This is a genomic window from Bradyrhizobium sp. NBAIM08, assembly GCF_020193935.1.
Classification (GTDB): Bacteria; Pseudomonadota; Alphaproteobacteria; order Rhizobiales; family Xanthobacteraceae; genus Bradyrhizobium; species Bradyrhizobium yuanmingense.
Map to the genome: position 1 here is coordinate 339,037 of NZ_JADYVR010000007.1, position 55,719 is coordinate 394,755.

The 55,719-nt window shown below is 65.1% G+C and carries 56 protein-coding genes (1 of these 56 only partly in view); 34 read left to right on the forward strand and 22 right to left on the reverse strand.

The annotated features are described in order from the left end of the window. The 11 genes from urtE to I6F37_RS25105 form a co-directional block, all read left to right on the forward strand. Positions 1 to 98, forward strand: partial view of an urea ABC transporter ATP-binding subunit UrtE gene (gene urtE, locus I6F37_RS25055; RefSeq protein WP_035998115.1) — the 3' end only. It extends 598 nt beyond the left edge of the window; the window shows 98 of its 696 coding nt (coding positions 599–696); its start codon lies beyond the left edge, outside the window; it ends in the stop codon at positions 96 to 98. Positions 99 to 136: 38 nt separating this feature from the next. Beyond that, positions 137 to 967, forward strand: a complete 831-nt coding sequence (locus I6F37_RS25060; RefSeq protein ID WP_225111678.1) for an urease accessory protein UreD — start codon at positions 137 to 139, stop codon at positions 965 to 967. Positions 968 to 1,005: 38 nt separating this feature from the next. After that, on the forward strand, positions 1,006 to 1,308 hold the full coding sequence (locus I6F37_RS25065; protein WP_007605424.1) for an urease subunit gamma: 303 nt from the start codon (positions 1,006 to 1,008) through the stop codon (positions 1,306 to 1,308). Positions 1,309 to 1,317: 9 nt separating this feature from the next. Continuing rightward, the gene (locus tag I6F37_RS25070; protein ID WP_026202067.1) at positions 1,318 to 1,623 is read left to right on the forward strand and encodes an urease subunit beta; all 306 of its coding nucleotides are present in this window, start codon (positions 1,318 to 1,320) and stop codon (positions 1,621 to 1,623) included. A 57-nt stretch (positions 1,624 to 1,680) separates the two neighbouring features. Next, positions 1,681 to 2,220 (forward strand): HD domain-containing protein, encoded by a 540-nt coding sequence (locus I6F37_RS25075; protein ID WP_036021623.1) that lies wholly within the window; start codon positions 1,681 to 1,683, stop codon positions 2,218 to 2,220. Positions 2,221 to 2,254: 34 nt separating this feature from the next. Next, positions 2,255 to 3,970, forward strand: coding sequence for an urease subunit alpha (ureC, locus tag I6F37_RS25080; protein WP_036021626.1), 1,716 nt, complete (start codon positions 2,255 to 2,257; stop codon positions 3,968 to 3,970). A 130-nt stretch (positions 3,971 to 4,100) separates the two neighbouring features. Beyond that, the gene (locus I6F37_RS25085) at positions 4,101 to 4,400 is read left to right on the forward strand and encodes a putative quinol monooxygenase (RefSeq protein ID WP_035998129.1); all 300 of its coding nucleotides are present in this window, start codon (positions 4,101 to 4,103) and stop codon (positions 4,398 to 4,400) included. Positions 4,401 to 4,413: 13 nt separating this feature from the next. Beyond that, a complete protein-coding gene (locus tag I6F37_RS25090; RefSeq protein WP_225111679.1) occupies positions 4,414 to 5,025 on the forward strand; it encodes an urease accessory protein UreE in 612 nt (203 codons plus the stop codon). Beyond that, positions 5,006 to 5,734 carry an urease accessory protein UreF gene (locus I6F37_RS25095; protein ID WP_225111712.1) on the forward strand — a complete coding sequence of 243 codons (729 nt, stop codon included), beginning with the start codon at positions 5,006 to 5,008 and terminating at the stop codon, positions 5,732 to 5,734. The genes I6F37_RS25090 and I6F37_RS25095 overlap by 20 nt, the downstream gene beginning before the upstream one ends. Before the next feature lie 39 nt (positions 5,735 to 5,773). Further along, complete coding sequence (ureG, locus tag I6F37_RS25100) at positions 5,774 to 6,397, forward strand: urease accessory protein UreG (protein WP_225111680.1); 624 nt, start codon at positions 5,774 to 5,776, stop codon at positions 6,395 to 6,397. Positions 6,398 to 6,696: 299 nt separating this feature from the next. Next, positions 6,697 to 8,355, forward strand: coding sequence for an HWE histidine kinase domain-containing protein (locus tag I6F37_RS25105; RefSeq protein ID WP_035998135.1), 1,659 nt, complete (start codon positions 6,697 to 6,699; stop codon positions 8,353 to 8,355). On the opposite strand, the gene I6F37_RS25110 is transcribed toward I6F37_RS25105, so the two are convergent. The 5 genes from I6F37_RS25110 to I6F37_RS25130 form a co-directional block, all read right to left on the reverse strand. Further along, positions 8,352 to 8,960 carry a TetR/AcrR family transcriptional regulator gene (locus I6F37_RS25110; RefSeq protein ID WP_035998138.1) on the reverse strand — a complete coding sequence of 203 codons (609 nt, stop codon included), beginning with the start codon at positions 8,958 to 8,960 and terminating at the stop codon, positions 8,352 to 8,354. The genes I6F37_RS25105 and I6F37_RS25110 overlap by 4 nt on opposite strands. A 90-nt stretch (positions 8,961 to 9,050) precedes the next feature. Continuing rightward, positions 9,051 to 10,199: an OpgC domain-containing protein gene (locus tag I6F37_RS25115; protein ID WP_035998141.1), complete on the reverse strand. Its 1,149-nt coding sequence runs from the start codon at positions 10,197 to 10,199 to the stop codon at positions 9,051 to 9,053. A 167-nt stretch (positions 10,200 to 10,366) separates the two neighbouring features. Next, positions 10,367 to 10,822: a hypothetical protein gene (locus I6F37_RS25120; RefSeq protein ID WP_057028148.1), complete on the reverse strand. Its 456-nt coding sequence runs from the start codon at positions 10,820 to 10,822 to the stop codon at positions 10,367 to 10,369. Between the two features lie 88 nt (positions 10,823 to 10,910). Beyond that, positions 10,911 to 11,282, reverse strand: coding sequence for a YqjD family protein (locus I6F37_RS25125; RefSeq protein WP_035998171.1), 372 nt, complete (start codon positions 11,280 to 11,282; stop codon positions 10,911 to 10,913). Between the two features lie 78 nt (positions 11,283 to 11,360). Continuing rightward, complete coding sequence (locus I6F37_RS25130) at positions 11,361 to 12,473, reverse strand: AI-2E family transporter (protein WP_035998174.1); 1,113 nt, start codon at positions 12,471 to 12,473, stop codon at positions 11,361 to 11,363. A gap of 208 nt (positions 12,474 to 12,681) precedes the next feature. Here I6F37_RS25130 and I6F37_RS25135 point away from each other — a divergent pair, with 208 nt between their 5' ends. The 3 genes from I6F37_RS25135 (at position 12,682) to I6F37_RS25145 (ending at position 14,472) form a co-directional block, all read left to right on the forward strand. Then, on the forward strand, positions 12,682 to 13,497 hold the full coding sequence (locus I6F37_RS25135; protein WP_035998178.1) for a L,D-transpeptidase: 816 nt from the start codon (positions 12,682 to 12,684) through the stop codon (positions 13,495 to 13,497). Between the two features lie 13 nt (positions 13,498 to 13,510). Continuing rightward, positions 13,511 to 14,161 (forward strand): DUF2865 domain-containing protein, encoded by a 651-nt coding sequence (locus tag I6F37_RS25140; RefSeq protein ID WP_035998181.1) that lies wholly within the window; start codon positions 13,511 to 13,513, stop codon positions 14,159 to 14,161. A 155-nt stretch (positions 14,162 to 14,316) separates the two neighbouring features. Continuing rightward, on the forward strand, positions 14,317 to 14,472 hold the full coding sequence (locus I6F37_RS25145) for a Thivi_2564 family membrane protein (protein ID WP_008546817.1): 156 nt from the start codon (positions 14,317 to 14,319) through the stop codon (positions 14,470 to 14,472). Between the two features lie 156 nt (positions 14,473 to 14,628). On the opposite strand, the gene I6F37_RS25150 is transcribed toward I6F37_RS25145, so the two are convergent. From I6F37_RS25150 to cysD, 4 genes are all read right to left on the reverse strand, one after another. Continuing rightward, positions 14,629 to 14,829, reverse strand: coding sequence for a CsbD family protein (locus tag I6F37_RS25150; protein WP_008546815.1), 201 nt, complete (start codon positions 14,827 to 14,829; stop codon positions 14,629 to 14,631). 195 nt (positions 14,830 to 15,024) lie between these two features. Further along, positions 15,025 to 17,190 carry a malate synthase G gene (locus I6F37_RS25155; protein ID WP_225153001.1) on the reverse strand — a complete coding sequence of 722 codons (2,166 nt, stop codon included), beginning with the start codon at positions 17,188 to 17,190 and terminating at the stop codon, positions 15,025 to 15,027. A gap of 488 nt (positions 17,191 to 17,678) precedes the next feature. Next, on the reverse strand, positions 17,679 to 19,595 hold the full coding sequence (gene cysC, locus I6F37_RS25160; RefSeq protein WP_225139305.1) for an adenylyl-sulfate kinase: 1,917 nt from the start codon (positions 19,593 to 19,595) through the stop codon (positions 17,679 to 17,681). A gap of 14 nt (positions 19,596 to 19,609) precedes the next feature. Further along, on the reverse strand, positions 19,610 to 20,404 hold the full coding sequence (gene cysD / locus I6F37_RS25165) for a sulfate adenylyltransferase subunit CysD (RefSeq protein ID WP_035998209.1): 795 nt from the start codon (positions 20,402 to 20,404) through the stop codon (positions 19,610 to 19,612). Positions 20,405 to 20,648: 244 nt separating this feature from the next. Between cysD and cysG the strand changes: the two genes are divergently transcribed. From cysG to I6F37_RS25225, 12 genes are all read left to right on the forward strand, one after another. Further along, complete coding sequence (gene cysG, locus I6F37_RS25170) at positions 20,649 to 22,073, forward strand: siroheme synthase CysG (protein WP_035998192.1); 1,425 nt, start codon at positions 20,649 to 20,651, stop codon at positions 22,071 to 22,073. Continuing rightward, positions 22,070 to 22,387 (forward strand): DUF2849 domain-containing protein, encoded by a 318-nt coding sequence (locus tag I6F37_RS25175; RefSeq protein WP_035998194.1) that lies wholly within the window; start codon positions 22,070 to 22,072, stop codon positions 22,385 to 22,387. The genes cysG and I6F37_RS25175 overlap by 4 nt, the downstream gene beginning before the upstream one ends. Before the next feature lie 11 nt (positions 22,388 to 22,398). Further along, on the forward strand, positions 22,399 to 24,054 hold the full coding sequence (locus tag I6F37_RS25180; protein WP_035998197.1) for a nitrite/sulfite reductase: 1,656 nt from the start codon (positions 22,399 to 22,401) through the stop codon (positions 24,052 to 24,054). Beyond that, positions 24,041 to 24,556, forward strand: coding sequence for a DUF934 domain-containing protein (locus I6F37_RS25185; RefSeq protein ID WP_035998199.1), 516 nt, complete (start codon positions 24,041 to 24,043; stop codon positions 24,554 to 24,556). Before I6F37_RS25180 ends, I6F37_RS25185 begins: the two co-directional genes overlap by 14 nt. Then, the gene (locus I6F37_RS25190; RefSeq protein ID WP_035998203.1) at positions 24,553 to 25,278 is read left to right on the forward strand and encodes a phosphoadenylyl-sulfate reductase; all 726 of its coding nucleotides are present in this window, start codon (positions 24,553 to 24,555) and stop codon (positions 25,276 to 25,278) included. The genes I6F37_RS25185 and I6F37_RS25190 overlap by 4 nt, the downstream gene beginning before the upstream one ends. A 120-nt stretch (positions 25,279 to 25,398) precedes the next feature. Beyond that, on the forward strand, positions 25,399 to 26,400 hold the full coding sequence (locus I6F37_RS25195; protein ID WP_225126395.1) for a sulfate ABC transporter substrate-binding protein: 1,002 nt from the start codon (positions 25,399 to 25,401) through the stop codon (positions 26,398 to 26,400). Between the two features lie 37 nt (positions 26,401 to 26,437). Continuing rightward, positions 26,438 to 27,274, forward strand: coding sequence for a sulfate ABC transporter permease subunit CysT (gene cysT / locus I6F37_RS25200; protein ID WP_074447692.1), 837 nt, complete (start codon positions 26,438 to 26,440; stop codon positions 27,272 to 27,274). 9 nt (positions 27,275 to 27,283) lie between these two features. Next, positions 27,284 to 28,195: a sulfate ABC transporter permease subunit CysW gene (cysW, locus tag I6F37_RS25205; protein WP_035998223.1), complete on the forward strand. Its 912-nt coding sequence runs from the start codon at positions 27,284 to 27,286 to the stop codon at positions 28,193 to 28,195. Continuing rightward, positions 28,185 to 29,219 carry a sulfate/molybdate ABC transporter ATP-binding protein gene (locus I6F37_RS25210; RefSeq protein WP_035998225.1) on the forward strand — a complete coding sequence of 345 codons (1,035 nt, stop codon included), beginning with the start codon at positions 28,185 to 28,187 and terminating at the stop codon, positions 29,217 to 29,219. The genes cysW and I6F37_RS25210 overlap by 11 nt, the downstream gene beginning before the upstream one ends. A gap of 106 nt (positions 29,220 to 29,325) precedes the next feature. Next, the gene (locus I6F37_RS25215; protein WP_035998228.1) at positions 29,326 to 29,829 is read left to right on the forward strand and encodes a CAP domain-containing protein; all 504 of its coding nucleotides are present in this window, start codon (positions 29,326 to 29,328) and stop codon (positions 29,827 to 29,829) included. A 79-nt stretch (positions 29,830 to 29,908) separates the two neighbouring features. Next, positions 29,909 to 31,084 carry a patatin-like phospholipase family protein gene (locus I6F37_RS25220; RefSeq protein WP_035998231.1) on the forward strand — a complete coding sequence of 392 codons (1,176 nt, stop codon included), beginning with the start codon at positions 29,909 to 29,911 and terminating at the stop codon, positions 31,082 to 31,084. A gap of 1 nt (position 31,085) precedes the next feature. After that, entirely contained in the window at positions 31,086 to 31,874 is a 789-nt protein-coding gene (locus I6F37_RS25225; protein ID WP_035998234.1) for a 3-hydroxybutyrate dehydrogenase, read from the forward strand. Between the two features lie 156 nt (positions 31,875 to 32,030). Here the strand turns inward: I6F37_RS25225 and I6F37_RS25230 are convergent, their stop codons facing one another. Then, positions 32,031 to 33,389 carry a flippase gene (locus tag I6F37_RS25230; protein ID WP_225153003.1) on the reverse strand — a complete coding sequence of 453 codons (1,359 nt, stop codon included), beginning with the start codon at positions 33,387 to 33,389 and terminating at the stop codon, positions 32,031 to 32,033. An 85-nt stretch (positions 33,390 to 33,474) separates the two neighbouring features. Continuing rightward, the gene (locus I6F37_RS25235) at positions 33,475 to 34,314 is read right to left on the reverse strand and encodes a protein-disulfide reductase DsbD domain-containing protein (protein WP_035998237.1); all 840 of its coding nucleotides are present in this window, start codon (positions 34,312 to 34,314) and stop codon (positions 33,475 to 33,477) included. A gap of 142 nt (positions 34,315 to 34,456) precedes the next feature. On the opposite strand from I6F37_RS25235, the gene I6F37_RS25240 reads away from it, so the two are divergent. Further along, positions 34,457 to 35,101, forward strand: a complete 645-nt coding sequence (locus tag I6F37_RS25240; protein ID WP_035998239.1) for a YqgE/AlgH family protein — start codon at positions 34,457 to 34,459, stop codon at positions 35,099 to 35,101. Between the two features lie 152 nt (positions 35,102 to 35,253). Here I6F37_RS25240 and I6F37_RS25245 read toward each other — a convergent pair whose 3' ends face one another. Continuing rightward, complete coding sequence (locus I6F37_RS25245) at positions 35,254 to 36,141, reverse strand: TauD/TfdA family dioxygenase (protein WP_035998242.1); 888 nt, start codon at positions 36,139 to 36,141, stop codon at positions 35,254 to 35,256. 96 nt (positions 36,142 to 36,237) lie between these two features. Next, a complete protein-coding gene (locus I6F37_RS25250) occupies positions 36,238 to 37,017 on the reverse strand; it encodes an SDR family NAD(P)-dependent oxidoreductase (protein WP_074447693.1) in 780 nt (259 codons plus the stop codon). Between the two features lie 100 nt (positions 37,018 to 37,117). Between I6F37_RS25250 and I6F37_RS25255 the strand changes: the two genes are divergently transcribed. Both I6F37_RS25255 and I6F37_RS25260 read left to right on the forward strand, forming a co-directional pair. Beyond that, complete coding sequence (locus tag I6F37_RS25255) at positions 37,118 to 37,855, forward strand: SDR family NAD(P)-dependent oxidoreductase (protein ID WP_225126391.1); 738 nt, start codon at positions 37,118 to 37,120, stop codon at positions 37,853 to 37,855. Between the two features lie 64 nt (positions 37,856 to 37,919). Continuing rightward, complete coding sequence (locus I6F37_RS25260) at positions 37,920 to 38,294, forward strand: CsbD family protein (protein ID WP_035998251.1); 375 nt, start codon at positions 37,920 to 37,922, stop codon at positions 38,292 to 38,294. Between the two features lie 163 nt (positions 38,295 to 38,457). Here I6F37_RS25260 and I6F37_RS25265 read toward each other — a convergent pair whose 3' ends face one another. Together I6F37_RS25265 and I6F37_RS25270 are read right to left on the reverse strand one after the other, a co-directional pair. Continuing rightward, complete coding sequence (locus I6F37_RS25265) at positions 38,458 to 40,167, reverse strand: DUF459 domain-containing protein (RefSeq protein ID WP_035998254.1); 1,710 nt, start codon at positions 40,165 to 40,167, stop codon at positions 38,458 to 38,460. A gap of 170 nt (positions 40,168 to 40,337) precedes the next feature. Further along, complete coding sequence (locus I6F37_RS25270) at positions 40,338 to 41,720, reverse strand: lytic murein transglycosylase (protein WP_225146509.1); 1,383 nt, start codon at positions 41,718 to 41,720, stop codon at positions 40,338 to 40,340. A 208-nt stretch (positions 41,721 to 41,928) separates the two neighbouring features. Between I6F37_RS25270 and I6F37_RS25275 the strand changes: the two genes are divergently transcribed. Then, positions 41,929 to 42,804, forward strand: coding sequence for a UTP--glucose-1-phosphate uridylyltransferase (locus I6F37_RS25275; protein ID WP_225126387.1), 876 nt, complete (start codon positions 41,929 to 41,931; stop codon positions 42,802 to 42,804). A 110-nt stretch (positions 42,805 to 42,914) separates the two neighbouring features. On the opposite strand, the gene I6F37_RS25280 is transcribed toward I6F37_RS25275, so the two are convergent. Beyond that, entirely contained in the window at positions 42,915 to 44,411 is a 1,497-nt protein-coding gene (locus I6F37_RS25280; RefSeq protein WP_225126385.1) for a diguanylate cyclase, read from the reverse strand. 143 nt (positions 44,412 to 44,554) lie between these two features. On the opposite strand from I6F37_RS25280, the gene I6F37_RS25285 reads away from it, so the two are divergent. Next, positions 44,555 to 44,818, forward strand: a complete 264-nt coding sequence (locus I6F37_RS25285) for a hypothetical protein (protein WP_035998268.1) — start codon at positions 44,555 to 44,557, stop codon at positions 44,816 to 44,818. A 159-nt stretch (positions 44,819 to 44,977) separates the two neighbouring features. Here I6F37_RS25285 and I6F37_RS25290 read toward each other — a convergent pair whose 3' ends face one another. After that, positions 44,978 to 47,854 (reverse strand): EAL domain-containing protein, encoded by a 2,877-nt coding sequence (locus I6F37_RS25290; RefSeq protein ID WP_035998272.1) that lies wholly within the window; start codon positions 47,852 to 47,854, stop codon positions 44,978 to 44,980. Positions 47,855 to 48,007: 153 nt separating this feature from the next. Continuing rightward, positions 48,008 to 49,006 carry an NAD(P)H-quinone oxidoreductase gene (locus I6F37_RS25295; RefSeq protein WP_035998275.1) on the reverse strand — a complete coding sequence of 333 codons (999 nt, stop codon included), beginning with the start codon at positions 49,004 to 49,006 and terminating at the stop codon, positions 48,008 to 48,010. A gap of 118 nt (positions 49,007 to 49,124) precedes the next feature. Here I6F37_RS25295 and I6F37_RS25300 point away from each other — a divergent pair, with 118 nt between their 5' ends. Both I6F37_RS25300 and I6F37_RS25305 read left to right on the forward strand, forming a co-directional pair. Further along, positions 49,125 to 49,316, forward strand: coding sequence for a DUF1192 domain-containing protein (locus I6F37_RS25300; protein WP_225153005.1), 192 nt, complete (start codon positions 49,125 to 49,127; stop codon positions 49,314 to 49,316). A 602-nt stretch (positions 49,317 to 49,918) separates the two neighbouring features. After that, positions 49,919 to 50,428, forward strand: a complete 510-nt coding sequence (locus tag I6F37_RS25305; protein ID WP_035998279.1) for a DUF1465 family protein — start codon at positions 49,919 to 49,921, stop codon at positions 50,426 to 50,428. A gap of 200 nt (positions 50,429 to 50,628) precedes the next feature. Here the strand turns inward: I6F37_RS25305 and rpmE are convergent, their stop codons facing one another. Next, on the reverse strand, positions 50,629 to 50,856 hold the full coding sequence (gene rpmE, locus I6F37_RS25310) for a 50S ribosomal protein L31 (protein ID WP_027573780.1): 228 nt from the start codon (positions 50,854 to 50,856) through the stop codon (positions 50,629 to 50,631). A gap of 197 nt (positions 50,857 to 51,053) precedes the next feature. Here rpmE and I6F37_RS25315 point away from each other — a divergent pair, with 197 nt between their 5' ends. Continuing rightward, positions 51,054 to 52,904, forward strand: a complete 1,851-nt coding sequence (locus I6F37_RS25315; protein WP_225153007.1) for an ABC transporter ATP-binding protein/permease — start codon at positions 51,054 to 51,056, stop codon at positions 52,902 to 52,904. Between the two features lie 31 nt (positions 52,905 to 52,935). Here I6F37_RS25315 and I6F37_RS25320 read toward each other — a convergent pair whose 3' ends face one another. The 3 genes from I6F37_RS25320 to I6F37_RS25330 all read right to left on the reverse strand — a co-directional run bounded on the left by I6F37_RS25320 (position 52,936) and on the right by I6F37_RS25330 (position 55,571). Beyond that, positions 52,936 to 53,382, reverse strand: coding sequence for a GNAT family N-acetyltransferase (locus I6F37_RS25320; protein WP_225153008.1), 447 nt, complete (start codon positions 53,380 to 53,382; stop codon positions 52,936 to 52,938). Further along, on the reverse strand, positions 53,382 to 54,410 hold the full coding sequence (locus I6F37_RS25325; protein ID WP_036021776.1) for a peptidoglycan -binding protein: 1,029 nt from the start codon (positions 54,408 to 54,410) through the stop codon (positions 53,382 to 53,384). Before I6F37_RS25325 ends, I6F37_RS25320 begins: the two co-directional genes overlap by 1 nt. Before the next feature lie 147 nt (positions 54,411 to 54,557). After that, entirely contained in the window at positions 54,558 to 55,571 is a 1,014-nt protein-coding gene (locus I6F37_RS25330; protein ID WP_036021706.1) for a hypothetical protein, read from the reverse strand. Positions 55,572 to 55,719: the final 148 nt, after the last annotated feature.

Genomic DNA, 55,719 nt, shown 5'->3' on the forward strand with positions numbered 1-55,719 from the left:
GCGACAGTTTCGCGGTGATGGATCGCGGCGCGGTGAAGTTCACCTGCGACCGCTCCAATCTCGATCCGGGCGAGATCAGCCGCCAGATGGCGCTGTAAGCCGGAACAGACCTGCCGCGACCGGTTGGGGGAGACGGATGCGCAGCGAATTGTCAGCCACGTCCACGCTGTTCGAGGCCAACCGTGCCCGTGGCACCGTGCGCTTCGACGTGCATGCGCGCGACGGGGTGACACGGCGCGGCACCTTGCATGAATCCGGTTCGCTCCGCGTCCGCTTTCCCTCGCCGGAAGATCAGGGCCTGTCCGGCGTGTTCGTCAACACGGCCGGCGGTGTTGCCGGCGGTGATCGCTTTGATATCGAGATAGCGGCGGCGGATGCAGCGCGGCTGACGCTGACCACAGCGGCCGCCGAAAAGGTCTATCGCACGCCCGGAGCGGCAGCGCAGCTCAACAACGCTCTGAAGGTCGGCGCGGACGCGCATCTTGCCTGGCTGCCCCAGGAGACGATTCTGTTCGACCGTGCCCGCGTCCAGCGCCGCTTCGACATCGACCTCGACGAGGCGGCCTCGCTCCTGCTCTGCGAGATCGTGGTGTTCGGCCGCACCGCCATGGGCGAGCGGATGGAGCAGGGCGAGTTCGTCGACCGCTGGCGGCTACGCCGCGGCGGGCGGCTGGTGTTCGCCGAGACGGTCCGGCTCGACGGCGATATCGGTGCCAAGCTCGGCCGGTCCGCCGTCGCCAAAGGTGGCGCGGCGATCGGCACAGCCCTGATCGTGCCCGGCGACGAAGCCCTGGTCGAGCGCATCCGGGAGGCGTCGGAATCGTTCTCCGGCGAAGTCGGAATCTCGGCCTGGAATGGCTTTGCAATGGCGCGGTTCTGTGCCCAAGATGCGGCGCGTTTGCGTACCGACATGATGACGGTGCTGGCGCGCACCGGTGCGGCCCTGCCGCGGCTCTGGCTGAACTAGACTGGTTGAATTGACGTGTTGAACGGAAGAGATGTCGCATGAATCTGTCTCCCCGCGAAAAGGACAAGCTTCTGATCTCGATGGCGGCCATCGTGGCCCGCCGCCGGCTGGACCGCGGCGTCAAGCTCAACCATCCCGAGGCGATCGCGATCATCTCCGATTTCATTCTGGAAGGCGCGCGCGACGGCCGCACCGTCGCCGAGCTGATGCAGTCAGGCGCGCAAGTTCTGACCCGCGACCAGGTGATGCCGGGCATTCCCGAGATGATCCACGACATCCAGGTCGAGGCGACTTTTCCTGATGGCACCAAGCTCGTCACCGTGCACGAGCCGATCAGGTAGGAGCAGAGCATGATCCCCGGCGAACTCTTCATTCAGGACGGCGAGATCGAGCTCAACGCCGGCCGCAAGACCGTGACGCTGACGGTCGCCAATACCGGCGACCGCCCGATCCAGGTTGGCTCGCACTACCATTTCTTCGAGACCAACCCCGCGCTGAAGTTCGACCGCAAGAAGGCGCGCGGCATGCGCCTCGACATCGCCGCCGGCACCGCCGTCCGCTTCGAGCCCGGCCAGACCCGCGACGTCCAGCTCGTCGCCATGGCGGGGAAGAAGACGATCTACGGCTTCCGCGGCGATGTGATGGGGAAGCTGTGACCTCCGCAGGAACGAGCACGGCGCGGCATGGTTGAGGCGGAAACGGAGGTAATTTCCATGCTCTCGCCAATCCGCCTCGTCTCGGAAGCTGCCGAGCTCGCCGCGCAGCGCCATAACGGCATGGCGCGCAAGGGCCGCGGCAACGAGCCCTATATCAATCATCTCGCCGAGGTCGCGAACCTGCTCGCGACCGCGACCAACGGCGCCGATGCCGAGCTGGTCGCGGCCGGCTGGCTGCACGATACCATCGAGGACACCGACACCACGCGCGAGGAACTCGCGCAGAGATTTTCCGATCGGGTCGCGTCCCTCGTTGCCGAGTGCACCGACGACATGAGCTTGCCGAAAGCGAAGCGGCGGCAGAAGCAGATCGAGGACGCGCCCCACAAATCGCCGGGCGCCAAGCTGATCAAGATCGCCGACAAGATCAGCAATACGGGCGCGCGCATTCAAACCGATCCGAGTGCTGGGGAGCGCGAAGATCTCGCCGACTATATCGCCTGGGCCACGCAGGTCGTGGCGGGGTGCCGCGGCGGCAATGCGTGGCTCGACGAAAAATTCGATGACGCCGTGAAAGCAGCAAAGGCCTTGCTGTGACCAACCAGACATTCAATCGCAAACGGGGCTTGTGATGTCCGTCAAGATGAAGCGTTCCGTCTATGCCGACATGTTCGGCCCGACCACCGGCGACAAGGTGCGGCTGGCCGACACCGACCTCATCATCGAGGTCGAGAAGGATTTCACCACCTATGGCGAGGAGGTGAAGTTCGGCGGCGGCAAGGTGATCCGCGATGGCATGGGGCAGTCGCAGGTCACCAACAGGCAGGGCGCGGCCGATACCGTCATCACCAATGCGCTGATCGTGGACCATTGGGGCATCGTGAAGGCCGACGTCGCCATCAAGGACGGCATGATCGCAGGCATCGGCAAGGCCGGCAATCCCGACATCCAGCCCGGGGTCACCATCATCATCGGCCCCGGCACCGACGTGATCGCGGGTGAGGGCAAGATCCTCACCGCCGGCGGCTTCGACAGCCACATCCATTTCATCTGTCCGCAGCAGATCGAGCACGCGCTGATGTCAGGAGTCACCTCGATGCTGGGGGGCGGCACCGGCCCGTCGCACGGCACCTTCGCGACCACCTGTACGCCGGGGCCCTGGCATATGGGGCGGATGATCCAGTCGTTCGACGCCTTCCCGGTCAATCTCGGCATTTCCGGCAAGGGCAACGCGTCGCGCCCCGCCGCGCTGGTCGAGATGATCAGGGCCGGTGCCTGTGCGCTGAAGCTGCACGAGGACTGGGGCACCACGCCGGCCGCGATCGACAATTGCCTGTCGGTCGCCGACGATCACGACATCCAGGTGATGATCCACACCGACACGCTGAACGAATCCGGCTTCGTCGAGGACACGATCAAGGCGTTCAAGGGCCGCACCATCCACGCCTTCCACACCGAAGGCGCCGGCGGCGGTCATGCCCCTGACATCATCAAGGTCGCCGGGCTGAAGAACGTGCTGCCGTCGTCGACCAACCCGACGCGGCCGTTCACCCGCAACACCATCGACGAGCATCTGGACATGCTGATGGTGTGCCACCATCTCGATCCGTCCATCGCCGAAGATCTGGCGTTCGCCGAAAGCCGCATCCGCAAGGAGACGATCGCGGCCGAGGACATCCTCCACGACCTCGGCGCGCTCTCGATGATGTCCTCGGACTCGCAGGCCATGGGCCGCCTCGGCGAAGTCATCATCCGGACCTGGCAGACCGCGGACAAGATGAAAAAGCAGCGCGGGTCGCTGCCGCAGGACAAGGGCAAGGACAACGACAATTTCCGCGTCAAGCGCTACATCGCCAAGTACACCATCAATCCCGCCATCGCGCATGGCGTGTCGAAGCTGATCGGCTCGGTCGAGAAGGGCAAGATGGCCGATCTCGTGCTGTGGTCGCCGGCCTTCTTCGGCGTCAAGCCGGACTGCATCGTCAAGGGCGGCACCATCGTCGCGGCGCCCATGGGCGATCCCAACGCCTCGATCCCGACGCCGCAGCCGGTGCACTACCAGCCGATGTTCGGCGCGTTCGGCAAGGCACGTACGGCCTCCTCGGTGGTGTTCACTTCCAAGGCCGCGATCACCGGTGGCCTCGCGCGCAAGCTCGGCCTCGAGAAGAAGCTCTATGCCGTCCAGAACACCCGCGGCAAGATCTCCAAGAAGAGCATGATCCACAACGACGCGACGCCCGATATCGAGGTCGATCCGGAGACCTATGAAGTGCGCGCCGATGGCGAGCTCCTGACCTGTGCTCCGGCGGAGGTGCTGCCGATGGCGCAGCGATATTTCATGTACTGAAATAGCGTCTCGACGCATGTCCCCGGCGGTTGTCCGGGGACGGCTTTTTGCGGTTTTGCGTTCGGTCCCGCCTGGTCTAATGTCCCGCCCGGTATCGTAACCCTCAGAAGAAAAGCCGGGAGGATTTCTCGTGATCTACGTCGTTGCAACCTTGACCATCAAGCCTGAGACGCGCGCCGAATTCATTGCAGCCGCCACCGCCTGCATCAAGGAGACGCGGAAAGAGCCCGGCAATATCGCCTATGACCTGCATGAGAGCGTCACCGACCCTGCCAAGATGGTGTTCGTCGAGCAGTGGGAGAATATGGAAGCGCTGGGGCCGCATCGCGCTGCCGAGCACATGAAGACGTTCGGCCGCGTTGCGGTGAAATGTTTCACGGCGCCGCCGAAGATCGAATACATCACGCCCGAGAAGGTCGAGACACGGTAAAGAGGTAAGACGCATGATCCGGGCGACGCAGGTCAGGGGACAGCACCGCTTCACGGAAGCTCCGGCGGACACGGTCGTGCTCGATTTCGACGACCGGCACCGCCGCCGCATGACGATGACCGGAACGCGTGGTCTCGAATTCCTGCTCGACCTGGAACATGCCGTCGCGCTGCGCGGCGGCGATGCGCTGGTGCTGGAGGATGGAAGGCTGATCGAGGTGGTCGCGGCGCCCGAGCCGCTGCTCGAAATCCGCGGCCGCGATCCGCACCACCTCGTCCGCGTCGGCTGGCATCTCGGCAACCGTCATCTGCCGACCCAGATCATGGCCAAGGCCCTGCGCATCCGCCGCGATCACGTCATCGAGGCGATGGTGAAGGGCCTTGGCGCGCGTGTGATCGAGATCGAGGCGCCGTTCGATCCCGAAGGCGGCGCCTACGCCGATGCCGGCCACGCGCATGGACACGACCATGCGCATCACGATCGCGGCCATCATCACCATGACCATGGCCACCACCATGATCATGGCTCGCACGACCATAGCCACGAGCACCACCATCACCACGACGAGCATTGCGATCATCCCGACCATCACCACGGCCACAAGCATGCTCATGACCACAAATGAGCCGGTCGGCGCCGGTGATCTTGCCGAGGGCGAGGCGGCGGCGCTGTACCGGCTGATGACCTGGCTTTCGCCGGCATTTCCCGTCGGCGGCTTCTCCTACTCCAGCGGCATCGAATGGGCGGTCGAGGCGGGCGACGTCACCGACACGACGACGCTGGCGGATTGGCTCGATGCGATGCTCGGCGACGGCTCCGGCTTCTGTGACGCGACGTTTCTGGTCCACGCCTATCGCGCCACGGAATCGGGCGAGACGGCCGCATTGAACGAGATCGCCGAGCTCGCGAGCGCCTTCGTGCCGTCGCGCGAGCGGCAGCTGGAGACGACCTCACAGGGCCGCGCCTTCATCGACATCTCGCGCGCCGCGTGGGATGCCGACGGACTGGACGCGACGGTCGCGGCATGCAGCGCGCCATTGGTCTATCCGGTCGCGGTCGGTGTAGTTGCCGCGATGCACGCCGTGCCGTTGGCGCCGACGCTGCACGCCTTCCTGCATGCGCTGGTCTCGAACTGGATTTCCGCCGCCAGCCGGCTCATTCCGCTCGGCCAGACCGATAGCCAGCGTGTGCTGGTGAGGCTGGAAGCCGCCGTCGCCGCCACCGCCAATCGCGCGTTGAATGCGACCTTGGACGATCTCGGCAGCGCGACGTTCCGGGCCGATCTCGCCAGCTTGCGGCACGAGACGCAATATACCCGCTTGTTTCGGTCGTGAGCGGTGCGGCCGTCAAGTCATCAGGAGAGAACAAGTCACATGGCGAAATCTCACGGTCCTTTGCGTGTCGGCGTCGGCGGTCCGGTCGGATCGGGCAAGACCGCGCTGATGGACCTGCTCTGCAAGACCATGCGCGAGCGCTATGACATTGCGGCAATCACCAACGACATCTACACCAAATGGGATGCGGAGTTCCTGGTGCGTTCGGGATCGCTGACGCCGGATCGCATCGCCGGCGTCGAGACCGGCGGCTGTCCGCACACGGCGATCCGCGAGGATGCCTCGATGAATCTCGCTGCGGTCGCGGACATGCGCGCCAAGTTTCCCGGACTTGACCTTGTGCTGATCGAATCCGGCGGCGACAATCTCGCTGCCACTTTTTCCCCGGAGCTGGCCGACCTGACCATCTATGTCATCGACGTCGCCGCCGGCGACAAGATCCCGTCCAAGGGCGGCCCGGGCATCACCCGGTCCGACCTCCTGGTCATCAACAAGACCGACCTTGCGCCCCATGTCGGCGCCTCCCTGGAGAAGATGGAGACGGACGCCAGGCGTATGCGCGGCGAGCGGCCCTTCGTCATGACCAACCTCAAGAAGGGCGAGGGGCTCGACCGAATCGTCGGCTTCATCGAGGCTAAAGGCGGCCTGAAACGGGGCGGCTGACCGGACGCGACCAGTTGGCGCAGGCGTTTCTCGCCGTTAACGCCCGGGCCGTGCCGCAACCCACGGAACAAATTTCGGACACGGCGATTAACTACCTCCGGCGCCCGGGGCGAATTCATCCCGGCCAGACCATCGGCCGGGCGGATTAAGCTTTTCAGGCGACCTAAGTTGCGTACTGATGCCTCCTCCTTCATTATCTCCGCCACTGGGGTTTACCCTGCTTCGGCCTCTGGCCGTTCGAGCGGCGTTCATGTGCTCCGTGTTCATTGCCGACCTCCTGCTTTCGCCTGAGTAATCGCGTGGTCAGGCTGGGTTTCATCATCGGCTTCATCGCTCTGCTCGGGGCCTTGCTCTCCGGGCTTGCGGCTTATCGCGTCCACGACCAGGAGCTGGCGCTGGACCGGATCGCGCTAGCGCGGGCGATCGACGTGCATGCGAGCCTGGTTCAGGACCGCCTGACCGAGCGGGAGCTGCTCGCGCGTGTCGCCTCGGGCCTGTTCCGCGCGCCGTCGGTGATCAAGCCGAACATGCTGGAGCCGCTGCGCTCGGCGATCTACGCCTTCAAGACCGACTTTGTGGTGGCCGGCTGGATCGCCCGGCTGAAGCCGAACGAGCTTGCGGACGCGCAAGCCGCCATCGCCAGCGCCGGCTTCCCGAATCCGCAGATCCGCTCGTTTGACGACAAGCCGATCAATCCTGCCGATGTCACCCAGCCGATCGACGTGCTGTTGGATCTCGAGCCGCGCAGCAACGAGACCACGGCCTTGCCCGGCCGCAGCTACGATCAGGATCCGGTTCGCAGCGCGATGCTCACGCGGGCGCGCGCCCAAAAGAGGTCGGTTGCCTCCGACCCGGTGCCGTTGATCCGCGGAAACGGGCCGATCGGCATCATCGTGGCCGCGCCAGTCGTTCCCGAGGGTGCGACGGAGCCGGCCGGCTTCGTCACATTTTCCTACGAGCTCGCCTCGCTGATGCTGGCCAATGACGACATGTCGCTGTTCGCGGTGGCGCTCAGGGATCCGCGCAAGGACGGCGGCGAGCTGATCGCCAATGATCAGGGCGTGGTCTCGACGCGGATCGCGGCGGCGGACGGGGCCCCGTCGGCGACGCGCACGGTGAGCTTCGGTGGCCGCGATTGGCAGCTCGGCTATTACGCGAAGACCAATTCGGTGCGCCGCGCCGAGCAGACCGCCATCATCGTAGCGGCGATCGGCTTTGCCATCACCGCAATGGTGTGCGGCCTGTTCGGTTACGTCGCCTACAACAATCTGCGGCTCAGCCGGGAGATCCAGGTCAGGATCGGATTCGAGCGGCGGTTGACCGCGGTGATCGACGAGCTCAACCACCGCGTCAAGAACATCCTGGCGGTGATCCAGTCGATCGTGACGCGCACCTTGCGCCACGGCTCGGACATCGACATCGCGCGCGAGCTCCTGATCGGGCGCATCCACGCCATGTCCAATGTGGTGTCGCTGCTCAGCGAGAGCCAGTGGCAGGGTGTCAAGTTGAAGGGCCTGTTCGAGGCGCGCGCGATTCCGCATGCCGATCGCATCGCCGTCACCGGCCCCGACATCGCGGTCAGCGCGCGTGCCGCACAGAGCCTGTCGCTGCTGTTCTTCGAGCTCGCCTCGCATTCCGACGAGGGCCTGTCGCTGGTCGGCAAGCACCCGCACATCACCGCCAACTGGACGGTGACCGGCGAGGAGGGCGACGAGGTCTTCCATTTCCGCTGGGAGGAGTTCAACACCAGCGAGGCGACGCGCCGGCCCGATTCCGATTTCGGCCTGATCCTGCTCGACCGCGTCGCGCCCGAGGCGCTGGGCGGGACCGCCAAGCGCTTCTTCACCGACGTCTCCTACGTCTATGAATTGACCGCGCCGATGGAGACGGTCGTCGACATGACCGAGCGCGACCGCACGGATAAAATCTCGGCGCCGGTCAGGCCGGTGCGCGGCTAACCTTTCGGTTGCAACACCAGATCGACGAGGCTGCGCGCGTAGCCGGGTGTGATCGGCGCGATGCCGAAGATATAGCGGTAGAACAGGCTGCCATAGATCGCGTCGTAGAGATTCTCAGGAGGACCCTCGGCCTGAATGCTGCCGTCCTTCTGGCCGGCGGCGATCATGTCCACCAGCGCGTCGCGGCGGAATTGCAGGTACCGGGCGTAGAACAGCTCGGCCGACCCGGTCTTGGAAATGCATTCGGAGACGACGGCGAGCTGCACCTTGCCGAACTCGCCCTGCAGCGCCTCGGCATAGGCGGCGGCGTGGCGCCGCGCGCGCGCCGCGGGCGTGCCCGCGCTCGCGGGCGGCAGCGGCAGCATCTGCGACGCATGGTGGAGGAAGGCGTCGATCAGCAGCGCTTCCCGCGACGGCCACCATTTGTAGATCGTCATCTTGGAGACGCTGGAGTGCCGTGCGATCGCATCGATGGTGGTGGCGGCAAGGCCGGTGGTCGCCATCAGTGCATAGGCGCTTTCGAGGATGGCGTTGGTGGTCTCAATCGACCTTGGCCGGCCGCGCCGGGGCGCGCGCTCCGCCTCTTCACGCCCGTCTTTCGCCATCGCCACGCCCGGTCTCCTCACGCAGGGTCCCGGCATAGCCCAGGGGCGGCATTCGGCCTAGCAGAATCGCACGATTTCGTCGCGAAGCGATCAGCTCTGGGCCTGCTGCCGCAGGGCTGCCGGCAGATCCTGCCGTTTCGACCAGGCGATGTAGTAGGCGAGCCCGGTCATCGCCGCGAAGCCGGTGATGCTCACCGCCACCTGCATCACCGCCAGGTTCGGCCCGGTGATTAGGATGAGGTGGCCAGCGAAGGATAGGAACACGGCGACGCAGAATACCGCGAGCCATTCCTCACCACATGCGATCACCGCTTGCAGCGGTTTCCATCTCAGGCCGGGGTGATCCGCCGGAATGAGATGGGTGGCAATGAACGCGAGGGCGAGGAAGTGGACCACCCGATAGGGAGCGAGGTTTTCCTTGTCGGTCGGAGCGATGCTGTTGAGGAGCAGATCGGGCAGGTAAGCCGACAGCGCCGGCGAATGGCGCATCAAGGTGACGGCCATCGCGAAGACCAGGTAGGCGCCGGCGAGGATCCGCAGCCAGGACATGCCGTGCAGCGCACGTCCCGGAGCGCCCGTCACGGCGAACCAGCCGCCCAGCACCATCAACATCTGCCAGCACAGCGGATTGAAGGTCCATTCCCCGTCCGGATAGATCCGAAAATTCCAGTCGAACCAGCGTGCGGCGAGATACAGCGCGACCGATGCCGCCAGCGTCAGGTTCGGGCCCCGCAGCAGGCCCCACAACGCGAACGGAAAGAACGCCATCAGCGGGACCATCAGCTGCAGCAGGTCAAGGTTCAGCGGCTCTTCCTGGAGCACGAGACCGCGGACCAGGATGCGCAGTGGATGCTCGAGAATTCCGGAGATGTTGTATTGGTGGATGATCTCCGGCGCCATCGATTGCCTGGCGACATAGGCGATGGCATCGATATAGATCACGAACAGCACGACATAGGCGGCATAGAGCCGCCAGACCCGGCGAAAGATGCGCGTCGCCGCGACCAAGTAGCCGCGTTCCAGCGCCATCCTGCCATGGATGATGGCGACCCCATACCCCACCACGAACACGAACAGGTCCGCCGCGCCGCTGAAGCCGAAATTGCGCAGCGTCAGCAGGTTGACGACGTTGTTGGGAATATGGTCGACGAATATGGACCAATTGGCGATGCCGAGCGTCAGATAGAGCCTGGCGTCATGCTGGAATGCGGCGAGGTTCGCCTTGACGGACGGTTTCATTGAGCAAAATAGCTTTGGGAATCAGGATGATGCTTTTAACGGCAACCGCCTGCTCGTCCGAGTAGCGTTTGCGTGAGCAGGGAAGAACCGCGCCAAACGGCGTCAAATGTGCCGCTTGCTCTATGAAATGCAGATAGATGCGCGCGCAGTAATTATAATGCCGGACTCTACTCGGCAGGTTCGGCCGACACCTCGTCGGACACGCCGGCGCGGCTCGCCAGGATGCCCAGGGCGACGCCCCCGATCGCCAGGATCGGCAGCAGCCGCTTGACGCCGATGGCACGAACGATCTGGAGCCCGGTGGCGAGGAGCATCGGATCTGCAAGCATGCTCTGCGCGGCCGATTTCGCGGCGCGCTCGGCCGCGATCTGGGCGCGTTTCTGCACCTCGCGCTTGTAGCTCCAATAGGAGCCTGCCGCGGCCAGGGTCAACAGGAAGAAGATGCCGGCGCCGGCAAGACAAGCCTGCACCGGGCCATATTTCTGCAGCACCCAAATGAAGACGGCGGCACAGAGGAAGCCTGTGGTCACGAGCAGCGCGAAGGCAGCGCCCGCGGCAAGGGAGGTCAGCCGAACCGTCGTGCCGGTTGATGCGCTGATGCCGTCGATGATGCGCTGAAACATGGCCTTGCTCCTCAATCCCCGCCAGCCGAATGGTCACGAGCCAACAGCGGCGGCGTGCCGCCGCCGTATCAAATGGGCGTCGACATCCTTAGCGACGCCAGGCGACGCCGATCAGGAAGCCGATGCCGAGCGCCAGCCCGACGGTCGCCAGCGGCCGCTGCGTGATCGCCTCTTCCAGCGTCTCCTCGATCGAGCCGTAGGCGTCATGTGCAGCTTCCATCATCGCGCTGCCGCGCTCGGACATGTCGTCCATCGCGGAGTCCATGTTCTCGCGCGCCTGGCGATAGCCGCGGCGAGCCTGCTTGCTGGTGGAGTTGGCGAAAGTATTGAGCGCGTCGGTGATCTGGTCGGTGAGGGCGGCGATATCGCTTTTCACGGCTGCTACATCCTTTTCGAGGCGGTCTCGGGTGGCTTTGTCGGTCCAGTCTCTCATCCCGGCTTCGGCATTGGGCGTGGACATCGGGAGCTCCGAACTGTTGACGGCTGAGATGGGCGGAGAACGTTTCGTCGCCGGGTAAGTTCCGTTCGCTGAAACCGGTCAGGCTTGCGGCAGCTGCGGCGAATTCTCCGGCAATAGGTGGTCCTTCAGGATCAGCGCGACGATCAGGAGCGGCGACGACAGGAACGCGCCCATCGGCCCCCACAGCCAGGTCCAGAACGCGAGCGCGAGCAGCACGGCGAGCGCGTTCAGGGCGAGCCGCCGCCCGATGATCGTCGGCGTGATGAAGTGACCCTCGAGAAAGGTGAGGCCACCGAAGGCGAGCGCGGCCATCAGGCCGCCGCCGAGGGTCGGGAAGGCGATCAGCCCGACCACGACCAGCACCACGAACATCGCCACGGGCCCGATGATCGGGATGAAGTTGAGCGTGGCCGCCAGTGCGCCGAGCCCGGCCGGATTGGGCATTCCGGTCAGCGCACAGATCAGGCCGGTGGCGACGCCGACGCCGACATTGATGAGGGTGACGGTCAGCAGATAATTGCCGAGATGGACCTCGATCTCGTTGAGGATCCGGAGCGTGCGCAGCCGCGCGTCGTGATTGCTGAAGGTCATGATCATGGCCCGCCGCAGGTCGCGCCAGCTTGCGATGAACAGGATCAGGGTGACGAAGAACAGCAGGAATTCGGTAAAGGTCGGTGACAGGAATTCCAGCGTCGGCTGCACCCACTCGATCTTGGGCATGTGCAGGCTCGGCAATCCCTCCGAGCCGCCGAGCATGGCTTGCAGCTCCCGCCAGAGCGCAAGCGGCCGGTCGAACACGTGCAGCTTGTCCTTCAATTGCGCGCCGAGCTCTGGCAGGCGCGTGCTCCACGCCATGACCGGCGAAGCGATCAACGCGACGGCGAAAGCGACCACCGCGCTCACTGCGACCACGATCAGCACGGCGCCGACGCTGCGTGGGACCTTGCTTCGCTCCAGGAAGGTGGCCGCCGGAGACAGCATGGTCCCGATGACGAACGCCATCACGACCGGCAGGAAGAACGCCCGGCCGACATAGAGCACGGCGACGATGGCGATCAGCAACAGCCCGGCCAGCGCGAACGCGACGAATTCAGTGCGGCGGATCACCGGCGGCAGCTCGACATGGCTCTCGGGAAGCGGATCGCCTTCGCTGTTGCCGGAAATCAAACGTTCACTGGGTAGGACGCGCACAATATCTCTCCCGCACGGAATCCGTGATCCGCGCGCCCATTGATGACGTGACTAATGCTTGGGCGGCGTGCTGGTTCCATCGCGGCTTCGTGAACGGATGCTCGCTTGACTGTGACGTCGCTGCCGCACGCTGCGCCGGAACTTCGATCGAGGCGGCGGAGTTTGTTGAGGCAGCGCATCACCTGATGCACATCCAACGGGGCAGCTCATGACAAAGTTGTTTGCAGTCCGTCGCAGCTTCTCGCCGCGCGCCGTCGGCGCGTTCGCCTTCGCAACCGCTCTTCTCGCAGTGCCGGTGGGCACCGCAAGCGCCCAAACCTTCGGCTATGCGCCGATGCAGCGGGTGTATCCGCAGGACCTTTACTCGCAGGGCCAATACTTGCAGGGCCAACACTTGCAGGACCAAGGCTATTCGCAGGATGACATCAACGAGGCGCCGCAGGTCGCCGATGAGGATGCCCAATTGCCCGACCGGCTGCGCAGGCAGATCGTCGGCTTTGACCGGAGCGAGCCGGCCGGTACCATCGTCATCGATACCAACAGCACCTATCTCTATTACGTGCTCGGAGGCGGCCGCGCGATCCGCTACGGCGTCGGCGTCGGCCGCGAGGGCTTTACCTGGTCGGGCGTGCAAAGCGTCAGCCGCAAGGCCGAGTGGCCGGACTGGCATCCGCCGGCCGAGATGATCGCGCGCCAGCCCTATCTGCCGCGCTTCGTCGCCGGCGGGCCCGGCAACCCGCTCGGTGCGCGCGCGATGTATCTCGGCTCGAGCCAATACCGCATCCACGGCACCAATGATCCCTCCACCATCGGCAAGTTCGTCTCGTCCGGCTGCATCCGCATGACCAACGAGGACGTCGTCGACCTGTATAGCCGCGTCAATGTCGGCGCCAAGGTCGTGGTGCTGCCGAAGAACGCGCCGTTAATGGCGAAGGGAGGTGATCCCGTGCGCAAGCGTCCGGCCGTGACGACACTGCCTTCGGGTCGGCAGGCGCTGAACATGACCACGTCGGCCGTGAATTAGTCTGCGAGGTCCTATGGCGAGACGGCTGATTGACAAACTGGCGGGCGGAGCGGCGATTGTCGTCGTCGTCTCCAGCGGGCTGGCGATGGCGCCGTCGGCGCATGCGCAGGATTTCTTCTCGGGCCTGTTCGGCGGCTTTCGGATGCGGCCGCCGCCGGAAATCCGGATGCCTTTCCCCACCGACGATATGCCGCGCTATGAGGCGCCACGCCAGCGCGCGTCCTACGGCGGCGGCACCGCCTATTGCGTGCGCAGCTGCGACGGTCGCTACTTCCCGGCACAAGGCAATGATGCCGAGAGCAAGGCGCAATCCTGCAAGAGCTTCTGCCCTGCCTCGGAGACCTCGCTCGTCTATGGCGGCAACATCGACGATGCCACGACTGAGAAGGGAAAGTCCTATTCCGACCTGCCGAACGCGTTCCGCTATCGCAACGAGATCGTCGCGGGCTGTACCTGCAACGGCAAGGACCCGGTCGGGCTCGCATCGGTCAAGGTCGAGGACGACCCGACCCTGCGCAAGGGCGACATCGTCGCCGGCGCCAATGGCCTCGTGGTCGCCAGCCGCAATGCCAATGACCGCCGTGGCGTCGCGATGAACTTCTCGCCGCTGCCGGAATCGGTGCGTGCCAGATTCCGTCAAGTCCCGGTGGTGGCGAAGGAGTAGGGAGCGCCCGATCGGACGGCGTCCGAACCTTGTCGGACGGCCAAATGCTGGACTAGGCCCGCCGCGGGACGTTGCGCGGCAGGGTTTCCGAGATGGAACCGGCTTGGGTGCAGCGCGTTAGAACAGCGTAGCAATTGCCTGAAGGGGGCCTCGCGATGCTGGTCGGCGTACTCGTCACCTTTCTCGTCGTCATTCTTGTGCTTTATCTCATCAACATGCTGCCAATGGACGGCCGCGCCAAGCAGATCGCGCGCGTCATCGTCATCATCATCGGCATTGTCTCATTGCTGAAATATCTCGCGGTGTTCTAGCGGGGGTAGGCGCGTAGCCCGGATGGAGCGAAGCAAATCCGGAGTCTTGCCACAGCGAAACCGATCCCGGATTGCGCTACGCTGCATCCGGGCTACGAATGCAAATGTTTTCAAATCAAAAGCCCCGGCTTTCGCCGGGGCTTCGTTCGTGCTGCTTCAGTGCAGCGACTTCAGCCAGTCGTCGACATCCTGACGGACCTGGTCCTTGGCCTTGCCGTAACGCTCCTGCAACCGGCCCTCAAGCTGCTCGCGGCGGCCCTCGATCAGCTGGAGGTCGTCGTCAGTGAGCTTGCCCCATTTCTCCTTGGCCGATCCCTTGAACTGCTTCCAGTTTCCTTCGATCCGATTCCAGTCCATGACCATCTCCCGTTGGTTGATGGCCCGACAACGCGAGGCGCACGCAGCCTGTTCCGTGACACAGCGCGACGTTTCGCCCAACGAAAAAGCCCCGGTTTCCGCCGGGGCTTTCGATGTTCCGTGACTCTGCTCAGCCGAGCGCCTCTTTATCCAAGAGCCTCTTTTATCGAAGAGCCTCTTTATGCAAGAGCCTTTTTATGCAAGAGCCTTGGCCTCGCGGCGGCGCGCGGTGAGGATGTATTCGGTGTAGCCGTTCGGCTGCTCGCGCCCCTTGAAGATGAGGTCGCAGGCGGCCTTGAAGGCGACGCCGTCGAAGGCGGGCGCCATCGGCTTGTAGATGGGATCATCCGCGTTCTGCTTGTCGACGACGACGGCCATGCGCTTAAGCGATTCCATCACCTGCGCCTCGGTGATGACGCCCTGATGCAGCCAGTTGGCAAGGTGCTGGCTGGAAATGCGCAAGGTGGCGCGGTCTTCCATCAGGCCGACGTCGTGGATGTCGGGCACCTTCGAGCAGCCGACGCCCTGGTCGATCCAGCGCACGACATAGCCCAGGATGCCCTGGCAATTGTTGTCGATCTCCTGCCTGACGTCATCGGGCGCCCAGTTCGACTTCGACACCGGAATGGTGAGGATGTCGGACAGCTTTGCGCGCGGTCCGCCCTTGGCGAGTTCCTCCTGGCGCGCGATGACGTTGACCTGGTGGTAGTGCAGCGCGTGCAGCGTCGCCGCGGTCGGCGAGGGCACCCAGGCGGTGGTGGCGCCGGCCTGCGGATGGCCGAGCTTCTGTCCCAGCATGTCCGCCATCTTGTCGGGCGCGGCCCACATACCTTTGCCGATCTGGGCGTGGCCGGGCAGGCCATCGATCAGGCCCATGTCGACGTTCCAGTCCTCATAGGCCTTGATCCAGGCCTGCGCCTTCATCTCGTTCTTGCGGATCATCGGGCCCGCTTCCATCGAGGTGTGGATCTCGTCGCCGGTGCGGTCGAGGAAGCCGGTGTTGATGAACATGATGCGCTTGGAGGCGCGCTGGATGCAGGCCTTGAGGTTGACGGTGGTGCGTCGCTCCTCGTCCATGATGCCGACCTTGAGCGTGTTCTCGGGCAGGCCGAGCATCTTCTCGACGCGGTCGAAAATCTCGCAGGTCAGCGAGACCTCGTCCGGGCCGTGCATCTTCGGCTTGACGATGTAGGCAGAACCGGTGCGGCTGTTCTTGACCTTGGAATTGCCCTTGAGGTCGTGGATCGCGAGCAGGCCCGAGACGGCGGCGTCCAGCAGGCCCTCCGGAACCTCTTCGCCCTTCTCGTCGAGCACCGCGTCCGTGAACATGTGGTGACCGCAATTGCGCATCAACAGCAGGCTGCGGCCGTGCAGCTTGAGCTCGCCCTTGCCGTCCGGCGTCTTGTAGAGGCGGTCGGAATTGAGCGAACGCGTCAGCGTCTTGCCGCCCTTCTCGAAATCGGCCGACAACGTGCCGTTCATCAGGCCGAGCGTGTTGCGGTAGACCAGCACCTTGTCCTCGGCATCGACAGCGGCGACCGAGTCCTCCATGTCGAGGATGGTGGAGACCGCGGCCTCCATGATCATGTCGGCGACGCCGGCCGGATCGTCCTTGCCGATCGCGCTGCTGCGGTCGATCTTGACCTCGATATGCAGGCCGTTGTTGACGAGCAGCACGGCGCTCGGCGCAGCCGCATCGCCCTGGAAGCCCGCGAACTGCGCGGCGTTCTTCAGCGCGGTGGCGTTGCCGCTCTTCAGCTTCACCGCGAGCTGGCTCGCGACGATGCTATAGCCGGTCACGTCGGTGTGGCTGCCGGTCGCGAGCGGCACGGCGTTATCGAGGAACGCCTTGGCCTTGGCGATCACCTTGTCGCCGCGTGCCTTGTTGTAGCCCTTGCCGCTCTCGGACGGATCATGCGGAATCGCATCGGTACCGTAGAAGGCGTCATAGAGCGAGCCCCAGCGTGCGTTCGCCGCGTTCAGCGCGTAGCGCGCATTGGTGAGCGGCACGACAAGCTGCGGGCCGCAGATCTTGCCGATCTCCTCGTCGACATTGGCGGTCTCGACCTTCTGCGTCGCCGGCTCCGGGACGAGATAGCCGATCTCCTTTAGGAAGGCGGTGTAGGCATTGAGGTCGAACGCCTTGCCTTTATTGGCGCGGTGCCAGTCGTCGATCTTGGCCTGCAGATTGTCGCGGAATGCGAGCAGCTCGCGGTTCTTCGGTCCCAGCTCCTTGATGATGCCGGCCAGCCCGGCCCAGAACGCATCCGGCGCGATCCCGGTTTTCGGGGCCGCTTCCTTGGCGATGAAGTCAAACAGGACGGGTGCGATCTTCAATCCGTGGGCGTCGACGCGTTTCATGATGGGCTTTCTTGTTGGAAATGGCTGTTTTTGGCTGCTTTTGACCCGACAGCAGCAAAATGCGCCCACGCGGGGCGGCTTTCGGGGGCCTATTAGCCCCAAAAAAGAGGCCGTGAGAAGACCCCCGGGAGCTTGTCAAAATGTCAAGGCGAGGATCTGGATTGGTACGCCGTTACAGACTTGAGCCCAGCTCCGCACCACGCGCACAACTGCGCTCCCTCCCCCGCTTGCGGGGGAGGGTTGGGGAGAGGGTGTCTCCGCGTCGGGATTGTTGAGATTAACTGAGGATGTCCCTATGCAGCGAGAGCCCTCACCCGCCGCGCTCTGCGAGCGCGTCGGCCTCTCCCGCAAGCGGGAGAGGCGGAGCAAGCCCGCAGACAGTCCTCGTGCAATTCATATGCGATCGCCCACCCCCGCAAGGGCTCGCAAGGGGGAGGGACGCACCGCCCGTGTGGGCGGCAGCGAGCGCATCAACGAATGCGCGTGCCTCAAATATTCGCAGCGAGGTCCACGAGCTCGTCGAACAGCACGCCTGATGCCTTCAGCATCTGCTCGATCTCGTCGGCCGCTTCCGCAACCGTCCGCTTCGACGTATCGATCACGAGCTCGGCGGCCTCAGGCTTCTCGTAGTCGTTGCCAATGCCGGTGAACGAGGCGAGTGCGCCGGCGCGGGCTTTCTTGTAATGGCCCTTGGGATCGCGCTCCTCGCACACCTCGGCGGGCGTCGCGACATGGATTTCGCGAAACGCGGTGTCGGCGATGCGACGCGCGGCGGCGCGATCTTCGCGCGCGGGCGAGACCGCCGCGACGATGGCGATGTGGCCGTTGCGGGCGAGATGCGTCGCGACCTCGGCGAGGCGGCGGATGTTCTCGCTGCGATCAGTGGCGGAGAAGCCGAGATCGCTGTTGAGCCCGGCGCGCAGCGTGTCGCCATCGAGCAGGATCGGCGAGCCGCCATTGGTGAAGAGACGCCGCTCCAGCGCCCGCGCCAGCGTCGACTTGCCGGAGGCCGGCAGGCCGGTAAGCCAGACCACGGCGCCATTGTGGCGGTAGCGGGCCGAGCGCTCGTCGCTACGCAGCGCCGATTCCACCGGCACGATGTCGACAGGCACGGCACGCTGGCCGGCATCGACCGACAGCACCAGGCCACCGCCGGCGATGCGCCCGGACACCTCGATCACGAGGCGGCCGGTGCGCGGATTTTCGGTGTAGGGATCGGTCGCGATCGGATTGGACAGGGAGATGTCGATCTCGCCGACATGGTTGCGACCGATCGCCTTGTTCTCGCTGCTCGAGAGCTCGCCGGGATCGACCGCCTTCTCGATGGCGACCACGGTGGCGCGGCTTTCCTTGGGGCCGCAGCGCACCAAAAGCTGGTCGCCCTTGGCAAGCGGCTTGTCGTGCAGCCAGAAGATGCGCGCGCGCAGCCGCCGCGTCTCGCGCGGGGCGCTGCCCGCATGCGCGATGATGTCGCCGCGCTCGATGAACAATTCGCGGTCGAGCGTGATGCCGACCGAGCGGCCGGCGCCCTGACGGCCCGCTACCGGCGTCGCCGGCCAGCTCTCGACCGTCTTGATCTTGGCGATCTTACCGGCCGGCATGATCACGATCTCGTCGCCGGCAATCAGGCTGCCGGATTCGATGCGGCCGGCGACGATGCGGCGGTCGTCGAACTTGTAGATCGCCTGCACCGGCAGCCGCAGCGCCAGCGCTTCCAGCGGACGCGCCGGCTCGAGGTGATCAAGCGCCTCGACCACGGTCGGTCCCTTGTACCAAGAGATGCGGTCGGTGCGCATCGCGACGCCGTCGCCGTCACGCGCGGAAATCGGGATCACGGCCGTGGGCGTCACGCCGAGGCCGTTCAGATGCGCGGAGATCTCGTCGCTGATGTCCTTGAAGCGTGCGGCGGAGAAATCGACGCGGTCCATCTTGTTGACGACGACGGCGACCTGCTTCACCCCGAGCAGATGCAGGAGATAGCCGTGCCGCCTGGTCTGGTCGCGCACGCCCTCCAGCGCGTCGATGATCAGCACCGCACCGTCGGCCTGCGAGGCGCCGGTGATCATGTTGCGGAGGAATTCGGCGTGGCCGGGCGCATCGATCAGCACGATGTCGCGCGAATTGGTGCGGAAGCGGATCTGGGTGGTGTCGATGGTGATGCCCTGGTCGCGCTCTGTCTGCAGCGCGTCGAGCAGGAACGACCATTCGAACGGCATGCCGCGCCGCGCGCTGACGGCCTTGAGCATTTCGAGCTTGCCCTCGGGCAGGCTGCCGGTTTCATGCAGGAGGCGGCCGACCAGGGTCGACTTGCCGTGGTCAACATGGCCGACGATGACGATGCGGACCTGGGGACGCGTGGTGCCGTTCGGCGTGCCGGGCGAGGCTGACGTGACGATCATGTTCATGGCCGCGTCCTTGATCAGAGATAGCCGGCGACGCGAAGGCGCTCGAAGGCGTCCTCGGTCTCGTGGTCGAGCGCGCGCCCCGAGCGCTCCGGCACCTTGGTCTGTTCGAGCTCGATCAGGATCTCGTCGATGTTCGAGGCATTCGAGGCAACCGGATTGGTGATGTCCTGGTCTCCTAGCGAGCGATAACGCTTGCCGTTCTTGGCGAGGTACAGCGGAATAATCGGGATGTTCTCGCGCTTGGTGTAGGCCCAGATGTCGGCCTCGGTCCAATGCAGGATCGGATGGATGCGCAGATGCGCGCCTTGCGGCGGCGAGGCGTTGAAATGATCCCAGAATTCCGGCGGCTGGTCGCGCACGTCCCAATTGCCCTCCAAGCCGCGCGGCGAGAACACCCGCTCCTTGGCGCGCGTTGCTTCCTCGTCGCGGCGGATGCCGGCGATCAGGCCGTCGAAGCCATACTTTGCGAGCGCCATCTTGAGGCCCTCGGTCTTGCGCGCGGCGGAACGGGCGGCCGGCGGCAGCGTTGGGTCGACGGCATCGATCGGCGGGCAGGGCTCGACGCGCAGATCGAGATCCCATTCCTTGCCGTAATGATCGCGGAAGCGATACATCTCCGGAAACTTCTTGCCGGTATCGACGTGAAGGGCCGGGAACGGCATCTTGCCGAAGAAGGCTTTCCGCGCCAGCCAGATCATGACGTTGGAGTCCTTGCCGAGTGACCACAACAGGGCAATCTTCTTCAGCCGGGCAAAGGCCTCACGGAAGATGTAGATGCTCTGCGCTTCGAGCTGGTCGAGATGGTCCATGCTCGAGGCAAGTTCGGCAGCAAATTCTTGCGCGCGCACGCGCTCAGCCAGCGCCGGATTGCTCAGTCGATCAGCAGCGGAATCGTCCTTGAGAAGATGCATCTCTGCCACTTTGCGTTTGGAGGCGAAAATTCTATAGTTGCGGTGCGGAAGAGAAGAAAAAATTTTCTCTTTGCGCGCTCGAAACGAGACATATATAGAAAATAATTCCAGTCAACCCCGTTTGTGGGGAAGCGAGTATCACATGCGGTTCTTGCCGGTGTTTCTCGATCTCAAGGCCGGCCCGGTGGTCCTCATCGGGACGGGCGAGCTTTTGCGCGCCAAGCTGCGCGTGCTCGCCGCTGCCGGCGCGCGCCTGCGCGTGCATGCGATCGATGGCAATCACGACCTTGGCCTCGGCTCCGAAGACTTGGCGCGCATCGAGATCGCGGCAGGCGATCCGCTCACGGTGGATATTTCCGGCGTCATCGCCGTCGTCTGCGCGGGCGCAGGCGATGTCGGTGTGGCCATGTCGGCTCGCGCCAAGGCGGCTGGCCTGCCCGTCAACGTCATGGACGACCTCGAGCATTCCAGCTTCATCTTCCCCGCCATCGTCGATCGCGGCGATGTCGTGGTCGCGGTCGGCACCGGCGGCACCTCTCCGGTGGTGGCGCGGCGCGTACGCGAGAAGATCGAGGCGCTGCTGCCGGCGCGCATTGGCGAACTCGCCGAGTTCATCGGCACCTTCCGCAAGTCGATCAACGAGCGCATCGCCGAGTTTCCGCTGCGCCGCCGCTTCTGGGAGCGCGTCATCGACGGTCCGATCGGCGCCGCCGTGCTCGCCGGCCGCAACAGCGAAGCCGATGCATCGCTCAAGGCGATCTCCGATCCCACCGCGTTCGCGCGCGCCGACAAGCCGGAAGGCTCCGTCGCGCTGGTCGGCGCCGGACCCGGCGATCCCGATCTGCTCACCATCAAGGCGCTGCGCGCTTTGCAGGACGCCGACATCGTCTTCCATGACGAGCTGGTCTCGCCCGAGATTCTCGACCGCATTCGCCGCGACACCACGCGCGTTGCGGTCGGCCGCCGCGTCGGCAAGCCCGGCATCGGCCAGGACGCCATCAACAAGCGCATGATCGAGGCCGCGCAATCGGGCCAGCGCGTCGTGCGGTTGAAGGGCGGCGATCCCTTCGTGTTCGGCCGCGGCGGCGAAGAAGTGGAAGCGCTGCGCGCCGCCGGCATCGCCTATTCGATCATTCCCGGCATCACCGCAGGGCTCGGCGCCGCCGCCGATTTCGAGGTGCCGCTCACTTATCGTCACGAAGCGACCCGCATCACCTTCCTCACCGCACACAAGGCCCGCGATGCAGAGAACGTGGATTGGTCGACACTGACCGACACCAAGATGACCGTCGTGGTCTACATGGGCATGACCGCAGCGCCCGCCGTGCGCGCAGGCTTGTTCGCGGCCGGCCGCTCGCCGGAGACGCCGGTCGGCGTGTTCGCCCGCGTCACGCGGCCCGATGCGCAAGGCGCAATTGGCACGCTGCGCGATCTGCCGGAACTGGTGCGGCGGATCCATGGCGGTCCCGCCATCCTCATCATCGGCGACGTGGTCCGGCATGCCGGCTCGCTTCGCCGCCAGACACCCAAACAAATCATCTCTGACCTATTGGATGCAGCCGAATGACCTCTCCGCTCGAACAAAAGAAGATCCGTATCGCCGGCCCCTCGGTCGTGACCGCCAACCGCACCTGGGACGGCATCGTGGTCTACCGCACCGCCGCCAAGAGCTGGTCCGCCGAGCTGTCGGAAGCCGCGATCGTGCGCAACTCCGACGAGGCCAAGGCGTTGCTTGCGGAAGCCGTGGCCGATGACGTCGGCGCCATCGGCCCCTATATCGCGCCGGTGCAGATCGGCGACGATGGCAAGGTCCAGCCCGGCAATCTGCGCGAGCAGATTCGCCGCACCGGCGTTACCATCGGACAGCCGGCCCAGGTTTAAGGCACCCACTTATGTATGCTTACGACGAAATCGACCGCACGCTCGTCAACGAGCGCGTCTCGGAGTTCCGCGACCAGGTGAAGCGGCGCCTTTCCGGCGAGCTCACCGAGGACGAGTTCAAGATCCTGCGTTTGCAGAACGGCGTCTATCTGCAGCTGCACGCTTATATGTTCCGCGTCGCGATTCCCTATGGCACTCTGGCGACGAACCAGATGCGGGCGCTCGCCCATGTCGCGCGCAAATACGATCGCGGCTACGGCCACTTCACCACGCGGCAGAATATCCAGTTCAACTGGATCAAGCTCGCCGAGCTGCCGGATGCGCTCGAAGACCTCGCCAAGGTCGGCATCCACGCGATGCAGACCTCCGGCAACAACATGCGCAACGTCACCTCGGACCAGTGGGCCGGCGTCGCGCCGGGCGAGATCGAGGATCCGCGCATCTGGTCGGAGCTGATCCGCCAGCACACCACGTTGCATCCGGAATTCTCGTTCCTGCCGCGCAAGTTCAAGATCGCGATCACCGCCTCGGACCACGACCGCGCCGCGATCAAGATCCACGACATCGGCCTGCGCTTGATCAAGAACGAGAAGGGCGAGACCGGCTTCGAGGTTCTGGTCGGCGGCGGTCTCGGCCGGACGCCGTTCATCGCCAAGACCATCAAGCACTTCGTGCACGGCCGCGACATCCTCAGCTACATCGAGGCGATCTTACGCGTCTACAATCAGTACGGCCGCCGCGACAACATCTACAAGGCGCGCATCAAGATCCTGGTGCACGAGCTCGGCATCGAGAAATTCTCGCGCGAGGTCGAGGACGAGTGGCAGCATATCCGCAACTCCTCGCTCCAGATCGACGAGGAGGTGATCGAGGACATCCGCTCGCGCTTCACCTATCCGGCTTACGAGAAGCTGCCGCATATGCCGGACGAGCTGCGCCAGGCCGCGGCCGACCCCGATTTCGAGGCATGGCGCAAGAACTCGGTGGCCCCGCACAAGGTGCAGGGTTACTCCATCGTCACGATCTCGCTGAAGCCGACCGGCGGGCCTCCGGGCGATGCCACCGCCGAGCAGATGGACGCGCTGGCAGATCTTGCCGACAAATATTCCTTCGGCGAGATCCGCGTCGGCCACGAGCAGAATCTAGCGCTGCCGCACGTCGCCAAGCGCGACCTGCCGGCACTGTGGAAGGCGCTCGACAAGCTCGGGCTGGCGATGCCCAACGTCAACCTGATCACCGACATCATCGCTTGCCCCGGGCTCGACTATTGCTCGCTGGCGAATGCCCGCTCGATTCCGATCGCGCAGGAGCTGACGCGGCGCTTCGCCAATCACGAGCTCGCTAACCTGATCGGCCGTCTGCACATCAACATCTCCGGCTGCATCAATGCCTGCGGCCATCACCATGTCGGCCATATCGGCATTCTCGGCGTCGAGAAGAACGGCGAGGAGGTCTACCAGATCACCATCGGCGGCCGTGCCGACGAGAACGCCGCGCTCGGCACCCTGATCGGTCCCGGCGTCAAGTTCGACGAGGTCGCCGACGTGGTCGAGGACATCGTGGAAGCCTATCTGGCGCTGCGCGAGCGGCCCGAAGAGCTGTTCATGGACACGGTGAAGCGCCTCGGCGTCGAACCCTTCAAGGAGCGCGTCTATGCCACTCGTTAATGGCGGAAAGATCACGGACGACCGCTTCGTCAAGCTCGCCGTCGACACGCCGCTGCCCGAGGGCGGCGACATCCTGGTGCCCGCCGAGCGCTTCCTCGGCGAGGCCGAGGGCTTGCTCAAGCGCGCCGGAAAGGTCGGGGTGATCTGGCCCAACAATCGCGACATCGCCGAGCTCGTGCCGTATCTCGGCCAGATCGCCGCCGTCGCGCTGGTGTTCCCGACCTTCCGTGACGGGCGCGCCTACAGCCAGGCGCGGCTGCTGCGCGAACGTTACAACTACCGCGGCGAATTGCGCGCGACCGGTCAGGTGCTGCGCGACCAGTTCGTGTTCATGCTGCGCGCCGGCTTCGATGCCTTCGAGGTCAAGAAGCAGGCCGATGCGGAGGCCTTCATGCAGACCGCGAAGCGCTATTCGGTGTTCTACCAGCCGACCGGCGATGGCCGCATCACCGCGCTGCACCGGCGCATGCAATTGCGCCACTCCGAAGGGGTCGGCACGTGAACGCGATCGCGCCTCAGGTTTCGCCCGTGTCTGCGCTACCTTCGGCGGACGAGCTCGATCGCGCCTTGCGCGATGCCTCGCCTGCGGAGGTCATTGCCGCGGCGCTGAAGACGGTCGGGCGCGAGAAGCTTGCGCTGGTGTCCTCGTTCGGTACTGAATCGGCGACGCTGTTGAAGGTCATGTCGGATGTCGATCCCGCAATCCCCGTGATCTTTCTCGACACCGGCTGGTTGTTCGAGGAGACGCTGGCCTATCGCGATACGCTCATTGCGACGATGGGCCTGAAGGACGTTCGCTCGATCAAGCCGGCCGAGGAGACGCTGTCGCGCGAAGACCCCGACCGCGACCTCTGGTTCTCCGATCCCGATGCCTGCTGCCGCATCCGCAAGGTCGAGCCGCTGGCGCGTGCGCTGAAGCCGTTCGGCGCCTGGCTCAACGGCCGCAAGCGCTTTCAGGGCAATGCGCGCGCCGACATTCCGGTCGTCGAGGACGACGGCGCGCGGCTGAAGTTCAATCCCTTCGCCAACGTCTCGCGCGAGGAGATCGAGGCGATCTTCACCCGCGCTAAATTGCCGCGGCACCCTCTGGTTGTGTCAGGATTCCTGTCGGTTGGGTGTATGCCTTGCACCAGCAGAACGACTGAGGGCGAGGATGCACGCGCCGGCCGGTGGCGCGGCCGGGCCAAGACAGAATGCGGCATCCATACGATGAAGACTTCGTAGCACAGTCACGCTGCGAGCTAGCGAACAAGAAAATCGGGTTCCGTTGACACAAGAGCGTTTCGCCACGAGTTATGCCTGCCGTCGATGACGCCGATGTCGTCGAGGTGAATGGAGATGGACATGATGCGCCGTATCGTTCCGCTCGCCGCAGGATTGCTCGCGACGGGGTTCTGGGCAGGCTCGGCTCTGGCCGCCGACATCAATTTGCTGAACGTGTCGTACGATCCGACGCGCGAGCTCTATGTCGAGTTCAACAAGGCGTTCGCGAGCGCCTACCAGAAGGAAACCGGCAAGAGCGTCGAGATCAAGCAGTCGCACGGCGGCAGCGGCTCGCAGGCGCGCGCGGTGATCGACGGCTTGCAGGCCGATGTGGTGACGCTTGCGCTGGCCTATGACATCGACGCTATCGCGAGCAAGCGCCTCACCGCGACGGATTGGCAGAAGCGGCTGCCGCAGAATTCGTCGCCCTACACGTCGACCATCGTGTTCTTGGTGCGCAAGGGCAATCCCAAGGGCATCAAGGACTGGGATGATCTGATCAAGCCGGGCGTTGCCATCATCACCCCGAACCCGAAAACGTCGGGCGGCGCGCGCTGGAATTATCTTGCCGCCTGGGGCTTTGCGCAAAAGAAATACGGTTCGGCCGACAAGGCCAAGGACTTCGTTGGGAAGCTCTTCCAGCAGGTGCCGGTGCTCGATACCGGCGCCCGGGGCGCCACTGTGACCTTTGTCGAGCGCGGCGTCGGTGACGTGCTGCTCGCCTGGGAGAACGAGGCGTTCCTGGCCCTCAAGGAATTCGGTGCGAACAAGTTCGAGATCGTTGCACCGCCGCAGTCGATCCTCGCCGAGCCGCCGGTCGCGATCGTGGACAAGGTTGCCGACAAAAAGGGCACCCGCAATGCGGCTGACGCCTACCTTCAATACTGGTACACCAAGGAAGGGCAGGAAATCGCCGCGCGCAATTTCTACCGTCCGCGTGATGCCGAGACCGCCAAAAAGTACGAAAATGCCTTCGCCAAGGTCGAGCTGTTCACGATCGACGACGTCTTCGGCGGCTGGACCAAGGCACAGAAGGAACATTTTGCAGACGGCGGCGTTTTCGATCAGATTTACAAGAACTGATCGGGCGCTGTCGTAGGGGGCTTTAGCAGGGGGCCTGGTGAGCGCACTCGCAGCACGACGCCGGACATTGCCGGGCTTCGGTCTCACCATGGGACTGACGCTTTCCTGGCTGTCCGTGATCATCCTGATTCCACTCGCCGGCCTGTTCCTGAGATCGCTTGAGCTCAGCCCCGAGCAGTTCTGGAACATCCTCTCCAGCCGCCGCACCCTGAACGCGCTCCGCGTCTCGTTCGGCCTCGCCTTTGCGGCGGCTTGCGTCAATCTGGTGATGGGCAGCATCATCGTCTGGGCGCTGGTGCGCTACCGCTTCCCCGGCCGCCGCATCTTCGATGCCATCGTCGACGTGCCGTTTGCGCTGCCGACGGCGGTGGCCGGCGTCGCGCTGACGGCGCTGTTCGCCGAGAAGGGCTGGCTGGGGGCGCCGCTCGCCGCGCTCGGCCTCAAGGTGGCGTTCACGCCGGTCGGCATCTTCGTCGCCATGATCTTCATCGGCATTCCCTTCGTTGTCCGCACCGTGCAGCCGGTGCTGCAGGATCTCGACCCTGAAATCGAGGAAGCCGCGGGCAGCCTGGGGGCCAGCCGCTTGCAGACCATCGTTCGCGTGATCCTGCCTTCGCTCGCGCCGGCGCTGCTCACGGGCCTCGCGCTCGCCTTCGCCCGCGCGGTCGGTGAATACGGCTCGGTGATCTTCATCGCCGGCAATCTGCCCAACGTCTCCGAGATCGCGCCGCTCTTGATCGTGATACGCCTGTCCGAATTCCGTTACGCCGATGCGACCGCGATTGCGGTGGTCATGCTGGTCGTCTCCTTCGTCATCATCTTCGCGGTCAATCGGCTCCAGCGCTGGGCGCAGAGCCGGATTCCGGCGCGCTGAGGGCGGACCATGACGATGCAGATCGCAGATTCCGTGTCGCTCTCGGCCTCCGACTCGCAGGCACGCGCGCACGCGGCGGCGGCGCGGAACAATTTGCGCACCGAGCCGCGCGCCGTCCGCATCGTCATCATCACGCTGGCGTTGCTGTTTCTCACCGTCTTCGTCGTGCTGCCGCTGGTCGTCGTGTTCGCGCAGGCATTTTCGCGCGGCATCCTCGCCTATTTCGCCGCGCTCGCCGAGCCGGAGGCGATGGCGGCGATCAAGCTGACGTTGATCGTCGCGGCGATCTCGGTCGGGCTCAATCTGGTGTTCGGCCTCGTCGCCGCCTGGGCGATTGCAAAATTCGAGTTTCCGGGCAAGACCTTCCTGATCACGCTGATCGACCTGCCATTCTCGGTCAGCCCGGTGATCTCGGGCCTCGTCTTCGTGCTATTGTTCGGCGCGCAAGGCTATCTCGGCAGCTGGCTGCGCGAGCACGACATCCAGATCCTGTTCGCGGTCCCCGGCATTGCGCTCGCCACCACCTTCGTGACCTTCCCCTTCGTGGCGCGCGCGCTGATCCCCCTGATGCAGGAGCAGGGCACGCAGGAGGAGGAGGCTGCGATCTCGCTCGGCGCCTCCGGCCTGCAGACCTTCTTCCGCGTCACCCTGCCCAACATCAAATGGGGCGTGCTCTACGGCGTCCTGCTCTGCAACGCGCGCGCGATGGGCGAGTTCGGTGCGGTCTCCGTCGTCTCCGGCCACATCCGCGGCGAGACCAACACCATGCCGCTCTTGGTCGAGATCCTCTACAACGAATACCAGTTCGTCGCCGCTTTCGCGATCGCCTCGCTGCTCGCAATGCTGGCGCTGATCACGCTGATCGCAAAAACCATTCTCGAACGTCATCTCGACGAAGGACAAGACGCCAGTGACCATTGAAGTCAAGAATCTCGTCAAGAAATTCGGCAGTTTTGCTGCCCTCGATGGCGTCGATCTCAAGGTCAACGACGGTGAGCTGCTGGCGCTGCTCGGTCCGTCCGGCTCCGGCAAGACCACCTTGCTGCGGATCATCGCCGGCCTCGACTGGCCGGACTCGGGCGAAGTCTCCTTCAACGGTGAGGACGCGCTGGCGCAAGGAGCCCGCGAGCGCCACGTCGGCTTCGTGTTCCAGCATTATGCGCTGTTCCGCCACATGACGGTGTTCGAGAACGTTGCCTTTGGCCTCCGCGTGCAGCCGCGCGCGGTCCGAAAGGATGAGGCTGCGATCCGCTCGCGCGTCAAGGAGCTGCTCGATCTGGTGCAGCTCGACTGGCTCGCCGACCGCTATCCAAGCCAGCTCTCCGGCGGCCAGCGTCAGCGCATCGCGCTCGCCCGTGCGCTTGCGATCGAGCCGCGCATCCTCCTGCTCGATGAACCCTTCGGCGCGCTCGACGCCAAGGTGCGCAAGGAGCTGCGCAAATGGCTGCGCTCGCTGCATCACGAGATCCACGTCACCTCGATCTTCGTCACGCACGATCAGGAGGAGGCGCTGGAAGTCGCCAACCGCGTCGTGGTGATGGACAAGGGACGGATCGAGCAGATCGGCTCGCCCGACGACGTCTACGACAATCCGGCGACTGCGTTCGTGCACGGCTTCATCGGCGAATCCATCGTGCTGCCGATCCAGATCGGCGATGGTGCGATCCGGCTCGGCGACCGGCAGCTCGATCTGGCGGCCGATGGGCTTGCGCCTGGCGCGTCGAAGCTGTTCGTGCGGCGACATGACATGCTGGTCGGCCCGCCCGGCAGCGGCGCCTTCGAGGGCGCGGTCCAGCACGTCCGCAATTTCGGTCCGGTGCAGCGGGCGGAAGTAGCCCTGTCCGGCGGCGAGACCATCGAGATCGACGCCCCCCGCGACAAGGAACTGCGCGCCGGCGACACGATCGGCCTCAATCCGCGTCGCTACCGGATTTTTGCGGGCTGAGCCCACCGTCATTCCGCCGCGGAATGACGGCTCAAATTCTCTTCAAATTCACCTTTCAGCCATTGTTGGTATGCAACAACAGCCCCTCATTTGGGGGCCCCGATTCATGCGCGCTGCGGCCGCAATTCTCATCATGTTGCTGCTCGCCGGTTGTGCCGGCAACGAAGCACCGGTCCAGCAGCCGTCGATGTATGCCGACATGGCGGTGCCGGGCTCCAAGCTCGACGTCCAGGCAGCTGCGATCATGATCTCGCAATACCGCCAGAACAACGGGCTCGGTACGGTCGTGGTCGACCCGGATTTGACGCGGCTCGCCGAATCCCAATCGGGCGCGATGGCGGCGGCCAACAAGATGGACCACGACGTCCGCGCGCCGCTCGCCAAGCGTCTGGCCTCTGGCGGTTATCCTGCCACCGTGGCGGTCGAGAACATCTCGGCCGGCTATCATACGCTGGCGGAAGCGTTTTCCGGCTGGCGCGACTCGCCTCCGCACCGCGCGAACATGCTCAAGAGCGGTGTCACAAAATTGGGCATCGCGGCGAGCTATGCTCCAGGCACCAAATACAAGGTGTTCTGGACCATGATCCTGGCCTCCACCGAGCCTCGATAAGCCAGACTTGATCCCGGGGATGCATTGACGTCGCGGCGGAGTGTCGCCACGGTGGCCAGCCTTTTGCTATTGTTCCCGCATGACCGATCATAGTCCGGAAACCGCAACAATCCCCACGAATGCGCAACGCGTCCTGGTCCTCCAGGGCGGCGGCGCGCTCGGCTCGTACCAGGCTGGCGCCTTCCAGGCGCTGTGTGGCTACGGCTTCGATCCGGAATGGGTCGCCGGCATCTCGATCGGCGCGGTCAATGCCGCCATCATCGCCGGCAACGAGGGGCACACCCGCGTCGAGCGGCTCAAGGAATTCTGGGAAATGGTGTCGGCCCCGGTGCCGTGGAAGCCGGTCGGCAAGAGCGACCGCAGCCGCGAGCTGTTCAATTCCACCAGTGCCGCGCTGATTGCGACGTTCGGCGTGCCCGGCTTCTTCACGCCACGCATTCCGCCGGCGCCGCTGTGGCCGCCGGGGCATCGCGAGGCCGAAAGCTATTACGATACCTCGCCGCTGAAGAAGACGCTGGAGCGACTCGTCGATTTCGACCGCATCAACGATCTGAAGACACGCCTGTCGGTCGGCGCGGTCGGCGTCACCTCGGGCAATTTCAGATATTTCGACAATTACGCGTTCAAGAAGCTCGGCAAGAAGATCGGCCCCGAGCACATCATGGCCTCCGGCGCGCTGCCGCCGGGCTTTCCCTCCGTCGTCATCGACGGCGAGCATTATTGGGACGGCGGCATCGCCTCCAACACTCCGCTCGACTACGTGCTCGATGCCGAGGTCGAACGCGACATGCTGATCTTTCAGGTCGATTTGTTTTCCGCGCGGGGCGACCTGCCGAACTCGCTGCTGGAGGCGGCCGAGCGCGAGAAGGACATCCGCTATTCCAGCCGCACGCGGATGAACACCGACAAGAACAAGCAGCTGCACAACGCCCGCAGGGCCGTGCGCGATCTGATCGGCAAATTGCCGGACTATCTCAAGAACGATCCTTCCGTCGAATTCCTGGCGAAAGTGTCGCGCGAAAGCACCGTCACCGTGGTGCATCTGATCTATCGCAGCAAGAACTACGAATCCTCGTCCAAGGATTACGATTTCTCGCACATTGCCATGGTCGAGCATTGGGAGGCCGGCGTGCGTGACGTGCACCTGTCGATGCGCCACAAGGACTGGCTGGAGCGGCCGCAGTCCGGCGAGACCATGGTGACCTACGATCTCACGGGGGACGTCACCGCGCCCCCGGCAAAAAGGAGCGAATAGAATGGGTACTCTGTCAGGCAAGAACGCCGTCGTGACCGGATCGACCAGCGGCATCGGGCTCGCTTACGCACGCGCCTTCGCCGGCGCCGGTGCCAACGTCGTCATCAACGGTTTCGGCTCGCCGGAGGACATCGAGAAGGAGCGCGCCAAGATCGAATCCGATTTCGGCGTCAAGGCGGTCTACTCGCCCGCCGACATGACCAAGCCCGCCGAGATCGCCGGCATGATCGCGCTCGGCGAGAAGACGTTCGGCTCGGTCGACATCCTCGTCAACAATGCCGGCATCCAGTTCGTCTCGCCGATCGAGGAATTCCCGCCGGAGAAATGGGACCAGATCATCGCGATCAATCTGTCCTCGGCCTTCCACGCCATCCGCGCCGCGGTGCCCGGCATGAAGAAGAAGGGCTGGGGCCGCATCATCAACACGGCGTCGGCGCACTCGCTGGTGGCCTCGCCATTCAAGTCGGCCTACGTCTCGGCCAAGCACGGCATCGCCGGCCTCACCAAGACCGTGGCGCTGGAAGTCGCGACCCACAAGATCACCTGCAACTGCATCAGCCCCGGCTACGTCTGGACCCCGCTGGTCGAGAAGCAGATCCCCGACACGATGAAGGCGCGCAATCTGACGCGCGAGCAGGTCATCAACGACGTGCTGCTCGATGCGCAGCCGACCAAGGAGTTCGTCACCTCCGAGCAGGTCGCCGCGCTCGCCCTGTTCCTGTGCAGCGACGACGCCGCCCAGATCACCGGTACCAACCTCTCGATCGACGGCGGCTGGACCGCGGAGTAATTCGTGCCCACCTGACAACTCTCGGTCATGCCCCGCGAAGGCGGGGCATCCAGTACACCGCGGCCTCTCGGTTAATCACAGCCGCCTCGGAGTACTGGATCGCCCGGTCAAGCCGGGCGATGACAGCGAGAGTGGATCGGCGTTTTCGATCGTCGTCTATTTGCCGAACGCCAGCACGTGCAGCCCCAGCCGCTGCCGCACGATCCAGAACAGCAGCACCGTCTCGAAGGTGAGGGAGATCGAGGTTGCAGCCGCGGTGCCATGGCCGCCGTAGCGCGGCACCAGCGCGATGCAGAGCACGAGGTTCATCACGAAGGCTAGCGCATAGGCGAGCGCGCAGATCTTCTGCTGGCCGAGCATGTTGAGCAGGCGCTCCACCGGACCGATCGCGGCGCGCACGACGAGGCCGATCGCGGCCACGAACATGATGTCGTAGCCGATCACGAATTGCGGCCCGAACAGCCAGAGCAGCGGCTTGCCGAGCGCGAGCAGCACGATGGTCGCGGCCAGCGACGGCCAGAACGTCCAGGTGATGGCATGCGCGACGTAGGCCGACAGGCGCGCCTTGTCGCCGCTGGCATTGTATTCGGCGAAGCGGTGTGCCGTCGTAGCTGACATCGCGTAGTGGATGAACGAGACCAGCGCCAGCGTCTTCACCACGGCGAAATAGACGCCGACCTCGTCCGAGGGACGGAATTGCTGCAGCACCAGCACGTCGGTGTAGGACAGGAGCAGGTAGAAGCTCTCGACCAGCAGGATCGGCAGCGAGACGGCGAGCCAGCCCTTGACGTCATAGGCCTTCGGTCCCGGTGTGATGTGATCGGCGAGCTTGCGGTTCAGCACCACCATCTGCCCGGCCATCGCGATCCATACCGCGCAAAGGCTCGCCACCATCGCGGCGACGGCGCCGAGGTGATAGCCGAGCAGGAAGGCGAGCGCCGTGATGCCGATGATCAGCGCCTGGCGGATGATGAATTGCGGCATCAGGCCGAGCTGCATCCAGTCGTGCGAGCGCGCGATGCCGTCCTGGGTGTTGGCGACCACGAAAGCGGGCAGCGTCATGCAGCCGATATAGAGCGGCAGCACCTCGGCGGGATCGATCCAGGGCGACAGCAATTTGACGATGCCAGCAAGGCCGAGCGACGTCAGCGTAGACACGGCAAAGGTCAGCCAGCGGCTGCCGGACAGGAAGCCGCGCAGCAGCGCGTGCGCGCCGTTGGCGCGGTACTCCGGAATGATTTTCTGCGCGGAGGCCGAGATGCCGAAATCCATCATGCTGCCGAGCAGCAGCACCCAGGTCCAGACATAGACGTAGATGCCGTAATCGGACGTGCCCATCCAGCGCGCCAGCAGCACCTGCGAGACATAAGCGAGGCCGGCGCTGATGACGCGGATGATGAAGATGGTGCCGGCGAGCCGGCGCGTCAGCGACGCCTCGCTCGATCCGCCCGCGAGCCTGGCGCGCAGCCGCGCGATCAGCCCGGCCGGTCCGGTCGTTGCGGGTTCTGCATCCATCACGGCCAATTCGAACAATCCCCAGCGACCTGCAGCGGCAGGCGAGGGATTAGCAACCATTCGTTAAGATTCGGTTGGGCGGACGCTAGTTCAAATTCGTGTTGAACTCGTACGCCTTCTCCGGCCCGACCAGCGTGAACTTCAGCGCCGCGCCCTCGGGCTTGGCGCCCGGCGGCAGCCCGTCGAGCTCGAACGAGAAGCGCACGACCCCGGGCGGGCTGGGCTGCACCGGCGCCGGAATCGGCAGCGCCCAATCGGGCGTCGGGCCTTCCACGAACAGATTGACCTTGCGGCTGTCCGGCGCCACCACATCGACCACTACGTTCTTGGGCCCGTCCCGCTTGACGTCGCGAATGGTGAGCGGATTGGGGTCGCCGATATTGGCGGGCTTCGGCACGGTGTCGAGCGCGGCACGCAAGTTCGCGTCCTCGGTCGAGGCGACGCTGTTGAAGCCGAGCTCGGCGCTGGCCTCTACGGGAATGCAGAGCTTCTCGCACACCGCGTAGTTGATCTCGGCTCTCAAGGTCACCGGCTTGTCTGCAGCCTTGGCGACGATGCGCAGGGGCAGCACGACCTGGTCGCGATAGCCGATGGAATGGCCGCCCGCGCCGTCGTCGAACTTCAGCGGCGCCGGCCACATCACCGTCACCGCCTCGACATTGTCGGACTTGGAGAAGTCGAACCGGGGTGGAACGCCGGAATCGCCGGGCGACCGCCAGTAGGTCTTCCAGCCGGGCTGCAGCTGGAAGGCGATACCGCCGAGCAGCACCGCGCCGCTGCGCGAGCCCGCCAGGAGCCGCACCGCGGAATGTCCATCGCGCTGCCAAGGCGATGCGTCATCGGCACGGGCCGCGATAGCCAACGACGACGCGAGCAGGGTTGTCGCGACGCCAATCGCCGCACGCAGGGGAACAATGCTGGACATGGCACGTCTTTACAGGGTCACCTAGGGCCAAACCATTGAATTGCTTGTGATGGATGCACTCGAATCAACTCGCCGCAAGCCTTGATTTGACAGCCGCCCGGCCCGACATCAGGATAGGAATTGAAACCGGAGTGCTCGAGCGATGGCTCCCACAGGCAAGAGGACGGGCGAAAGCACCCGCAGCTCGGGCGCCGCGCTGCCCAGTTCCGGCGGCTATCTCGACGGCCGGCTCCTGATCGCAATGCCCGTGATGGGCGATTCCCGCTTCGAGCGCTCGGTGATCTATCTTTGCGCCCATTCGGCGGAGGGGGCGATGGGCATCATCGTGAACCACCCCGCCGGCAGCATCGATTTCCCCGAGCTCTTGCAGCAGCTCGGCATCATCAAGAAGGGCGAGCACATCAAGCTGCCGGAGAATGCCGAAAGTATGAAGGTGCTGCGGGGCGGGCCGGTCGACACCGGGCGCGGCTTCGTGCTGCATTCCAGCGACTTCTACATCGAGAACGCCACGCTGCGGATCGATGACGGCGTCTGCCTGACCGCGACGGTCGACATTCTGCGCGCCATCGCCAACGGCTCCGGCCCCAAGCACGCCATCCTCGCGCTCGGCTATGCCGGCTGGGCGCCGGGCCAGCTCGAGACGGAGATCCAGAGCAACGGCTGGCTGCATTGCGACGCGGACGCGGATCTGATTTTCGGCGACGACGTCGAGGACAAGTACAATCGCGCTTTGCAGAAGATCGGCATCGACCCCGGTATGCTCTCGAACGAGGCCGGGCACGCGTAGCGTTATCGGCCGCTATTGCCACACTCTCCACTGCCCTCAGTTATTCTCCGCTGTCGTCCCGGATCGGCGCTTCGCGCCGGACAACGCTACGCGTTGCCCAGCGCTCCGCTTGTCCGGGACGACGACCGAATTTGTGGCTACTCCGACCCGGCCTACTCCGCCGCCTGCTGCTGCACCGTCGGCTCCGTCCCTGCCACCGTCGCGCGGCGCATGTCGCGGGGCTGGGACTGGTCGTAGCGGCGGACGCGGTGCATGGTCTGGCGGTTGTCCCACATCACGAGGTCATGCAGCTTCCATTTGTGCACGTAGACGAACTCGGGTTGCGTGGCGTGCTCGGTCAGATCGCGCAGCAATAGCCGCCCCTCGGGCATGCTCATGCCGACGACCTTGCCGGCATGCGATGACAGATACAGCGACTTGCGGCGATGCACGGGGTGCGTGCGCACCAGCCGTTGCAGCACCGGCTTGAACATCTCCTTCTCTTCGTCGGTGTATTCGGTGAAGCCGAGCGATCCCCGCGAATACATCAGCGAATGCTCGCAGACGAGATCCTCGATCTCCGCCTTGGTCTCGTCGTCGAGCGCGTCATAGGCCGCGCGCATGTCGGCGAACTCGGTGTTGCCGCCCTTCGGGTTCACCACGCGCGCCGATAGCAGCGAGAATTTTGCGGGGATCGGACGGAACGAGCTGTCCGAGTGCCACAGGCAATTGCCGAGGTTGAACAGATTGGCGCGGCTGTCCTTGGGCAGCGGCTTGCCGTCCTTACCGAGGTTGGAGACGTCGTTCAGGCCTGAGGTGAGGCGGTGTTCATCCGCCTTGGTGATGTTGCCGCCGCGCGCCTCCTCGCGCTGGCCAAAATTCAGCGCGAATGCCATCTGCTGCTCGTCGGTGATGTCCTGGTCGTGGAAGACGAGCACCGCGTACTTGTCCATCGCGGCCTCGATCTCGCGCGCCTGATCCGGCGTGAGCGGCTTGCGCAAGTCGAGGCCGGACACCTCGCCGACGAAATGTTTCTGAAGCTGCCGGATGGCGATGGTCATTGCGTTCCTCCCGCATCTACGAGCGGTTTCCCCGCTCTGTTTGTGGAAAAAATGACTCCCGCATCCGGCGATGTCAACGCGCCGCGCGCATGGCTCTCACGCGTTCCGCGCCATCAGCCCGCCATCGACCGGGATCACCGCGCCGGTGAGGAAGGACGCCGCCGGAAGGCACAGGCTCAGCGTCATATGCGCGACCTCTTCAGGGTCGCCGTAGCGGCCGAGTGCGGTGCGGCGTTTGGCGTAGATGGTCTTGTGCTCCTCCGGGATGCGGTCGGTGATTTTTGTGCGGATCGGTCCGGGGCAGATGCAGTTGACGGTGATGCCCTCGCGGCCGAGCTCCACCGCCAGCGAGCGGGTGAGGCTCACGACGCCGCCCTTCGCGGCCGAATACGGGCTGTGCAATGCGGTGGCGCCGAGCGCCTCGGTCGAGGCGATGTTGACGATGCGGGGACTCTTCGACTTGCGCAAGTGCGGCAGCGCGGCGCGGATGATGCGTGGGTGCGCCGTCAGCATCACGGCGATGCCCTTCGCCCAGGCGTCCTCGTAGCCCTCATCGTCGATCGCGACGCGCACGGAGATGCCGGCATTGTTGACGACGATGTCGAGGGCGCCGAAATGCGCGGCGACATCGCCGACCACACGTTTGATTTCGCCGCCGTCGGCGACGTCGAGCTTCCACGCCCTTGCCGCGCCTCCGCTTGCCGCAATCTCCCTGGCGACGTCCTGCGCGCCTTGCTCGTCGAAATCGGTGACGGCGACGTTCGCACCTTCGTTTCCGAACACGCGCGCTGTGGCGCGCCCCATGCCGCTGGCTGCGCCAGTGACGAGCACGGTGAGCCCCTTCACGGACCGGCTGAGCTCCCTGACGTCGGACATGCTGTTCCCTCGCGCCGAGCTGGTTCTTGTTGTGATTGACAAGGCTGGCATCGATCCGCAGACAGGTCAAACAAGCAGAAAACAAAAGGGGAGGCCGACAATGGCAAACGAGCTCGATTTCTCAGGCAAGCAGGTGCTGGTGGTCGGCGGTTCCAGCGGCATCGGCAACGGCATCGCGCAGACCTTTCGCGCAAAGGGCGCAGCTGTTGCCGTCTGCGGCACGCGTGCTCACGCAACGGAATATTCAGCCGACGAAGGCTCCGATCTCGAAGGTCTTGCTTACGCGCAGCTCGACGTCAGCAATCCCAATGCCATCGAAGCATTCAGGCCGCCGTTCGACCGTCTCGACATCCTGGTGCTCGCGCAGGGCGCGGTGATCTACCGCCGCGGCGAATTCGAGATGGCGGGCTTCCGCAAGGTCGTCGAGGTCAATCTGATGAGCCTGATGGCCTGCGCGACGCGCTTTCATTCCATGTTGCGGGACGCGAAGGGCGCGCTGATCATCGTGTCCTCGACCGCGGCCTATCATTCCACCATGGGCAATCCCGCCTACAACGCCTCGAAGACCGGTGCGGTCGGATTGACGCGGACGCTGGGCGAGGCCTGGGCCGAGGACGGCATCCGCGTCAACGGCATCGCGCCAGGGCTCGTCGACACCAAGATGACGAAGGTGACGACCGACAATCCGAAGCGGCTCGAAGGCGCGCTCGCACGCATCCCGCTGCGGCGATTGGGTACGCCGGCCGACATGGCGGGCGCAGCGCTGTTCCTGGCCTCGCCGCTGTCGTCCTACATCATCGGCCAGACGCTGGTCGTCGATGGCGGCCTGATTCTATAGGAGAGCCTAAGGAACCGCGCTGCGTCTGATCGGTTACTTCGGCTGACCACCGAGGAGGATCATCATGGACACGGATCGGATTGTTGGATCGGCGAAGGAATATGCCGGACGCGCGGAAGGCGCGATCGGAGACATGGCAGGCGATGCCAAGACGCAGGCGTCGGGCAAGGCGCGGGAAGCCGCGGGCACGGTGCAGAATCTCTACGGCCAGGCCAAGGATGCCGTGCGCGACGCCACGGACACCGCCGCGGGCTATGCCAAGGACGCCTACGAGAACAGTGGTGAGACTTTCCGCGACGGCTCGAAGGCCATTGCGCAGAAGGTGCAGGACAATCCGCTCGGCGCGCTGCTGGTTGCCGGCGGCATCGGCTTCGCGCTGGCGCTGCTGATGTCGCGTCCCGCCCGCCGCCCGCCGTCACGCTGGCGCTATTACGGCTAGTTGCCGAAACGCCTGTCACGCGTGCCCCGGCTCAGCGATGCAGCGTGAGACGCTGCATCGCTGAGCCGGGGCCATCTTTTCTGAATGCCGCACGAATTGGGTCCCGACTCTGCGCCGCATCACCAGAAGGTGCAGCGTTGCGTCCGGGACACGAGATCTTACCTTACCGGAACATCTCGGCGGAACGGCCGACGTTAGCCGGCGGACGCGGGATCCCAGGATTGGGATTCGGATTGCGCGGCCCGGGCGGCGGCGCCATTTGGCGCGGCGGCGGGGGCTGTGGCGAGCCGAAGCCGAAGAAATCACGGAATGTGGGCGTTGCCTGGGCCGGCAGTTGCGGGGCGACCTGCGGCTTCTTCGGCGCGAGCTTTGGCGGTGCGATCGCGGCGGCGGCGCCCGGTGCGCCCTGAGCCGCCCCGCCGTCCGGCGTCGTTGCCGCCACCGGCGTATCGCCCTTGGCCTGCTCGCGGCCGACTTCCCGGCGCGGCCAGGCATAATCGTCGGCGCGGCCGGCCGGGGCTGCCAGCGGTTCACCCTTTACCATGGTCTTGGCGGCGAGCGCATCGACGGCGGCGGGACGCGTGCCCGGTCCGCCCAGCAATTGATCGGTCGAGATCGAGGCTGCAACCAGCGGCACGATCGGTCCGGCCAACGGCCGCGGCGCGGGCTTGCCCGGCTCGGCGCTGGTGTCGGGCGTCGCGGGCTCGCTCGGCAGCGCGATCGGGCCGGAGCGTCCGGCAAGCAGACGCGTGATCTCGCGCTCGACATAATGCGCGAGCTTGCGCGCGCCGGCCTTGGTGAAATAGATGCCGTCGGAGCTGCGGAGCTGGCGGATCTGGCCTTCGAAGTCCGGGCCCTTCTGCAGGAAGCGGCCGGCTTCGTCGACGAAGCCGTCCCATACGTCGACATAGGTGATGCCGGCCTTGGCCGCGCCCTCACGGTACAGCGAATCCAGGAACAGCGTGTCCGCGGTGCCCTTCGGTCCGCGGACCGCGGGCAGGCCGACCCAGAGCACCGGCACGCCCTTGGTTTTGAGGACGGCCGCGAGCTCCTCGATCTTCTTGCCGTAGAGCTCGACCCAGCGCTCGTCACGGAATTCGTAGAGGCCGTTCGGATTGCGCGCGGTCTTTTCCGGCGCGGCTGCCGGCGTGTCGGCATTGTCGGCGTCGTCCTGCGGCAGGTCGGCGTCGGCAGGCTTATCGTCCGGCTTGGCGGCGCTGTCGCCGGGCTTGGCGTCGCTGGGCTTGCCTTGCGGCTTTGCGCGCGCACCCTTGTCGTTCTTCTTATCTTTGTCCTTCTCCGCGGCCGGCTTGTCGGGTTTGTCGGCGGCCGGCTCGCGGATCGCGACGCGGTCGTTGAGGCCGAGCATGACGACGATCACGTCGGGCTTTTCGGTCTCGAGAATGCCCTTGGCCGCCGCGGCCCAGTCCGCGGGCTCGCCCTTGGGCTGGTACCTGATCAGGCCGGACGTGGTCTTGTGCTTGCGGATCACGCCCATGTCGGGCTGCTCGGCGTAGGCGTCTTCGAGGCCATAGGCGAGCCAGTCGGCCATGGCATCGCCGATCACCAGCACGTTCTTCTCAGGAATCGTGTCGCGCTTGGCCGGTGCCGGCGCGCGTGAAAAATCCTGGCGCGGCGCCTGCGGCGGCGGCTGGAAGGGTGCGAAGAAGTCGCCGCCGAACCATCCGCCACCTCCGCCGCCCCGTGGTGGCGGTGGTGGGGCCGAACGCTGCGGCGGACCGCCGAAGCCAGGGAAGTTGAAGAACTGCGCCGAAGCGGGTGCCGCCACCGACACCAGGATCGCAAGCGCCGTCCCCAGCGCGATCAACGGGCCGGTCTCGGTCAGCGCCTTGAACAGGGACTTCTTCGACATGCGATCTCGGGCACGCGCAATGGGGGATCGGAGTTAGCTCAATATAATAACGGAATCAGGCGCCAAACGGGCAAATTCCATCGCAGATTCTTGTCCATAGACCGGGGAACACCAGTCCCGGTCAAGGCTATCAGCCAAAATCCCCCTTCAAGGTTACTTCGAGCGCGATTTTACCGCCCGCGCAGCCGGTCCAGCACGTCGGAGGAGGCAAAACCGTCGGCGGGGACCCCGATCGAGGCCTGGAAGTTGCGCAGGGCCTCCCTGGTCATGCCGCCGAATTGGCCGTCCGGGGTGCCCTTGTAGTAGCCGCGCTGAGCCAGCAGCTGCTGCAGCTCCAGCCGTTCGGTGCGGGACAGCTCGCGCTCCTGCCGCGGCCAGGGCTGCACGAAAGGCTGTCCCCCGCGCAGGCGGTCGGCGAAATGGCCGATCGCCAGCGCATAGGCTTCCGCCGGGTTGTACTTCATGATGACGCGGTAATTCTGCAGCATCAAAAAGCCCGGTCCCTGCGCGCCGGCGGGTGCCAGGAGGTAAGCCTTGTCCGCAGGATGCGGGAAGGCCTGGTTGTTCGGACGCTTGAGCCCGAGCTTCTCCCATTGCGCGATCGGCATCGCCTTGGCGCGGTCGGCCAACATGTAGTTGAAGCCTTGCGGTACCACGACCTCGTAGCCCCAGGTCTGGCCTGGCTGCCAGCCGTCCTTCTTCAGATTGTTGGCGGTCGACGCGATCAGGTCGGTCGGATTGTCGACGACGTCGCGCCGGCCGTCGCCGTCGCCGTCCACCGCGAAGCGCTTGAACGCGGTCGGCATGAACTGGGTCGGGCCGAAGGCGCCGGCCCAGGAGCCGCGCAGCTGCTCCGGACGCAAATCGCCGCGGTTGAGGATCTCCAGCGCGGAGAGGAATTCGTCCTTGAAATAGGCTTGGCGGCGGCCGATGCAGGCGAGCGTCGCGGTCGATTGCAGCACGCTGCGATCGCCGATCTGCGTCGAGTAATTGGACTCGATGCCCCAGATCGAGGCGATGATGTAGCGGTCGACACCGGTGGCCTTTTCGGTGGCGTCGAACTGCGTCTTGTATTTGGCGAGGACCTCGCGGCCCTTGGCGAGGCGGTTGTCGTTCACCAGGATGTCGAGATAGGCCCAGATCGACTTGGTGAATTCCGGCTGCGAATCCATGAGGTCCATGATGCGCAGGTCGGGTGAGAGCCCGGCGGTGAAGCGCTGAAAGTTCTCCTGCGTGACGCCGCGTCGTGCGGCATCGGGCCACATCGCAGCGACGCAATTGTTGAAATTGCCGGCAGCCTCGCGGATCGCGGCGGCCGTCATCAAGGGATGGCCGGAGGCGCCGTCCTCGCCGCTCCACGGCAATGGACCCGTCGGCGCGCCGCTCGGGCCAGGTGTGGGTTGCGCCGGTGCCGGGTTCGATCCCGAGAAGATGCCGCCGAACAGGTTGGACAGGCCGTTCTGCGCCTGGGCGTGTGCGCCGGCCGGCAGCAGCAAAGCGGCCGCAACGACCGCGCCGCCAGCCCGTGTCGCCAGTCCCGCCATTGATTGCATCATGTTCCACCCGTCGGCCTGAAAAACCCGCCACAGGAGGCCTGGTTAGCGTTGCCAATAGCTTAACAAAGGTGAAATTTTGGTGGCGGCCTTTTTCTTAACTCCGTCGGGGCGAGGCCCCACATCCGCCTTTGTTGGCGGCTGCAAACAGGCTAGCAAGGATGCCATTGCTCCCGTCCCATGTGCCCCAAGGTATTCGATCGATCCCATGAAGATTCGCAAAGCCGTATTCCCCGTCGCCGGCCTCGGCACCCGCGTCCTGCCTGCCACCAAGGCGATGCCGAAGGAAATGCTGACCATCGTCGACAAGCCGCTGATCCAATACGTCTATGACGAGGCGAAGGAAGCCGGCATCGAGCACTTTGTCTTCGTCACCGGCCGCAACAAGGCTGTCATCGAGGATCATTTCGACCGGATGTTCGAGCTCGACGCGACGCTGGCCGCGCGCGGCAAGAAAGCCGAGCAGGATATCCTGGCGCAGAACCAGCCCGAAGCCGGCGCGGTCAGCTTCACCCGCCAGCAGGCGCCGCTCGGCCTCGGCCACGCGGTCTGGTGCGCGCGCGACATCGTCGGCAACGAGCCGTTCGCCGTCGTGCTGCCGGACGAGCTCGTGCTCAACACGCCCGGCTGCCTGAAGCAGATGATCGAGATAGCGTCCTCGCTCGGCGAGAAATCCAACCTGATCGCGGTCGAAGCGGTGCCCGATCACCTGACCCATCAATACGGCATTTGCGGCGTCGGCAAGCGCAACGGCAAGATGTTCGAGGTCGACGGCATGGTCGAGAAGCCGGCCAAGGGCACCGCGCCCTCCAACCTTTCGATCACCGGCCGCTACATCCTGCAGCCCGAGATCTTCAAGATCCTGGAGACCCAGGAGCGCGGCGCCGGCGGCGAGATCCAGCTCACCGACGCCATGATCGGGCTTGCCAAGACGCAGAAATTCTACGGCGTCGAGTTCGAGGGCGAGCGCCATGATTGCGGCTCCAAGCCCGGCTTCCTGCGCGCCAACATCGCCTATGGCTTGAAGCGGCCGGAATTGCGCGACGGCCTGGTCGCGGAGATGAAGAAGTATCTGGGGCAGTAGCTCCCGCCGTCATCGCGAGCGAAGCGAAGCAATCCAGAATCCTTCCGCTGAGGAAGTCTGGATTGCTTCGTCGCAAGAGCTCCTCGCAATGACGAGAGCGAGAGACCGCCTCACGCCACCAGCGACAGCTGCGGCAGGCTCGCCACCACCGACTGGTTGCGCCCGCCGGCCTTGGCGGCGTAGAGCGCCTTGTCGGCGGCGGCAACCAGTAGCGGCCAGTCCATGCCGGCGGCGGGGACGAGGCTCGCGATGCCGCAGGACACCGTCGACATCGCCTGATCGTCGGACCAGCCCTGCACCTTGAGGCGGATCATCTCCGCCACCTTGTGGGCCTCAGTGGCCGAGGTGTTCGGCAGCAGCACGGCGAATTCCTCGCCGCCATAGCGCGCCGCGCAATCGCCGGCGCGGCTCACCGAATCGGAAATGCAGATGGCGATGCCGACCAGCACCTGATCGCCGGCCTGATGGCCGAACGTGTCGTTGTAGGCCTTGAAGTGATCGGTATCGATCATGAGCAGCGCGATCGGCGCCTTCTGGCGCATGGCGCGCCGCCATTCGACGTCGATGACGGAATCGAATTTGCGGCGGTTTTTCAAGCCCGTGAGCGCGTCGGTCGTCGCCAACTCCTCGAGCTTGCGCTCGGCCTCGGCGCGCCGGCCGATCTCGCGCGCGAGCACGAGGGTCGATCCCAGCACGAACAGGATGAGCGCCAGCACCACGGTGCCGATGCGGAGCGCCTCCCTTTGCCAGAGTGCGAACACCGCGGCCAAAGGCTTGCCGGCGACCACGAACAGCGGACCATTGTTCTTGCTGCGGACATAGAGCCGCGGGGTCGCATCGACCGGGCCCTGTCCCGAATAGGCGGCGCCGACCCTGAGATTGTCGGCCTTCCAGTTCTGACGGTCGTTCAGGTTCGTGCCGATGATGTCGAGATCGAACGGTCGCCGCATGATGATGGTGCGGTCGCGCTTGAGCACGGTGATGGTGTCCTCAGGGTCGAGGTTGAGCCGATCGAACAGCTCGTGGAAATAGCTGAAGCGGATCGAGCCGGCGACCACGCCCATGAAGCCGCCGTCAGCGTCACTGATGCGCCGGCTCAACACGATCGAGTAGGCGCCGCGAAACAGCATGGGACGGCTGATGAACAGCTCCGTGCCGGGATTATCCCGGTGGACCTTGAAGTAGTCCTCCTCGCTGCGGTCCTCGGGCAGGGGATCGAGCGTGGACGCATCGATGGTCAGCCGGCCCTCGGCGTCGAACACCTGGATGGCGCCGAAATGTTTGGCGGTGGTTGCGTGGTCGAACAGGATCAGGTGACGGATCGTCTTTGAGACCGTCGCCAGCTCGGGCAGCAGCATGTTGCTGGCCACCGCCTTCAGCGACAAATCGTAGATCTCGACGTTGCGGCTGACGTCGGACTCGATCGTGGTCGCGAGGTTCTCCAGCGTCTGGCGGGCGAGTGCCTCCTCGCCGCGGCGCATGTCGAGCATGACGTTGACGCAAATGGCGGAAAAACCGATCACCGTCACCACGGACGAGATGATCAGCAGCTTCGCCGAAATCCGCCACGGCCGGCGGGCCGCAACGTCGCGCCATCCAGAGAACATTTTTCGCTCCTGTCCATAGTGGATGCGCCCGAAAGCTTGCGTAGTGTTTAAGCCGCGACGGCGCTGCCGCAATGAGTTAAGAATCGGTTTATGCGGCTGACGGTTTTGAGCAGCCTGACTTCGCCCCGGACGAGAGGACGAGTGTGAACGACTACGACGCGTTGCGCGATTATCTGCTGCGGCAGAAGCAGGAGGAGCTCGTGCTGAGCTTTGAGCAGATCGAGGAGATCATCGGCGCGGCGCTGCCGCGCGCGGCCCAGCGTGCCTCATGGTGGGACAGCCTTCGCAGCCCCGACATCCAGATGCCGCAACGCGAAGCCTGCCTCGCCGCCGGCTTCGTGGCGACACGCATGCCGGACGGCCAGAGCGTCCGGTTCAGGAAGCAGAAGGGTGAGCGGCGGCGCTAGTGCGTGACTTCCCTTCTCCCCTTGCGGGAGAAGGTGGCGCGAAGCGCCGGATGAGGGGTATGTCTCCGCGCATTCAGATGGATTTGGACGTGGGGAGAGATACCCCTCACCCCCGCTCGCTTGCGAGCGGACCCTCTCCCGCAAGGGGAGAGGGGAAGATCAACTCGCAGCTTCCAGCCGCACTTCCGTGAGCAGACGCATCGCCGCGTCCGCGTCCATCGGCTCGCCGAAGGCAAAACCTTGCGCGTATTCGCAGCCCATCTGGTAGAGCTCGACGGCGTCCGAATCGGTCTCGGCGCCTTCGGCGACGACGTCCATGCCGAGGTCATGCGCGAGCGCGATGATCGACTTCAGGATCACGGGGCGGGTGCCGCGGCTGGTGGTGCGTACGAACGACTGGTCGATCTTGATAGTGTCGAACGGGAAGCGCTGCAGATAGGCCAGCGAGGAGTGGCCTGTGCCGAAATCGTCGAGCGACAGCCCGGTGCCGAGCTCGCGGATCCGGGTCAACATCTGGGCTGCGTGCTCCGGATTCTCCATCACCAGCGATTCCGTCAGCTCGAGCTTGAGCGTGCCGCGCGCCACCGAGGAGCGCGACAGCACGGTACGGACATCGTGGATCAAATCGTGGCGCAGCAGCTGCCGCGAGGAGACGTTGACGGAAGCGAAGATCGGCTCGCGCGAGCGCATCGCCCGCTGCCACACCGAAAGCTGCTTGGCGGTCTGGTCGAGCACGAACATGCCGAGGTCGACGATCAACCCGGTCTCCTCGGCGATGGTGATGAACTCGGAGGGCGCCATGCGTCCGAGCTTCGGGTGGTCCCAGCGCGCCAGGGCCTCGAAACCGGCGATGGAGCGATCCTCCAGCCGCACGATCGGCTGGTACAGGATCGTGATCTCTTGGCGCTCGATGGCGCGGCGCAACTCGCTCTCCAGCGTCAGGCGGTCGGTCTTGCGCGCCCGCATCGCCGGCTTGTAGACGTCGATGCGGTCGCCGCCGATCCGCTTGGAGTGATACATCGCCAGCTCGGCGTCCTTGATGATCTCGTCCGTGAGCTGGGTTTGCGGATCGGACAGCGCGAGGCCGATCGACGCGGTGAGGAAGATCTCGCGGTCGTTGAAGGCGATCGGCGCGCGGATGGTCTTGCGGATGGTCTCGGCGAAAGCGGTGATGCGGGCCGGGTCCTGCTCCGACAGCAGGATCAGGCCGAATTGGTCGCCGGCCATCCGCGCCAGCGTGTCCTGCGGCTTCAGGATGCGGGTGAGGCGGCGCGCCAGCGTGAGCAGGATGGAATCGCCGACCGCGATGCCGACGGAATCGTTGACCTGCTTGAAGCGGTCGAGGTCGATCACCATCAGCGTCGGCCGCAGCGTCGGCATGGTCTTGGCGAAATGCGCGACCGCGCCCAGCCGGTCCATGAACAGTTTCCGGTTGGGCAGGCCGGTGAGATTGTCATGCACGGAATCGTGCAGCAGGCGCTCCTCGGCGTTGCGCAGCTCGGTGACGTCAGTGAGCGTGCCGACCACGCGCGAGACCTCGCCGTCCGAGCCGACCACCGGGCGCGCCTTGAGCGCGAACCACATGAAGTGGCCGTCCGGCGTGCGCAGACGGAAATCCTGCACCAGGCGGCCGCGGCGCTGGTCGAGCACGCTGTCGAGCGCGGCGCGGAAACGGTCCTGGTCGAGCGGATGCAGTACTTCTAACCAGGAGGCGGCCGGGCCTTCCAGCGTCCCGCGCTTCAGCCCGAGCAGGGCTTCGGTCTCGGGACTGGTGAACACCTTGTCGGCGGAGACGTCCCAGTCCCAAATCAGGTCGCCGGAGCCGGCCAGTGCCAAAGCGCGCCGCTCGATGTCGGAGACGACGCCGGTGCTGGCGCCGCCGCCGGCAAAGGCGTGCTGCATCACCGTGAAGCCGATCAGCATCACGATCAGCACGAGGCCGCCGAGCAAAGCAGGGCCGACGATGTCGTTGGTGACCGAGCCCGCCACCGTCATGCCGGCCGCGACCACCCAGACCACGAGGAGGAACCAGGTCGGGATCAAGAGCACGGCGCGGTCGAAGCCGTGGGTGGAGAGATAGACGATCAGCGCGAAGCCGGCGAAGGCGATCAGCACCAGCGAGATGCGGGCGATGCCGGAGGCCACCGCCGGGTCGAACAGCGCGAGCGCCACCAGCGAGCCGAGGAACGCGAGCCAGCCGACGGTGATGTGCGAATAGCGCACGTGCCAGCGGCTGAGATTGAGATAGGCGAACAGGAACACCAGGAGTGTCGCCGCCAGGATCGCTTCGCCCGCCGCGCGCCAGATGCGCTCGGCGTTGTTCGACATGTCGAGCACCTTGCCCCAGAAGCCGAAATCGACGCCGATATAGACCAGCACCGCCCAGGCCAGCGCCGCCGCGGCCGGGAACATGATGCTGCCCTTCACCACGAACAGGATGGTCAGCACCAAGGCAAGCAAGCCGGAGATGCCGATCACGATGCCCTGGTACAGCGTGAAGGAGTTGACCTTGTCCTTGTAGGCTTCCGGCTCCCACAGATAGAGCTGCGGCAGCTTGTCGGTGCGCAGTTCCGCGACGAAGGTGACGACGGCGCCGGGGTCGAGCGTGATGCGGAACACGTCCGCGGTGGCGCTTTCCTGCCGTTCCGGCCGGTCGCCGATCGAGGGCGTGATGGTCGCGATGCGCGACAGGCCGAGGTCGGGCCACAGCAATCCCGAGGAGACGATCCGGTAATGCGGAGCGACGATCAGGCGGTCGAGCTGGTCGTCGGTGTTGTTGGCGAGCGCGAACACCACCCAGTTCTGTCCGCCCTCGCGGGCGCGCACCTCGATGCGGCGGACGATGCCGTCGGTGCCGGGTGCGGTGGAGACCTGGATACGATCGGCATCGCTGCGCTGATGCTCGAGCACGCCGGTGAGGTCGATCGCGGGCGCGTCGCTGCGGACGCTGACGGCGTCGAGCGCGCGCGCAGGATACGCGGCGACAAGAATCATGAGGCCCAGCGCGATGGGCGCGAGGCACCTGATCAGACGCAAGGTCAGTTCTCCGCGTTCGACGCAAACTCGTCAGTGCAAGGCAAATCTAAAAGGCGATTTCAGACCGGACCGATGCGGTTCGGTGCGTCGCGATAGATGCCACGAAAGCGAGGAAAATCAAAGGGTTTCCGGCTTGCCCTGTGGGCCAGCGGCCTAGGCCTCCAACACAATTTTGCCAATATGTGCGCTCGTTTCCATGCGCCGGTGGGCGTCTGCCGCCTTTTCCAGCGGGAAAGTGCTGTCCATCACCGGCTTGACGCGGCCTTCGCGCAAAAGCGGCATCACTTTCTGCTCGATCGCGGCCACCATCGCCGCCTTGTCCGCATTACTACGGGGGCGCAAGGTCGAGCCGGTATGGGTCAGGCGCTTGACCATCACCTTGGCGATGTTGACGCTGACCTTGGGGCCGTTGAGGGTCGCGATCTGGACGATGCGGCCGTCGACCGCGGCGGCATCATAGTTGCGGTCGACATAGTCGCCGGCGACCATGTCGAGGATCAGGTTGATGCCAACGTTGTTGGTCTCCGCCTTCACCACGGCGACGAAGTCTTCGGTCTTGTAGTTGATGGCGCGGTCGGCCCCCAGTTTGAGGCAGGCGTCGATCTTGTCCTGCGATCCCACGGTGACGAACACTTTCGCACCGAAGGCTTTGGCAAGCTGAATGGCCATGGTGCCGATGCCGGACGAGCCGCCATGGATCAGCAGCGTCTCGCCGGCCTTGAGGCCGCCGCGTTCGAACACATTGTGCCAGACCGTCATCAGTGTTTCCGGCAGCGCGCCGGCTTCCTTCATCGACAGCGCCGGCGGCACTTTCATCGCCTGGGCGTCCTGGGCGATGCAGTACTGCGCATAGCCGCCGCCGGCGACCAGCGACATCACCTTGTCGCCGACCTTGTGCCGCTTGGCGTTGCTGCCGACCGCGACGACTTCGCCTGATATCTCGAGGCCGGGCAGGTCGCTGGCGCCGGGCGGCGGCGGATAGGCGCCGGAGCGCTGCGCCACGTCGGGCCGGTTGACGCCGGCAGCTTCGACCTTGACCAGGATCTCGTCGGGGCCGGGCTGCGGAACACTGCGTTGCTCCGGCACCAGCACCTCCGGCCCGCCGGGCTTGGAGATGGCGACCACGGTCATTTGCGCGGGCAGCTTGTCCATGATGTGTCCTTGAGCAAAAGTGCGGGAGGAAACGAGGCCCTTGCTTAGCCAGCGCGGTGCAGGCTGGCAACCGCCTTAGGCCGTGTGGTCCGGTCCGCGGACGAGAGGAGCAACGACGATGCCGCTAGAAGAGGACGATCGCCCGCGCAAAAAGATCAGCCATGAAATTGGGCAGGACCTCTCACTTTTGTCAGTGGAGGAACTGACCGAGCGCGTGGCGCTGCTCAAGACCGAGATCGCAAGACTGGAAGAAGCCACCGCCAAGAAACGCGCCTCGCGCGATGCGGCGAACAGTATTTTCAAGTGGTAGTGGTCGCCGCACAACGACTGTCGTCCCGGACGCGTGGGCCGAACTTTCCCCGCCTCGTCATTCCGGGGCGGCGCGTCAGCGCCGAGCCCGGAATCCATAATCCAGGCTCTTGCAAAAGGGCGCGCCAAGAGAGCCGGGCCGTTCCATCCGCTCGTGGTTATGGATTCTCAGATGCGCAATTGCGCATCGTAGCTCGCGACTTCGTCGCGCCGCGGAATGACGACGGAGAGTCTGTTCCCGCAGCACACTCGGCCACTGGCTCACATGACTAATGAACTCTGAAAAAATTAGCTCGTTTACTTCAGATTAAGCTTTCGGGTTTATGACTGGAACTGTCCTCGTTTGGACACCGAGTGGCTCCTGTCCACTCTGTTTGACGCCTCCCTGTTATCAACTTTCAAAGCCGCCGGTCTCCGGCGGCTCTTTTTTGCGTTCACTGCCCGGTTTGCACCTCTCATCCCGGTTGCATTCGAAAGGATTGACCCGCGGAAACCATATCCGCGCTTGTCACTGGACTCCGCGTCCCGCCCGCGCAATGATTTGTTCATCATAAGCCGGCGGCAAAGCCGGGCAGTCAAACAGTTGCGTAAGAGGCGTTAACCATGGAACGTTTGCAGGCCGACGGCGCGCTCGTTCAGCTCAGTGAGCGATTCACCAATTCTGCGGCGTTCGGCAATTTGTTCCGTGAGGGCATGGACCTCGTCGAGGAGACCGCCGCCTATCTCGACGGCGCCGGCCGCGTTGAGGCCAAGGCGCTCGACCGCGCCGTCAGCCTCACCTATGCGACCGAGAGCATGCGCCTCACGACGCGCCTGATGCAGCTCGCCTCCTGGCTGCTGCTGCACCGCGCGGTCAAGGAAGGCGAGATGACGCTAAGCCAGGCCAATCGCGAGAAGACCAAGGTCAAGCTTACCGCCGCCGATCCCGGTCCCGCCGACACCATCGAGAAGCTGCCCGCGCAGCTTCAGGACCTGATCCATCGCTCGATGAGCCTGCAGACCCGCGTCCGCCGCCTCGACAGCACGATCCACACCCCGCCGGCCGAGCAGGCCACGATCGGCAACCCGCTGGTGCCGCACCTCAACGCGCTGAAGGCCGCGTTCGAGCGGTAGGGTCTATCAACAATCGTAATTCCGGGACGCGCCTCTTGGCGCGGGCCCGGAATCCATACTCCCGATCGAGGTTATGGATTCTCAGATGCGCAATTGCGCATCGTAGCTCGCGACTTCGTCGCGCCCCGGAATGACGGCTAGAAACAAAAAACGCCCCCGGTCTCCTCGGGAGCGTTTTCATCTCCAGCCTTGTGGCCGGCTCAATCCTTCTTGAGAAAGCCCGAAAACTTCTTCTGGAAGCGCGAGACGCGGCCGCCGCGGTCCATGATCTGGGCGGAGCCGCCGGTCCAGGCCGGGTGCGACTTCGGGTCGATGTCGAGGTTCAGCGTGTCGCCTTCCTTGCCCCAGGTCGAGCGGGTCAGGTACTCGGTTCCGTCGGTCATGACGACCTTAATCGTATGATAATTCGGGTGAATTTCGGCTTTCATGGCAATTCCTCGGCGCTCCGGCGCCTTCTTGGGTGGCTCGCGAATGACGGATTTGGGCGGCTCTATACCTCACGAAACCCCGCAAAACAAGCCATGCCCGCGCGCTGGACCGGGTTTGCCCCTAAGGGACTTCCCGGATTTGCCACTACTCCTGCACCGGCCTATTGGGAGCAGATCAATGCAACGGGTCGGATCTCATGAGCGCAGTGGAACGGCTGGATGACCACGATGTCGAACGGCCCGCAATGAACGCCGCGGACAATCCCTCGATCGAGGCCGAGCTGATCGAAGCGCCGGCCAAGGGCCGCGCCAAGCTGCGGCCGCTGCTCGCGCTCGCGCCGTATGTGATCCGCTATCGCGGTCGCGCGGCGCTGGCCTTCGTCGCGCTCACGATCGCCGCGCTGACCACGCTGCTGGTGCCGGTTGCGGTGCGCCGGATGATCGATTTCGGCCTGACGCCCGAGGGCATCGAGCTGATCAACAGCTACTTCTCGGTGATGCTCGCGGTCGTCGCCGTGCTCGCGATCGCCAGTGCCGCGCGCTACTACCTCGTGATGAGCATCGGCGAACGCATCGTCGCCGATCTCCGGCGCGACGTCTTCGCCCATCTGCTGTCGCTCTCTCCCGCCTTCTTCGATTCCGCCCGCAGCGGCGAATTGATCTCGCGCCTCACTGCCGACACCACCCAGCTGAAATCGGCGGTCGGTGCCTCCGTCTCGATCGCGCTGCGCAACCTGATGATGTTCCTCGGCGCGACGGCGATGATGGTGATCACGAGCCCGAAGCTGTCGGGCTTCGTGCTGCTGGCCATCCCTTTGATCGTGCTGCCGCTGGTGGCGTTCGGGCGCTGGGTGCGGCGCCTGTCGCGCAATGCGCAGGACACGCTCGCCGACGCCTCCGCCTATGCCGGCGAATTGGTCGGTGCGATCCGCACCGTGCAGGCCTGTACCAGCGAGCAATTTGCCGAGAAGCGTTTCGGCGGCGAGGTCGAGCAGGCCTATGAAGCCGCGCGCACCTCGACCCAGGCCCGCGCCGTGCTCACGGCGATCATCATCTTCATCGTGTTCGCAAGCGTGGTCGCCATCCTCTGGATCGGCTCGCATGACGTGCTCACCGGCGCGATCACGCCGGGCCGGCTCGGCCAGTTCGTTCTCTACGCCGTGTTCGCCGCAGCGGGGCTCGGCCAGCTCAGCGAGGTCTGGGGCGAGGTCTCGGCGGCGTCGGGCGCGGCCGAGCGCCTGTTCGAGATCCTCCACGTCAAGCCCGAGATCACCGCGCCTGCGACGCCGCTTGCGCTGCCGGTGCCGGCGCGCGGCGAGGTCGGCTTCGATCGGGTCAGCTTCGCCTATCCGGCGCGGTCCGACGTCAAGGTGCTCGACGCGGTGTCGTTCACCGTGCGCCCCGGCGAGAAGGTCGCGATCGTCGGTCCCTCCGGGGCCGGCAAGAGCACCATCTTTCATCTGCTGTTGCGCTTCTACGATCCGCGCAGCGGGACGATCTCGCTCGACGGCGTGCCGGTCAAGTCCGCCGACCCCGGCGATTTCCGCGCGCGCATCGCATTGGTGCCGCAGGAATCCGTGGTGTTCGCCGCGAGCGCCCGCGAGAACATCCGCTTCGGCCGGCCCGATGCGACCGATGCCGAGGTCGAGCGCGCCGCCGAGCTCGCCCATGCCGCCGAATTCATCCGCCGCCTGCCCGAAGGTTTCGAGACTGCGCTCGGCGAGCGCGGCGTGACGCTCTCCGGCGGCCAGCGCCAGCGCATCGCGATCGCGCGCGCCATCCTGCGCGACGCGCCGCTGTTGCTGCTGGACGAAGCCACCTCCGCGCTCGACGCCGAAAGCGAGACGCTGGTGCAGACCGCGCTGGAAGAGCTGATGCGCCACCGCACCACGCTCGTCATCGCCCACCGCCTCGCCACCGTGCTCTCCTGCGACCGCATCCTGGTGATGGACCAGGGCCGGATCGTCGAGCAGGGCACGCATGCCGAGCTCGTCGCGGCGAACGGGCTCTATGCGCGGCTGGCGCGGCTGCAGTTCGAGGGCGCGTAGACGCCTCACACGGCGGAAAGTACCGGGGACCTCACGCCTTCCACACCATCTTCAACACCGGCCGCCCCGAGGTCGGGTTCACGTCGTCGCCCGCATGGGCGAAGCCGCTACGCTCGTAGAAGCGGATCGCGCGGGCATTGTCCTTGTTGACGAGCAGCGTGACGCCCGAGGGCGACAGCCGCTTGGCCTCGTCCACCAGCAGCCTTGCCGCGTCGGAGCCCCAATGCGCGGGATCGACGACGAGCTGGTCGAGATAGCCTTCGCCGTCGACGGTGACGAAACCGACCAGCGCGCCGTCCTGCTCCGCCACCACGATCTGGGCCTTCGGCACCAGATCCCTCAGCCAGCGCTCGCGCCACCATTCGAGCCGTGCCGCGAAGTCGATCTGCGGATAGGCCTGCTGCCAGGTGCGATGCCAGAGATCGATCGCGACGGCTTCGTCTTCGGGTCGGTAAAGGCGGAGGTGGAGCGCGCTCACTACCGCTCCGTCAGCTTCAGCTCGATGCGGCGATTGCGCTTGTAGGCCTCCTCGGTGTTGCCGGTATCGAGCGGCTGGAATTCGCCGAAGCCGGCCGCGACGAGGCGCTGGGCGGGCACGCCGAGCGAGACCAGATATTGCACCACTGAGATCGAGCGCGCCGCGGACAGGTCCCAGTTCGACCTGAAGTTCGCGCCGCTCACCGGCCGCACGTCGGTATGGCCGTCGACGCGCAGCACCCAGGGGATGTCGCTCGGGATCTTCTTGTCGAGCTCGATCAGCGCCGCTGCCAAGGTGTCGAGCTCGGCGCGGCCCTCGGGCAGCAGGACCGCTTGTCCCGTGTCGAAGAACACTTCGGACTGAAACACGAAGCGGTCGCCGACGATGCGGATGTCGGGGCGGTTGCCGAGGATGGCGCGCAGGCGGCCGAAGAATTCCGAGCGGTAGCGCGACAATTCCTGCACGCGCTGCGCCAGGGCGACGTTGAGGCGAGAGCCCAGGTCGGCGATGCGGTTCTGCGATTCCTTGTCGCGCTTCTCGGAGGCATCGAGCGCCTCCTCCAGCGCCGCCAATTGCCGGCGCAGCGCGCTGATCTGCTGGTTCAGCACCTCGATCTGCGCCAGCGCCCGCGCCGAAACCGCCTTCTCCGAGTCCAATGCCTTGCCGAGCTCGGCGGTCTTGCCTTGCGCATCATTGCCGGCGGCCGCCAAGCCGTCATAGAGACCCTTGATGCGGTCGCGCTCGGACTCAGCCGAGGCGAGCCCGGCTTTCAGCGACGAGACCTGGTCGTCGAGGGTGAGCTTGCCGAGCTTCTCCAGCGACAACAGCTCGTTGAGCTGGGCGATCTTGGCGTTGAGCTGCTCCAGCGCCTTGTCCTTGCCGGTGACCTCCTGCGACAGGAAGAACTGCACCACGAGGAATACCGACAGCAGGAACACGATCGACAGCACCAGCGTCGACAGCGCGTCGACGAAGCCGGGCCAGTAGTTGAGACCGCCTTCGCTGCGGCGGGCGCGGGCAAGGGCCATGTCATCCGTCTCCACTCTTGTGTCCCGGACGCGGTGCAGCGTGCAACGCTGCTGCGCAGAGCCGGGACCCATCTTGTCCCTGACGCTGGGCCCCGGCTCAGCGATGCATCATTTCATGCTGCGTCGCGTCCGGGGCACAACACCGTCTCAACTCTTCTCGGGCTGGCGCGCGATCCGCTCCAGCAGGCGGCGGATCTCGCGGTTCTGCTCGCCCTGGCCGTCGGCCCATTCGCGGATCATCTGCTGCTCGGTGCGCATGTGCGAGACCAGCGCCTGGATGGCTTCGGCAAGGCTCGCCATCGCCGCGGTGGTGCCGCGGCCGGCGCTGCCTTCCTCGAGCACGGACCGCAGCCGTTCGACCGCGGCCTGAAGCTCGCCGCTGGCGACGCCGCCGCCGGTCGCGACAGGCGCCTCGCCGTTGCCATACTCGCGCACTGTGGTGGCGAGCCAGTCTTCGAGATCGGTGTAGAAGCGGTTCTGCGCCTGGCTCGATTGCAGATCGAGGAAGCCGAGGATCAGCGAGCCGGCGAGGCCGAACAGCGAGCTGGAGAAGGAGATGCCCATGCCGCCGAGCGGGGCGGCGAGGCCTTCCTTCAGCGTGTCGAACAGCGCCCCGGAATCGCTCCCGACCTTGAGCCCGTCGATCACCTTGCCCACCGAGCCCACCGTCTCGATCAGGCCCCAGAAGGTGCCGAGCAGGCCGAGGAAGACCAAGAGGCCGGTCATGTAGCGGGAGATGTCGCGGGCCTCGTCCAGGCGGGTCGCGATCGAATCGAGCAGGTGCCGCATCGTGGTCTGGGTGATGGTCATCCGCCCTGAACGCTCCCCGCCGAGGATCGCAGCCATCGGCGCCAGCAGCTTGGGGTGGCGGGCCGGCGCCAGGCCGGGATCGGCGACGCGGAAATTGTTGACCCAGGAGACTTCGGGATAGAGCCGGATGACCTGGCGGAAGGCCAGGATGATGCCGATGAACAGCACCCCCCCGATCAGGGCGTTGAGCCCGGGATTGGCGAAGAAGGCCTGGACGATCTGCTTGTAGAGCACCACGCTCACCAGCGTGCACAGCACCAGGAAGACCAGCATCCGCACCAGGAAGACGCTGGGCGAGGACAGTTTGGTGTACTCGATGTCCATGGTGGATCGGGAAGTGCCAGACCGCATGCCGGTATCATCCGTTACGTAAAGCTTGCTTGCGGCGCGCACTATGGCACAGCGCCGGCCCAAAAAAAGCGCCGGATGCGCCGATTTCGGGGACAGCTCGGGGAACCCGGACCGGAAGCGGTGCTTTGATAAGCAGGTCTCTGCAGAA

Excerpts from the sequence above, each read along its gene's own strand:
- I6F37_RS25225 (WP_035998234.1), top strand. The coding sequence starts at position 31,086 with ATGGGTACTCTGTCAGGCAAGAACGCCGTCGTGACCGGATCGACCAGC.
- I6F37_RS25110 (WP_035998138.1), bottom strand. The coding sequence starts at position 8,960 with ATGGCGAAAGACGGGCGTGAAGAGGCGGAGCGCGCGCCCCGGCGCGGC.
- I6F37_RS25090 (WP_225111679.1), top strand. The coding sequence starts at position 4,414 with ATGATCCGGGCGACGCAGGTCAGGGGACAGCACCGCTTCACGGAAGCT.
- ureG (WP_225111680.1), top strand. The coding sequence starts at position 5,774 with ATGGCGAAATCTCACGGTCCTTTGCGTGTCGGCGTCGGCGGTCCGGTC.
- cysC (WP_225139305.1), bottom strand. The coding sequence starts at position 19,595 with ATGAACATGATCGTCACGTCAGCCTCGCCCGGCACGCCGAACGGCACC.
- I6F37_RS25240 (WP_035998239.1), top strand. The coding sequence starts at position 34,457 with ATGGCTCCCACAGGCAAGAGGACGGGCGAAAGCACCCGCAGCTCGGGC.
- I6F37_RS25270 (WP_225146509.1), bottom strand. The coding sequence starts at position 41,720 with ATGCAATCAATGGCGGGACTGGCGACACGGGCTGGCGGCGCGGTCGTT.
- I6F37_RS25180 (WP_035998197.1), top strand. The coding sequence starts at position 22,399 with ATGTATGCTTACGACGAAATCGACCGCACGCTCGTCAACGAGCGCGTC.
- I6F37_RS25060 (WP_225111678.1), top strand. The coding sequence starts at position 137 with ATGCGCAGCGAATTGTCAGCCACGTCCACGCTGTTCGAGGCCAACCGT.
- I6F37_RS25175 (WP_035998194.1), top strand. The coding sequence starts at position 22,070 with ATGACCTCTCCGCTCGAACAAAAGAAGATCCGTATCGCCGGCCCCTCG.
- I6F37_RS25315 (WP_225153007.1), top strand. The coding sequence starts at position 51,054 with ATGAGCGCAGTGGAACGGCTGGATGACCACGATGTCGAACGGCCCGCA.
- I6F37_RS25140 (WP_035998181.1), top strand. The coding sequence starts at position 13,511 with ATGGCGAGACGGCTGATTGACAAACTGGCGGGCGGAGCGGCGATTGTC.
- I6F37_RS25245 (WP_035998242.1), bottom strand. The coding sequence starts at position 36,141 with ATGACCATCGCCATCCGGCAGCTTCAGAAACATTTCGTCGGCGAGGTG.
- I6F37_RS25135 (WP_035998178.1), top strand. The coding sequence starts at position 12,682 with ATGACAAAGTTGTTTGCAGTCCGTCGCAGCTTCTCGCCGCGCGCCGTC.
- I6F37_RS25065 (WP_007605424.1), top strand. The coding sequence starts at position 1,006 with ATGAATCTGTCTCCCCGCGAAAAGGACAAGCTTCTGATCTCGATGGCG.
- I6F37_RS25185 (WP_035998199.1), top strand. The coding sequence starts at position 24,041 with ATGCCACTCGTTAATGGCGGAAAGATCACGGACGACCGCTTCGTCAAG.
- I6F37_RS25075 (WP_036021623.1), top strand. The coding sequence starts at position 1,681 with ATGCTCTCGCCAATCCGCCTCGTCTCGGAAGCTGCCGAGCTCGCCGCG.
- I6F37_RS25300 (WP_225153005.1), top strand. The coding sequence starts at position 49,125 with ATGCCGCTAGAAGAGGACGATCGCCCGCGCAAAAAGATCAGCCATGAA.
- I6F37_RS25150 (WP_008546815.1), bottom strand. The coding sequence starts at position 14,829 with ATGGACTGGAATCGGATCGAAGGAAACTGGAAGCAGTTCAAGGGATCG.
- I6F37_RS25120 (WP_057028148.1), bottom strand. The coding sequence starts at position 10,822 with ATGTTTCAGCGCATCATCGACGGCATCAGCGCATCAACCGGCACGACG.
- I6F37_RS25305 (WP_035998279.1), top strand. The coding sequence starts at position 49,919 with ATGGAACGTTTGCAGGCCGACGGCGCGCTCGTTCAGCTCAGTGAGCGA.
- cysD (WP_035998209.1), bottom strand. The coding sequence starts at position 20,404 with ATGGACCATCTCGACCAGCTCGAAGCGCAGAGCATCTACATCTTCCGT.
- I6F37_RS25280 (WP_225126385.1), bottom strand. The coding sequence starts at position 44,411 with ATGTTCTCTGGATGGCGCGACGTTGCGGCCCGCCGGCCGTGGCGGATT.
- I6F37_RS25250 (WP_074447693.1), bottom strand. The coding sequence starts at position 37,017 with ATGTCCGACGTCAGGGAGCTCAGCCGGTCCGTGAAGGGGCTCACCGTG.
- ureC (WP_036021626.1), top strand. The coding sequence starts at position 2,255 with ATGTCCGTCAAGATGAAGCGTTCCGTCTATGCCGACATGTTCGGCCCG.
- I6F37_RS25230 (WP_225153003.1), bottom strand. The coding sequence starts at position 33,389 with ATGGATGCAGAACCCGCAACGACCGGACCGGCCGGGCTGATCGCGCGG.
- rpmE (WP_027573780.1), bottom strand. The coding sequence starts at position 50,856 with ATGAAAGCCGAAATTCACCCGAATTATCATACGATTAAGGTCGTCATG.
- I6F37_RS25235 (WP_035998237.1), bottom strand. The coding sequence starts at position 34,314 with ATGTCCAGCATTGTTCCCCTGCGTGCGGCGATTGGCGTCGCGACAACC.
- I6F37_RS25325 (WP_036021776.1), bottom strand. The coding sequence starts at position 54,410 with ATGGCCCTTGCCCGCGCCCGCCGCAGCGAAGGCGGTCTCAACTACTGG.
- I6F37_RS25125 (WP_035998171.1), bottom strand. The coding sequence starts at position 11,282 with ATGTCCACGCCCAATGCCGAAGCCGGGATGAGAGACTGGACCGACAAA.
- cysG (WP_035998192.1), top strand. The coding sequence starts at position 20,649 with ATGCGGTTCTTGCCGGTGTTTCTCGATCTCAAGGCCGGCCCGGTGGTC.
- I6F37_RS25195 (WP_225126395.1), top strand. The coding sequence starts at position 25,399 with ATGATGCGCCGTATCGTTCCGCTCGCCGCAGGATTGCTCGCGACGGGG.
- I6F37_RS25095 (WP_225111712.1), top strand. The coding sequence starts at position 5,006 with ATGCTCATGACCACAAATGAGCCGGTCGGCGCCGGTGATCTTGCCGAG.
- I6F37_RS25215 (WP_035998228.1), top strand. The coding sequence starts at position 29,326 with ATGCGCGCTGCGGCCGCAATTCTCATCATGTTGCTGCTCGCCGGTTGT.
- I6F37_RS25155 (WP_225153001.1), bottom strand. The coding sequence starts at position 17,190 with ATGAAACGCGTCGACGCCCACGGATTGAAGATCGCACCCGTCCTGTTT.
- I6F37_RS25145 (WP_008546817.1), top strand. The coding sequence starts at position 14,317 with ATGCTGGTCGGCGTACTCGTCACCTTTCTCGTCGTCATTCTTGTGCTT.
- I6F37_RS25070 (WP_026202067.1), top strand. The coding sequence starts at position 1,318 with ATGATCCCCGGCGAACTCTTCATTCAGGACGGCGAGATCGAGCTCAAC.
- I6F37_RS25275 (WP_225126387.1), top strand. The coding sequence starts at position 41,929 with ATGAAGATTCGCAAAGCCGTATTCCCCGTCGCCGGCCTCGGCACCCGC.
- I6F37_RS25220 (WP_035998231.1), top strand. The coding sequence starts at position 29,909 with ATGACCGATCATAGTCCGGAAACCGCAACAATCCCCACGAATGCGCAA.
- cysW (WP_035998223.1), top strand. The coding sequence starts at position 27,284 with ATGACGATGCAGATCGCAGATTCCGTGTCGCTCTCGGCCTCCGACTCG.
- I6F37_RS25115 (WP_035998141.1), bottom strand. The coding sequence starts at position 10,199 with ATGAAACCGTCCGTCAAGGCGAACCTCGCCGCATTCCAGCATGACGCC.
- I6F37_RS25260 (WP_035998251.1), top strand. The coding sequence starts at position 37,920 with ATGGACACGGATCGGATTGTTGGATCGGCGAAGGAATATGCCGGACGC.
- I6F37_RS25265 (WP_035998254.1), bottom strand. The coding sequence starts at position 40,167 with ATGTCGAAGAAGTCCCTGTTCAAGGCGCTGACCGAGACCGGCCCGTTG.
- I6F37_RS25295 (WP_035998275.1), bottom strand. The coding sequence starts at position 49,006 with ATGGACAAGCTGCCCGCGCAAATGACCGTGGTCGCCATCTCCAAGCCC.
- I6F37_RS25255 (WP_225126391.1), top strand. The coding sequence starts at position 37,118 with ATGGCAAACGAGCTCGATTTCTCAGGCAAGCAGGTGCTGGTGGTCGGC.
- I6F37_RS25330 (WP_036021706.1), bottom strand. The coding sequence starts at position 55,571 with ATGCGGTCTGGCACTTCCCGATCCACCATGGACATCGAGTACACCAAA.